The organism is Mesorhizobium sp. C089B, from assembly GCF_030323125.1.
Classification (GTDB): Bacteria; Pseudomonadota; Alphaproteobacteria; order Rhizobiales; family Rhizobiaceae; genus Mesorhizobium.
The window spans coordinates 3492893-3548970 of the sequence record NZ_CP100469.1 but is presented as its reverse complement, the minus strand read 5'-3'; the positions used below and the strand labels follow the sequence as shown (position 1 = coordinate 3548970).

Annotated in this window: 53 protein-coding genes and 2 pseudogenes (2 of these 55 running past the window's edge); 27 read left to right on the top strand and 28 right to left on the bottom strand. The window is 64.5% G+C overall.

Annotated features, from left to right (window positions below; translation table 11 throughout):
• The 4 genes in view from NLY44_RS17575 to NLY44_RS17560 are tightly spaced (at most 15 nt apart) and all read left to right on the top strand, a layout consistent with a single transcriptional unit that may run on beyond the window.
• Positions 1–122 carry the end of a tripartite tricarboxylate transporter TctB family protein gene (locus NLY44_RS17575; RefSeq protein WP_023683087.1) on the top strand. It extends 415 nt beyond the left edge of the window, so only the last 122 of its 537 coding nucleotides appear in the window; the start codon falls outside the window, past its left edge; it ends in the stop codon at positions 120–122.
• Positions 123–126: 4 nt separating this feature from the next.
• Positions 127–1650: a tripartite tricarboxylate transporter permease gene (locus tag NLY44_RS17570; RefSeq protein WP_023686551.1), complete on the top strand. Its 1524-nt coding sequence runs from the start codon at positions 127–129 to the stop codon at positions 1648–1650.
• 15 nt (positions 1651–1665) lie between these two features.
• Positions 1666–2844: a CaiB/BaiF CoA transferase family protein gene (locus NLY44_RS17565; RefSeq protein ID WP_031201319.1), complete on the top strand. Its 1179-nt coding sequence runs from the start codon at positions 1666–1668 to the stop codon at positions 2842–2844.
• Positions 2841–3701, top strand: coding sequence for a citryl-CoA lyase (locus NLY44_RS17560; protein ID WP_032905047.1), 861 nt, complete (start codon positions 2841–2843; stop codon positions 3699–3701). The genes NLY44_RS17565 and NLY44_RS17560 overlap by 4 nt, the downstream gene beginning before the upstream one ends.
• A 6-nt stretch (positions 3702–3707) precedes the next feature.
• Here the strand turns inward: NLY44_RS17560 and NLY44_RS17555 are convergent, their stop codons facing one another.
• Together NLY44_RS17555 and NLY44_RS17550 are read right to left on the bottom strand one after the other, a co-directional pair.
• On the bottom strand, positions 3708–4184 hold the full coding sequence (locus tag NLY44_RS17555; protein ID WP_023699129.1) for an NUDIX hydrolase: 477 nt from the start codon (positions 4182–4184) through the stop codon (positions 3708–3710).
• Between the two features lie 120 nt (positions 4185–4304).
• Positions 4305–4577, bottom strand: a complete 273-nt coding sequence (locus NLY44_RS17550; RefSeq protein WP_156940970.1) for a hypothetical protein — start codon at positions 4575–4577, stop codon at positions 4305–4307.
• A 248-nt stretch (positions 4578–4825) separates the two neighbouring features.
• On the opposite strand from NLY44_RS17550, the gene NLY44_RS17545 reads away from it, so the two are divergent.
• The gene (locus NLY44_RS17545; RefSeq protein ID WP_023669715.1) at positions 4826–5416 is read left to right on the top strand and encodes an invasion associated locus B family protein; all 591 of its coding nucleotides are present in this window, start codon (positions 4826–4828) and stop codon (positions 5414–5416) included.
• Between the two features lie 15 nt (positions 5417–5431).
• Here the strand turns inward: NLY44_RS17545 and NLY44_RS17540 are convergent, their stop codons facing one another.
• From NLY44_RS17540 to NLY44_RS17515, 6 genes and pseudogenes are all read right to left on the bottom strand, one after another.
• On the bottom strand, positions 5432–6124 hold the full coding sequence (locus NLY44_RS17540; protein ID WP_023669714.1) for a response regulator transcription factor: 693 nt from the start codon (positions 6122–6124) through the stop codon (positions 5432–5434).
• Positions 6121–8852 (bottom strand): annotated as a pseudogene (locus tag NLY44_RS17535) (DUF4118 domain-containing protein). The gene NLY44_RS17540 and the pseudogene NLY44_RS17535 overlap by 4 nt, the downstream one beginning before the upstream one ends.
• Positions 8853–8919: 67 nt before the next feature.
• Positions 8920–9486 carry a potassium-transporting ATPase subunit KdpC gene (kdpC, locus tag NLY44_RS17530; protein ID WP_023744101.1) on the bottom strand — a complete coding sequence of 189 codons (567 nt, stop codon included), beginning with the start codon at positions 9484–9486 and terminating at the stop codon, positions 8920–8922.
• Positions 9487–9498: 12 nt separating this feature from the next.
• Positions 9499–11592 (bottom strand): potassium-transporting ATPase subunit KdpB, encoded by a 2094-nt coding sequence (kdpB, locus tag NLY44_RS17525; RefSeq protein WP_286454787.1) that lies wholly within the window; start codon positions 11590–11592, stop codon positions 9499–9501.
• Positions 11593–11824: 232 nt separating this feature from the next.
• The gene (kdpA, locus tag NLY44_RS17520) at positions 11825–13528 is read right to left on the bottom strand and encodes a potassium-transporting ATPase subunit KdpA (protein ID WP_023699137.1); all 1704 of its coding nucleotides are present in this window, start codon (positions 13526–13528) and stop codon (positions 11825–11827) included.
• An 18-nt stretch (positions 13529–13546) separates the two neighbouring features.
• Positions 13547–13636 carry a K(+)-transporting ATPase subunit F gene (locus tag NLY44_RS17515; protein WP_023669708.1) on the bottom strand — a complete coding sequence of 30 codons (90 nt, stop codon included), beginning with the start codon at positions 13634–13636 and terminating at the stop codon, positions 13547–13549.
• Positions 13637–14038: 402 nt separating this feature from the next.
• On the opposite strand from NLY44_RS17515, the gene NLY44_RS17510 reads away from it, so the two are divergent.
• Entirely contained in the window at positions 14039–15829 is a 1791-nt protein-coding gene (locus NLY44_RS17510) for a flavin-containing monooxygenase (protein ID WP_023704186.1), read from the top strand.
• Between the two features lie 152 nt (positions 15830–15981).
• Here NLY44_RS17510 and NLY44_RS17505 read toward each other — a convergent pair whose 3' ends face one another.
• Both NLY44_RS17505 and NLY44_RS17500 read right to left on the bottom strand, forming a co-directional pair.
• The gene (locus NLY44_RS17505; protein ID WP_023804627.1) at positions 15982–17208 is read right to left on the bottom strand and encodes an amidohydrolase/deacetylase family metallohydrolase; all 1227 of its coding nucleotides are present in this window, start codon (positions 17206–17208) and stop codon (positions 15982–15984) included.
• A 102-nt stretch (positions 17209–17310) separates the two neighbouring features.
• On the bottom strand, positions 17311–17676 hold the full coding sequence (locus tag NLY44_RS17500) for a RidA family protein (RefSeq protein WP_023707576.1): 366 nt from the start codon (positions 17674–17676) through the stop codon (positions 17311–17313).
• A 175-nt stretch (positions 17677–17851) separates the two neighbouring features.
• Here NLY44_RS17500 and NLY44_RS17495 point away from each other — a divergent pair, with 175 nt between their 5' ends.
• On the top strand, positions 17852–18337 hold the full coding sequence (locus NLY44_RS17495) for a hypothetical protein (RefSeq protein WP_023669704.1): 486 nt from the start codon (positions 17852–17854) through the stop codon (positions 18335–18337).
• A 132-nt stretch (positions 18338–18469) separates the two neighbouring features.
• Here NLY44_RS17495 and NLY44_RS17490 read toward each other — a convergent pair whose 3' ends face one another.
• Entirely contained in the window at positions 18470–18700 is a 231-nt protein-coding gene (locus tag NLY44_RS17490; protein ID WP_023804628.1) for a hypothetical protein, read from the bottom strand.
• A 146-nt stretch (positions 18701–18846) separates the two neighbouring features.
• Between NLY44_RS17490 and NLY44_RS17485 the strand changes: the two genes are divergently transcribed.
• From NLY44_RS17485 to NLY44_RS17475, 3 genes are all read left to right on the top strand, one after another.
• Positions 18847–19488, top strand: coding sequence for a glutathione S-transferase family protein (locus tag NLY44_RS17485; protein ID WP_023700072.1), 642 nt, complete (start codon positions 18847–18849; stop codon positions 19486–19488).
• A 136-nt stretch (positions 19489–19624) separates the two neighbouring features.
• Positions 19625–21127, top strand: coding sequence for a helicase HerA domain-containing protein (locus NLY44_RS17480; RefSeq protein ID WP_023691930.1), 1503 nt, complete (start codon positions 19625–19627; stop codon positions 21125–21127).
• 128 nt (positions 21128–21255) lie between these two features.
• On the top strand, positions 21256–22221 hold the full coding sequence (locus NLY44_RS17475) for a hypothetical protein (RefSeq protein WP_023804629.1): 966 nt from the start codon (positions 21256–21258) through the stop codon (positions 22219–22221).
• Positions 22222–22291: 70 nt separating this feature from the next.
• Here the strand turns inward: NLY44_RS17475 and NLY44_RS17470 are convergent, their stop codons facing one another.
• Entirely contained in the window at positions 22292–22735 is a 444-nt protein-coding gene (locus NLY44_RS17470) for an SRPBCC family protein (RefSeq protein ID WP_023683102.1), read from the bottom strand.
• Positions 22736–23128: 393 nt separating this feature from the next.
• On the opposite strand from NLY44_RS17470, the pseudogene eglC reads away from it, so the two are divergent.
• The 3 genes and pseudogenes from eglC (at position 23129) to NLY44_RS17455 (ending at position 27636) form a co-directional block, all read left to right on the top strand.
• Positions 23129–24552: pseudogene (eglC, locus tag NLY44_RS17465) on the top strand (endo-1,3-1,4-beta-glycanase EglC).
• Positions 24553–26313 carry a type I secretion system permease/ATPase gene (locus tag NLY44_RS17460; RefSeq protein ID WP_023726478.1) on the top strand — a complete coding sequence of 587 codons (1761 nt, stop codon included), beginning with the start codon at positions 24553–24555 and terminating at the stop codon, positions 26311–26313.
• Positions 26314–26316: 3 nt separating this feature from the next.
• Positions 26317–27636: an HlyD family type I secretion periplasmic adaptor subunit gene (locus NLY44_RS17455; RefSeq protein ID WP_023804630.1), complete on the top strand. Its 1320-nt coding sequence runs from the start codon at positions 26317–26319 to the stop codon at positions 27634–27636.
• Here NLY44_RS17455 and NLY44_RS17450 read toward each other — a convergent pair.
• The 3 genes from NLY44_RS17450 to NLY44_RS17440 all read right to left on the bottom strand — a co-directional run bounded on the left by NLY44_RS17450 (position 27623) and on the right by NLY44_RS17440 (position 29278).
• Positions 27623–27937 (bottom strand): type II toxin-antitoxin system RelE/ParE family toxin, encoded by a 315-nt coding sequence (locus NLY44_RS17450; protein WP_023669695.1) that lies wholly within the window; start codon positions 27935–27937, stop codon positions 27623–27625. The two genes, NLY44_RS17455 and NLY44_RS17450, sit on opposite strands and share 14 nt — an antisense overlap.
• Positions 27934–28215: a type II toxin-antitoxin system ParD family antitoxin gene (locus NLY44_RS17445; RefSeq protein ID WP_023669694.1), complete on the bottom strand. Its 282-nt coding sequence runs from the start codon at positions 28213–28215 to the stop codon at positions 27934–27936. Before NLY44_RS17445 ends, NLY44_RS17450 begins: the two co-directional genes overlap by 4 nt.
• A gap of 67 nt (positions 28216–28282) precedes the next feature.
• On the bottom strand, positions 28283–29278 hold the full coding sequence (locus NLY44_RS17440; RefSeq protein ID WP_023804631.1) for a GlxA family transcriptional regulator: 996 nt from the start codon (positions 29276–29278) through the stop codon (positions 28283–28285).
• Between the two features lie 278 nt (positions 29279–29556).
• On the opposite strand from NLY44_RS17440, the gene NLY44_RS17435 reads away from it, so the two are divergent.
• From NLY44_RS17435 to NLY44_RS17420, 4 genes are all read left to right on the top strand, one after another.
• On the top strand, positions 29557–30705 hold the full coding sequence (locus tag NLY44_RS17435) for an amidohydrolase (protein ID WP_023804632.1): 1149 nt from the start codon (positions 29557–29559) through the stop codon (positions 30703–30705).
• A gap of 88 nt (positions 30706–30793) precedes the next feature.
• A complete protein-coding gene (locus NLY44_RS17430) occupies positions 30794–31153 on the top strand; it encodes a hypothetical protein (protein WP_023691921.1) in 360 nt (119 codons plus the stop codon).
• Positions 31154–31258: 105 nt separating this feature from the next.
• Positions 31259–32134 (top strand): alpha-1,2-fucosyltransferase, encoded by an 876-nt coding sequence (locus tag NLY44_RS17425; protein WP_023686531.1) that lies wholly within the window; start codon positions 31259–31261, stop codon positions 32132–32134.
• Complete coding sequence (locus NLY44_RS17420; RefSeq protein WP_023691919.1) at positions 32131–33045, top strand: glycosyltransferase family protein; 915 nt, start codon at positions 32131–32133, stop codon at positions 33043–33045. The genes NLY44_RS17425 and NLY44_RS17420 overlap by 4 nt, the downstream gene beginning before the upstream one ends.
• Here the strand turns inward: NLY44_RS17420 and NLY44_RS17415 are convergent.
• Together NLY44_RS17415 and NLY44_RS17410 are read right to left on the bottom strand one after the other, a co-directional pair.
• Positions 33029–34240, bottom strand: a complete 1212-nt coding sequence (locus tag NLY44_RS17415; protein ID WP_023686529.1) for a cytochrome P450 — start codon at positions 34238–34240, stop codon at positions 33029–33031. The genes NLY44_RS17420 and NLY44_RS17415 overlap by 17 nt on opposite strands.
• A gap of 13 nt (positions 34241–34253) precedes the next feature.
• Positions 34254–34922: a GNAT family N-acetyltransferase gene (locus NLY44_RS17410; protein WP_031202403.1), complete on the bottom strand. Its 669-nt coding sequence runs from the start codon at positions 34920–34922 to the stop codon at positions 34254–34256.
• Positions 34923–35120: 198 nt separating this feature from the next.
• Between NLY44_RS17410 and NLY44_RS17405 the strand changes: the two genes are divergently transcribed.
• Positions 35121–36113 carry a hypothetical protein gene (locus tag NLY44_RS17405; protein WP_023686527.1) on the top strand — a complete coding sequence of 331 codons (993 nt, stop codon included), beginning with the start codon at positions 35121–35123 and terminating at the stop codon, positions 36111–36113.
• A 160-nt stretch (positions 36114–36273) separates the two neighbouring features.
• On the top strand, positions 36274–36714 hold the full coding sequence (locus NLY44_RS17400; protein ID WP_023804633.1) for a lipid-binding SYLF domain-containing protein: 441 nt from the start codon (positions 36274–36276) through the stop codon (positions 36712–36714).
• A gap of 292 nt (positions 36715–37006) precedes the next feature.
• Here NLY44_RS17400 and NLY44_RS17395 read toward each other — a convergent pair whose 3' ends face one another.
• The 8 genes from NLY44_RS17395 to NLY44_RS17360 all read right to left on the bottom strand — a co-directional run bounded on the left by NLY44_RS17395 (position 37007) and on the right by NLY44_RS17360 (position 46366).
• Positions 37007–37987, bottom strand: a complete 981-nt coding sequence (locus NLY44_RS17395; protein ID WP_023733566.1) for an ABC transporter permease — start codon at positions 37985–37987, stop codon at positions 37007–37009.
• A 262-nt stretch (positions 37988–38249) separates the two neighbouring features.
• Complete coding sequence (locus NLY44_RS17390; protein ID WP_023804634.1) at positions 38250–39221, bottom strand: ABC transporter permease; 972 nt, start codon at positions 39219–39221, stop codon at positions 38250–38252.
• Positions 39218–40768: a sugar ABC transporter ATP-binding protein gene (locus tag NLY44_RS17385; protein WP_023714099.1), complete on the bottom strand. Its 1551-nt coding sequence runs from the start codon at positions 40766–40768 to the stop codon at positions 39218–39220. Before NLY44_RS17385 ends, NLY44_RS17390 begins: the two co-directional genes overlap by 4 nt.
• Positions 40769–41034: 266 nt before the next feature.
• Entirely contained in the window at positions 41035–42069 is a 1035-nt protein-coding gene (locus NLY44_RS17380; protein ID WP_023704174.1) for an ABC transporter substrate-binding protein, read from the bottom strand.
• A 78-nt stretch (positions 42070–42147) separates the two neighbouring features.
• A complete protein-coding gene (locus NLY44_RS17375; protein WP_023804635.1) occupies positions 42148–43062 on the bottom strand; it encodes a sugar phosphate isomerase/epimerase family protein in 915 nt (304 codons plus the stop codon).
• A gap of 22 nt (positions 43063–43084) precedes the next feature.
• Positions 43085–44620: a mannitol dehydrogenase family protein gene (locus tag NLY44_RS17370; RefSeq protein ID WP_023804636.1), complete on the bottom strand. Its 1536-nt coding sequence runs from the start codon at positions 44618–44620 to the stop codon at positions 43085–43087.
• Positions 44617–45399, bottom strand: coding sequence for an SDR family oxidoreductase (locus NLY44_RS17365; protein WP_023804637.1), 783 nt, complete (start codon positions 45397–45399; stop codon positions 44617–44619). Before NLY44_RS17365 ends, NLY44_RS17370 begins: the two co-directional genes overlap by 4 nt.
• 79 nt (positions 45400–45478) lie before the next feature.
• Positions 45479–46366: a MurR/RpiR family transcriptional regulator gene (locus NLY44_RS17360; protein ID WP_023737574.1), complete on the bottom strand. Its 888-nt coding sequence runs from the start codon at positions 46364–46366 to the stop codon at positions 45479–45481.
• 289 nt (positions 46367–46655) lie between these two features.
• Between NLY44_RS17360 and NLY44_RS17355 the strand changes: the two genes are divergently transcribed.
• On the top strand, positions 46656–47840 hold the full coding sequence (locus NLY44_RS17355) for a Gfo/Idh/MocA family protein (RefSeq protein WP_023804638.1): 1185 nt from the start codon (positions 46656–46658) through the stop codon (positions 47838–47840).
• Between the two features lie 408 nt (positions 47841–48248).
• A complete protein-coding gene (locus tag NLY44_RS17350; protein ID WP_023683121.1) occupies positions 48249–48500 on the top strand; it encodes a hypothetical protein in 252 nt (83 codons plus the stop codon).
• Positions 48501–48513: 13 nt separating this feature from the next.
• On the opposite strand, the gene NLY44_RS17345 is transcribed toward NLY44_RS17350, so the two are convergent.
• The 3 genes from NLY44_RS17345 to NLY44_RS17335 are packed head-to-tail and all read right to left on the bottom strand — an operon-like array spanning position 48514 to position 51556.
• Positions 48514–49377: a carbohydrate ABC transporter permease gene (locus NLY44_RS17345; RefSeq protein ID WP_023804639.1), complete on the bottom strand. Its 864-nt coding sequence runs from the start codon at positions 49375–49377 to the stop codon at positions 48514–48516.
• Complete coding sequence (locus NLY44_RS17340; RefSeq protein ID WP_023747067.1) at positions 49374–50264, bottom strand: carbohydrate ABC transporter permease; 891 nt, start codon at positions 50262–50264, stop codon at positions 49374–49376. Before NLY44_RS17340 ends, NLY44_RS17345 begins: the two co-directional genes overlap by 4 nt.
• Entirely contained in the window at positions 50264–51556 is a 1293-nt protein-coding gene (locus NLY44_RS17335; protein WP_023804640.1) for an ABC transporter substrate-binding protein, read from the bottom strand. Before NLY44_RS17335 ends, NLY44_RS17340 begins: the two co-directional genes overlap by 1 nt.
• A gap of 316 nt (positions 51557–51872) precedes the next feature.
• Between NLY44_RS17335 and NLY44_RS17330 the strand changes: the two genes are divergently transcribed.
• The 6 genes in view from NLY44_RS17330 to NLY44_RS17305 are tightly spaced (at most 49 nt apart) and all read left to right on the top strand, a layout consistent with a single transcriptional unit that may run on beyond the window.
• Positions 51873–53147 (top strand): extracellular solute-binding protein, encoded by a 1275-nt coding sequence (locus NLY44_RS17330; RefSeq protein ID WP_023754288.1) that lies wholly within the window; start codon positions 51873–51875, stop codon positions 53145–53147.
• Between the two features lie 49 nt (positions 53148–53196).
• On the top strand, positions 53197–54129 hold the full coding sequence (locus tag NLY44_RS17325; protein WP_031201325.1) for a carbohydrate ABC transporter permease: 933 nt from the start codon (positions 53197–53199) through the stop codon (positions 54127–54129).
• Positions 54126–54794, top strand: a complete 669-nt coding sequence (locus tag NLY44_RS17320; protein ID WP_286454777.1) for a carbohydrate ABC transporter permease — start codon at positions 54126–54128, stop codon at positions 54792–54794. The genes NLY44_RS17325 and NLY44_RS17320 overlap by 4 nt, the downstream gene beginning before the upstream one ends.
• Positions 54770–54982: an ABC transporter permease family protein gene (locus NLY44_RS17315; protein WP_286454774.1), complete on the top strand. Its 213-nt coding sequence runs from the start codon at positions 54770–54772 to the stop codon at positions 54980–54982. The genes NLY44_RS17320 and NLY44_RS17315 overlap by 25 nt, the downstream gene beginning before the upstream one ends.
• Positions 54979–55719, top strand: coding sequence for a PIG-L deacetylase family protein (locus NLY44_RS17310; protein ID WP_023698618.1), 741 nt, complete (start codon positions 54979–54981; stop codon positions 55717–55719). The genes NLY44_RS17315 and NLY44_RS17310 overlap by 4 nt, the downstream gene beginning before the upstream one ends.
• Positions 55716–56078, top strand: partial view of an ROK family protein gene (locus NLY44_RS17305; protein ID WP_023698617.1) — the start only. It continues 513 nt past the right edge of the window; 363 of the gene's 876 nt are visible here — the first part of the coding sequence; it begins with the start codon at positions 55716–55718; its stop codon lies beyond the right edge, outside the window. Before NLY44_RS17310 ends, NLY44_RS17305 begins: the two co-directional genes overlap by 4 nt.

The following is a 56078-nucleotide window of genomic DNA, read 5'->3' as shown; positions in this document are numbered from 1 at the left end:
TCCTGGCGCTTGCCGCCTATTTCGGCTTTGCCAGGGCGCTCGGCGTCAACATTGGCGCCGGCTTCATCGAAAACCAGCTGAACACGGTGATCGACGCGATCATCGCCACTGCGAGGGGCTGACGCCATGGAGACGCTCGGCCATCTCGCCCACGGATTCTCCGTCGCTTTCTCGCCGATGAACCTGCTGTGGTGCCTGGTCGGCACCACGCTCGGCACGGCCATCGGCGTGCTGCCCGGCCTCGGGCCGGCGCTGACCATCGCGCTGCTGCTGCCGATCACCTACCAGGTGGCGCCGGAGGCGTCCTTCATCCTGTTTGCTGGCATCTATTACGGCGCCATGTATGGCGGCTCGACGACCTCGATCCTGCTCAACACGCCGGGCGAAAGCGCCACCATCGTCACCGCGCTGGAAGGCAACAGGATGGCCCGCTCGGGTCGCGGCGGCGCGGCACTGGCGACCTCGGCGATCGGCTCCTTCGTCGCCGGCACCATCGGCACGATGGGCGTCGCCTTCCTGGCCCCGGTGGTGGTGAAGTTCGCGCTCGCCTTCGGGCCGGCCGAATATTTCTCGCTGATGGTGCTTGCCTTCATCACGGTGTCGGCGGTGCTCGGCTCGTCCTCCGTGCGCGGCCTCACCAGCCTGTTCATCGGTTTCGTCATCGGCATGATTGGCGTCGACCTGCAGACGGGACAGCCGCGCTTCACCTTCGGCATGAACGAACTGCTCGATGGCGTCGATGTCATCATTGCCGCGGTCGGCCTGTTTGCCGTCGGCGAGACGCTCTACATGGCCTCGCGCCGCTATGCCGGCAAGGACGAGATCGTGCCGCTCAAGGGCTCGCTCTACATGACCGCGGCCGAATGGGGGCGCTCGTGGAAGCCATGGCTGCGCGGCGCTTTCATCGGCTTCCCGATCGGCGCCATGCCTGCCGGAGGCGCCGAGATCCCGACCTTCCTGTCCTACGCCATCGAAAAGAAGCTGTCGAAGCACAAGGAGGAGTTCGGCACGGTCGGCGCCATCGAGGGCGTTGCCGGACCGGAAGCCGCCAACAATGCGTCTGCCGCCGGCGTGCTGGTGCCGATGCTCACCCTTGGCCTGCCGACCTCGGCGACCGCCGCAATCATGCTGTCGGCCTTCCAGAGCTACGGCATCAATCCGGGACCGCTGCTGTTGACGACGCAGGCCGATCTGGTCTGGGGCCTGATCGCCAGCCTGTTCATCGCCAACGTCATCCTGGTCGTCCTCAACCTGCCGCTGATCGGGCTGTGGGTACGGCTGTTGAAAATCCCGGCGCCGCAGCTCTATGCCGGCATCCTGGTGTTCGCCACCGTCGGCACCTACGGCATCTCGCAATCGCCGATCGACCTCGTCATCCTCTATCTCCTGGGGGCCGCCGGCTTCCTGATGCGGCGCTTCGATTTCCCGACCGCGCCGGTCATCATCGGCATGATCCTGGGGCCGCTTGCCGAAACGCAGTTCCGCCGGGCGATGACGATCTCGAACGGCGACTGGTCGGTGTTCTACACCCACAAGCTGTCGCTGGTGCTGCTGATCCTTGCCTTCATCGGGCTCGCCGGTCCGCATATCTGGGCCTTCATCGAGCATCGGCGCCGGCGCGGACCCGAGCATGTGCCGGGCGATGCCTGAGCGACCTGGAGCATCATGACCGATCTGCTTGCCGGCATCCGCATTCTCGACCTGACCAATGTGCTGGCGGGCCCTTATTGTGCCTACCAGCTGGCGCTGCTCGGCGCCGATGTCATCAAGGTCGAGACGCCGCAAGGCGGCGATCTGGCGCGCCAGCTCGGCGCCTCGCCGGCGCTCAACGAGGCGGGGATGGGCGCGTCGTTCCTGGCGCAGAATGCCGGCAAGCGATCGGTGGTGCTGGATCTCAAAAGCGAAGCCGACCGCGAACGCTTCCTCGATCTCGTCGCCTCCGCCGATGCGCTGGTCGAGAACTTTCGACCGGGCGTGATGGGGCGGCTGGGGCTTGGCTATGAGGCGCTGAAAGCGGTTCGTCCGGGTCTCGTCTATTGCGCCATATCGGGGTTCGGCCAGACCGGGCCGATGCGCGACAATCCGGCCTACGACCAGATCATCCAGGGGCTGTCCGGCATCATGAGCATCACCGGCACGCCGGAGACCGCACCCTTGCGGGTCGGCTATCCCGTCGCCGACACGCTGGGCGGGCTGGTCGGGGCCTTCGCCATCGCCGCGGCGCTGGTCAAGCAGAAGACCTCGGGCGAGGGCGCGTTTCTCGATGTCTCGATGCTCGAATGCACGCTGTCGGCGCTGGGCTGGCCGGTGTCCAACTATCTGACCGCCGGTGTCGAGCCGCAGCCGATGGGCAATGAGAACATGACGGCTGCGCCCTCCGGCGCGTTTCGCACCGGCGACGGCCTGCTCAACATCGCCGCCAACAAGCAGGAGCAGTTCGTCACGCTTTGCCGGCTGATCGGCCAGCCGGAACTGGCCGACGATCCGCGCTTTGCCGAGCGCGAGACGCGCAAGCAGAACCGTGCCTCCTTGAAAGGGCTGATCGAGACAGCGCTTGCGAGCGCCTCGGCGGCTGCCTGGGAAGAAAAGTTCAACCGCGCCGGCGTGCCGGCGGGCCGGGTGCTGACGATCCCCCAAGTGCTTGGCGAGCGCCAGGTGGTCGAGCGCGACATGACCACGCGTTTCCAGGGCCTGCCCGGCATGGAGCAGCCGCTGACTGTGGTGCGCGGCGGCTTCATGGTCGATGGCGCGGCACCCTTGCCGGTCCTGCCGCCGCCTGTGCTGGGCGAGCATATGGACGAGGTTTTTTCCACCCTGCCGCCGCGCGCCAGGAGAAGCGCGTGAGCGAGAGAAAAACCGGCCGCGAACGCGGCGAGGAATGGTGGCAGACCGGCATCATCGAGATGAGCCCCGGCATCATCCGGCTGCGCGGCTATGAAATCCAGGAACTGATCGGCCGCGTCAGCTTTCCGGCCACGATCTGGCTGATGCTGCGCGGCGAATTGCCGAGCGAGGAGCAGGCGGCGCTGCTCGGCATTGCGCTGGGGGCGGCCGTCGACCACGGGCCGCAGGCGCCGTCGATCGCCATTGCCCGCATGGCCATCACCTGCGGAGTCGGCATCAACAGCGCCATGGCGTCCGCCGTCAACGTGCTGGGCGACGTGCATGGCGGCGCCGGCGAACAGGCGCTGTCCTTCTATGGCGACATTGCCGTGGCACTTGACCAGGGTGTTGCGCTGGACCAAGCCGTAGCCGCACGGCTCGACCGTTTCTTCGCCGAGGAAAAAGGCTATGTGCCGGGCTTCGGCCATCGCTTCCACCCGGTCGATCCGCGCGCGCCGCGCCTGATCGCAGTGACGCGCGAATTTGCCGCGCGCGGCGTCGTCAGCGGACGCTTTGCCGACATCGCCGAGGCCGTCGAGGCGGAGGTCGCGCGCCGCAAGGGGAAGAAAATACCGCTCAACATCGACGGCGCCACCGCCGTCATCTATGGCGAGCTCGGCTTTCCGCCGCCGTTGACGCGCGGCCTGTTCGTGCTCTCGCGCTCGGTCGGCATCCTGGCGCATGCATGGGAACAGTCGCAGCAAAGCGAGCGCAACAAAGGGCCGCTGCCGCGCGAATGGCTGTGGGCCTATACGGGCACGCCGCTGCGGCCATTTCCAGGGGACCAGGGTCCCGCTGAAGGGGACGAGGGCAAGTGAGGTTGGTCAGGTCGGGTCTGGCACCGCAGGCTGAGGCGGCGCCAGGTTGGCCATCAGCGTCGAGAGATCCGGCTCATCGATGAGCAACGCCGCGTCCTGCGGCTTGAGCCAGGCCCGCTGGCGGCTCTTGGCCTCCTGCCAGTTGGCCAGTTCCTCGGAAACCTCCAACAGATACACGACGACGTCGACGCGCACAAAATTGTGCTCCAGCCGTTTCCAGTAGGAATAGCTGCCGGCAGGCGCCTTGCGGGTCTTGCCGAGCACGCCGGCTTCTTCGCGCGCCTCGATGGTGGCGGCCTTGCGCCCGCTCTTGCCTTTCATCGGCCAGCCCTTGGGCACGATGAACCGCTTCGTCGCTCGCGACGTCACCAGCATCACTTCGAAATTGCCTGAAACGTCCAGACGAAAGGGAATGGCGGCGACCTGGCGAATGCGTTCGCCTCGCCTTGCCTTGCGTACCGCCTTTTTCTTCGTCGTCGCCATGTGCTGAAAATCCGGTCGGCGGGCGCACCGCCGCACGCCGCCTGCAAACCCTGATATGCCCGCGAGGCAATGAGCATTTTTAGTAAATAAGTCGACTAAGTAAATCGCAAGCGACCGATATCAACGGCAAACACGCACAATCTGGTTGTTGACGATCTGAATCGGACAAGCTTGCCCGACGACGGGCACTTCGGGGCGCGGCTGCGGCACGATCCGACGGTCCTGCTCGCGATATTGCTGCTGCTGTTGCTGGAACTGCTGCCGCTGCAGGCTGTTGCGCAATTGCTGCAGCTGGTTCTGCTGGATCAGCCGGTTGGCGCTGGGATTGACGGACTGAGCCGCAGCAGATTGCATGATGCCGGCGAGCGTTGCCGCCGCCAGCATTGCCGACATGAGAACTGTCGATAGGCGAAGCGTCGACATCAGTTCATTCCCGTACAGATATAACCTCCTCTCTATATAGGGCGTTCGTCTCGATCTGCCATGGGCCGGTCTGCCATGGGCCGATCTGCCACGGGTTGGCGAAATCCCTGAGGAAGCGGCCCGGCCGCACTTGACAGAAAAGATCGATTGACCGCTCTATCGGGCGCGGATCTCGGCCTCAATCGCGGCTGACTCGAGGCACAATCGGGAGCATATTGATGAAAAGCAGGCAAGTATATTTCGCGGCGCTACTGGGCAGCATCTGTATTCTTGGCCCGGTGGCAGTCGCGGCGCAAACCAAGACCGACAAGGCGGCGCCTGCCGCCGCAGCGCCCGCCCCTGCTGCCGGCCCGACATTGCCTGGCGGCGCCTCGGCGCTGTCCGAGACACATGGCGACTGGACGGTCAATTGCCAGGTAACCGGCACGGCCAAGGTTTGCAGCCTGTCGCATCAGCAGTTCAACAAGCAGTCCAACCAGCGCCTGCTGGCCATCGAGCTGTCGAGCAAGAGCGGCGAGGATGCCGCCGGAACGCTGGCGCTGCCGTTCGGCCTGGCGCTCGCCAAAGGCGTCAGCCTGACCATCGACGACCAGAAGCTGGAAGGCAGCCTGCCGTTCAACACCTGCCAGGCCGTCGGCTGCCTGGTGCCGGTGGCGTTCGATGCCAGCGTCACGCCGCTGCTCAAGGCAGCCACCACGCTGAAGATCGACGCCTTCGCGGCCGACACCGGTCAAGCGGTGAGTTTCACCATCCCGCTCAACGGCTTCGGCGGCGCACTGGCACGGACCGCGGAACTCTCGGCGGACTGAGCAGCGAGCGCGCGGCTACTCAACCTCGCGCAGCCGGTACCCCACGCCGGTCTCGGTGGTGATGTAGCGCGGCTGGTCGGGCGACTTTTCGATCTTCTGCCGGAGCTGGCGGACATAGACCCTGAGATACTGCACGTCGGTCGAATCGCCCCACACCTGCTTCAGAAGGAAATGGTGGGTCAGCACCTTGCCGGCATGCTGCACCATAATACGCAATATGTCGTACTCCTTGGGGGAGAGCTTTATCTCCTTGCCTTCGACCTTGACGATGCGCTTGACCAGGTCGACGCTGAGATCGCCGGTGTGGAACACCGGCTTTTCGCCCTGCTGCTGGAATTTGTGGCGCAGCGCGACGCGGATGCGGGCGACCAGCTCGTTCATGCCGAACGGCTTGGTGATGTAGTCGTCAGCGCCGAGTTCGAGCGCCGCGACGATGCCGGCTTCGTCGGTGCGGCTGGACAGGATGACCACGGGCACGTCGAGGCCGTCGCCGCGCCATTTCCGCAGGAGATCGAGGCCACCCATGCCGGGCAGGCCGAGGTCGAGCAGGATCAGATCCGGCTTTTGTGCATCGACGAGTTCGATCGCAGCGTTGGCGTTGGGCGCTTCGCTGACCGCATAGCCCTGGCTGCCGAGGCCGACGCGCAGCAGTTTGCGGATCGGCGGCTCGTCGTCGACGACCAGTATGCTGACGTTGGAATTTGTCATGCCGGATCACCAGAGTTTTGCCCGTCCGCGTTCCGTTCGTCCAGGCCGGGCGATCGTGCCGGCTTCGGCATGCGGATGGTGAAGACCGCGCCTTGGCGATCGCTGCGGTTCGCCGCCATGATCGTGCCGCCCATCGCCTCGATGAAGCCCCGGCAGATCGACAGGCCGAGCCCGGTGCCGGCCTGGACCTGATCGCGCTTGCGCACCCGGTAAAAGCTGTCGAAGACGCGCTCCAGGTCGGCGGGCGGAATGCCCGGTCCCTCATCCATGATCTGCAGCGCGACGGAGCCATTGTCGGCCCAGCCCTGCAGCCGGATTGTCGATCCCTGTGGCGCGTATTTCGCGGCATTGTCGAGCAGATTGAACAGCATTTGTTCGAACAGCACGGGATCAAGCTTCAGCATCGGCAGGTCGGCCGGAATATCAACCTCGGTCTTGTGCCCGGCAGTGATCTTGCGTGCCCGCTGCAAGGCCGAGCCAACGACATCGCCGACATAGTGCAGGGCGAAATTCGGTTCCATGGCGCCCGATTCAATCTTGGTCATGTCGAGCAGATTGGCGATGAAGCGGTTCAGCCGTTCGGACTCGTCGAGCACGGTGGTCAGCAGCTCGGCCCGATCGTTCTCGGGCAGTGCCGGCGCAAATTCCCTGAGCGTGCCGGCCGCGCCCATGATGGCCGCCAGCGGCGTCTTCAGATCATGCGAGATCGACGTCAGCAGTGCCGAGCGCAAGCGGTCGGCCTCGGCCGCCAGCCTGGCGCGGTCGACATCGGCGACCAGCTGGATGCGCTCGATGGCAACCGCCGCCTGGTCGGCCAGCGCGTCGAGCAGGCGCTGTTGCTCGGGCGTCAGCAGCGGGCCTTGCTTGTCATTGTCGAGGCCGACGACGCCGACGGCCGTGCGTGCGGTGCGCAAGGGGAGGTAGAGGCGTTTTGCCCCGGGCAGGGTATCGGCGCCACGGCCGGCAGCCCGGTTGTGTTCCCAAGCCCAGCGTGCAGCCGCGATGTCGGCCTCGGCCAGCGTGTCATCGGGGGATAACCGGCCTTGACGGTGATCGTGCCTTCTTCCGGCAAAAGCAGCACCACGCGCAGCTTCAGCATCGAGGCGATCTGGAAGGCTGTGGCCCACAAAACGTCGTCGAGCGTGCCGGCGCCGGCGAGCTTCTTTGAAAAGAGGTAGATGTCCTCGGTGGCCCGGGCGCGTGAACGGGCGGCGGCTGCCTGACGCTGCACACGCGCCGTCAGATTGCTGGCGATGACGGCAACGACGAGGAAGACGGCGAAGGCAACGATGCTCTCCGGATCGCGGATCGTCATCGTGTAGCGCGGCTCGAGAAAGAAGAAGTTGAAGGCAATGGCGCTGAGGAAACAGGCGTACAGCGCCGGCCACAGGCCAAAGGTCACTGCCGATGTCAGCACCGCCAGCAGCAGCACGCTGGCAAGGTTGCGAACGTCGAGGAACTGATCGAGGACGGCGCTGACGGCAAGCGCGCCGGCGACATAGACGGTCGAGAAAAGATAAGGCCAGATTTGAAATGGCGTCTGCTCGGCCGCCGCCTTGACCCTCGACGTGGCCTCGTTGTCGCGCTCCGTTCCTGAAATGACATGGACGCTGATATCGCCGGCATTGCGGATCAGATCGTAGGTGAGCGAGCCCTCGATCAGTTCGCGCCAGCGCGAGCGGGTCGGCCTGCCGACGACGATATGGGTGAAATTGTTCACTGTGGCGTGGCGGACGATGTCCTGGGCGACGTTCTGGCCCGGAATGGTCGTCACCTCGGCGCCGAGCTGCTCGGCCAGGCGCAAGAGCGTGGCCAGCCGGTCCTTGTCTTCCTCCGACATGCCGGCCGAACGCGGCGTGTCGACATGCAGCGCCGTCCACGGTGCGCGCAGCCGGTCGGCCAGCCGGCGCGCATAGCGGACACGAGACGCTCCGCCCGGACGCGCATCGACGCAGACGAGCACCCTTTCGCCCGCCGCCCAGGGGCCGGGAATGGCGTGCGACTGCATGTGGTTGAGCAACTGCTCGTCGACGCGCTGGGCGGTGCGGCGCAGCGCCAATTCCCGAAGCGCGGTCAGATTGCCCGGCGAGAAATAGTTTTCGACTGCGCGCTGGGCAGTGTTGGGGAAATAGACCTTGCCCTCTTTCAGCCGCTTGATCAGGTCGTCGGGCGTGAGGTCGATGATCTCGATGTCGTCGGCCTGGTCGATGATGGAGTCCGGGACCGTTTCGCGCACCCTGACGCGGGTGATCTGTGCCACGACGTCATTCAGGCTCTCGACATGCTGGATATTGAGCGTGGTGTAGACGTCGATGCCGCGCGCAAGGATTTCCTGGACGTCGAGATAGCGCTTGGGGTGGCGGCTGCCGGGTGCGTTGGTGTGGGCGAGTTCGTCGACGAGCACCAGCGCCGGCCGGCGGGCGAGGATGGCGTCGATGTCCATCTCATTCAGCACGCGGTCCTTGTAGTCGACCTTCTGGCGCGGGATGACCTCGTAGCCGTCGACCAGCGCCAGTGTTTCCTTGCGGCCGTGGGTCTCGACGACGCCGATCACTACGTCGACGCCGTCGGCCAACCTGGCGCGGCCGGCCATCAGCATTTCATAGGTCTTGCCGACGCCGGGGGCCGCGCCGAGAAATATCCGCAGACGGCCGCGCTCTTCCCGTTCCGCATGCTCGAGCAGCGCGTCCGGAGAGGGTCTGGTATAGTTGCTTCTGGCGTCCGGCATCAGGCTCGATCATGAACGGCGCCGAGGATCGTGTCGATCCCCGGCCCCTGGCTTCAGAGATTGTCTCTCACTGCTTGGTATCGTCCAGTGCCAGGTTGAGCGCCAGCACATTGACGACCGGCTCGCCGAGGAAGCCGAGTTCGCGGCCTTCGACATGGCTGTCGACAAGCGCCTTGACCTTGGCTTCGTCGAAGCCCCTGGCCTTGGCCACCCGAGCGACCTGGAAATAGGCGGCGTCCGGGCTGATAGCGGGGTCGAGGCCGCTGCCGGACGTCGTCACCAGATCCATCGGCACCGGCTGGTTCGGGTTCTCCGCCTTCAGCTTTGCAACGTCGCCCTTGATGCGGTCGATCAGCTTGGGGTTGGTTGGACCGAGATTGGAGCCGCTGGACGCTGCGGCGTTGTATCCGTCGCCGGCAGCCGAGGGGCGGCCATGGAAATACTTGTCGTCGGCAAAGCCCTGGCCGATCAGTTCGGAGCCGATGACCGTGCCGTTTTTCTCGATCAAGCTGCCATTGGCCTGGTGCGGAAACAGCGCCTGGGCGATGCCGGTCATGCCCAGGGGATAGATCAGGCCGGTCAAAACGGTGAAAAAGACGATCATGATAACAGCGGGTCTTATCTGAGTGAGCATGGACGTATTTCCTTAAGCGAGGCCGAGGCCGGTGACGATCATGTCGATCGCCTTGATGCCGACGAAGGGAACGATGATGCCGCCGAGGCCGTAGACCAGCAGGTTGCGGCTGAGCAGCGCGCCGGCGCCGATGGCGCGGTATTTGACGCCTTTAAGCGACAGCGGGATCAGAGCGATGATGATCAGCGCGTTGAAGATGATGGCCGACAGGATGGCGCTCTGCGGCGTCGCCAGATGCATGATGTTGAGCGCTTGCAGGGGGCCGATTGTATGTCCCGGCGCAACGTAGAAGACGGCAAACATGGCCGGGATGATGGCGAAGTATTTGGCGACGTCGTTGGCGATCGAGAAGGTCGTCAGCGAGCCGCGCGTCATCAGCAGCGCCTTGCCGATCTCGACGATCTCGATCAGCTTGGTCGGGTCACTATCGAGGTCGATCATGTTGCCGGCCTCGCGGGCGGCAACCGTGCCGGTGTTCATGGCGACGCCGACATCGGCCTGCGCCAAGGCCGGCGCGTCGTTGGTGCCGTCACCGCACATGGCGACCAGCTTGCCCTTGGCCTGTTCGTCGCGGATCAGCTTCAGCTTGTCCTCGGGCGTGGCCTGGGCGAGGAAATCGTCGACGCCGGCTTCGGCTGCGATCGCCGCCGCAGTCATCGGATTGTCGCCGGTGATCATCACGGTGCGGATGCCCATTTTGCGCAGTTCGGCAAAGCGCTCGCGGATACCACCCTTGACGATGTCCTTGAGGTGGACGACGCCGAGCAGGCGGCCGTCACGCTCGACGGCCAGCGGCGTGCCGCCCGACTTGGCGATCTCGTCGGCGATCGCCTGGAGATCCTTGACGGTGTCGCTGCCGGGGCGCGTGCCGTGAGTGGCCGATGTCGACTGGCTGACATAGGCGAGAACCGAATCGACGGCGCCCTTGCGCACCGACGAGCCATCGATGTCGACGCCGCTCATCCGGGTCTGCGCGGTGAAGGGCACGAAGCTGGCATGCAAGGTTGCCATGTCACGGGCGCGGATGGCGTATTTCTCCTTGGCCAGCACGACGATCGAGCGTCCCTCAGGCGTCTCGTCGGCGAGCGAGGCGAGCTGCGCGGCATCGGCCAGTTCCTGTTCGGTGACGCCCTTGACCGGGCGGAATTCGGTGGCCTGGCGGTTGCCGAGCGTGATGGTGCCGGTCTTGTCGAGCAAAAGCGTATCGACGTCGCCTGCCGCTTCGACGGCACGGCCGGACATGGCCAGCACGTTGAAGCGCACCAGGCGGTCCATGCCGGCAATGCCGATGGCCGACAGCAGGGCGCCGATGGTGGTCGGGATCAAGGTGACGAACAGCGCGACCAGCACCGTCACCGGGATATAGCCGCCGGAATAGGAGGCAAAGCTCGGGATCGTGGCGGTGGCCAGCACGAAGATCAGCGTCATGCCGACGAGCAGGATGTTGAGCGCGATCTCGTTGGGCGTCTTCTGGCGCGAGGCACCCTCGACCAGCGAGATCATGCGGTCGAGGAAGGTGTGGCCGGAGGCGGCTGATATGCGCACGCGAATCCAGTCGGACAGAACCTGCGTGCCGCCGGTGACCGCGGAACGGTCGCCGCCGGATTCGCGAATGACGGGTGCGGACTCGCCGGTGATTGCCGCCTCGTTGACCGAGGCCACGCCTTCGATCACTTCACCGTCGGACGGGATGATGTCGCCGGCTTCGACCAGCACGATGTCGCCAACCTTCAGGCTGGTGCCGGGCACCAGCTTGAACCTGGAGCGGTCTTCGCCGGCAAGCAGCTTGGCCTGGGTTTCGGTGCGCGCCTTGCGCAGCGAATCGGCCTGCGCCTTGCCGCGGCCTTCGGCGACGGCCTCGGCGAAGTTGGCGAACAGCACGGTGAACCACAGCCAGATGATGATCTGCAGCGTAAAGCCGAAATCGCCGCCGCCGGTGGCGAGATCCTTGACGAACAGGACCGTGGTAAGAAGCGAGACGATGGCGACGACGAACATCACCGGGTTCCTGACCAGCGTGCGGGGGTCGAGTTTCCTGAAGGCGCCGCCGATGGCCGGCCACAGGATGCGGGCATCCATGATGCTCGCGGATTTGGACTGGCTCATTTGGTGGCTCCAGTATCTGAACTGTTGGCCGGCACCGACCGATCGGATGCCGAAAAGAGGGGCGGCGGACCATAGGCCAGCAGCCAGATCACGATCATGACTGCCGCGAGGCCGAGGAAGGTAGATACGCTGGGGAAGGGAGGGGGCGTTTCCTCCCCCTCATTGCCGGCTCGTGGGCCGGCTCGCGGCCGGGCCTTCATGCGTTTTGGGTAGAACCAGGACATGACAAGCCTCAGAATGTCTGGCCGTTGATGGCAGCCAGGTGCTCGACGATCGGTCCGATCGCCAGTGCCGGGAAGAAGGTCAGGCCGACGACGATCAGGATGACGCCGACGAGCAGGCCGACGAACAGCGGGCCGTCGGTCGGGAAGGTGCCGGCGGAAGCCGGAACCGTCTTCTTCGTCGCTAGCGAGCCGGCAATGGCAAGCGCTGGAATGATGACGAAGAAGCGACCCACCCACATGGAGATGCCGAGCGTGATGTTGTACCAGGGCGTGTTGCCGGAAAGGCCGCCAAAGGCCGAGCCGTTGTTGGCCGCCGCCGAAGTGTAGGCATAAAGAACCTCGGAGAAGCCATGCGGACCGCCATTGGCCATCGAGGCGACGGCGCTTGGCAGCACGACCGCTATTGCCGTGAAGACCAGCATGACCAACGGCAGAGCGAGGATGGCGAGCATTGCCATCTTGACCTCCTTGGCCTCGATCTTCTTGCCGAGATATTCGGGCGTGCGGCCAACCATCAGGCCGGCGACGAACACGGTGATGACGATGAACATGACGATGCCGTAGAAGCCGGCGCCGACGCCGCCGACGATGACTTCGCCGAGCTGCATGTTGAGCATCGGGACCAGGCCGCCAAGTGCTGTGAACGAGTCATGCATGGCGTTCACCGCACCGCAGCTCGCAGCCGTGGTGATGACGGCGAATAGTGCCGAAGCGGCAATGCCGAAGCGGCTCTCCTTGCCTTCCATGTTGGCGCCGTCGACGCCCAACGCATGGACCAGCGGATTGCCCGCGGCTTCCGCCCAGTAGCAGATAACGACGCCAGCGATGAACAGCACACCCATCGTGGCCAGGATCGCCCAGCCCTGGCGCTGGTTGCCGACCATGCGGCCGAAGACGTTGGTGAGTGCAGCACCCAGCGCGAAGATCGTCACCATCTGGATCATGTTGGAGATGGCGTCGGGGTTTTCGAAAGGATGCGCGGCATTGGCGTTGAAGAAGCCGCCGCCATTGGTGCCGAGCATCTTGATGGCGACCTGCGAGGCGACCGGCCCAAGGGCGAGCGTCTGCTTGGCGCCCTCCAGCGTGGTGGCGTCGACATAAGGCCCGAGCGTCTGCGGCATGCCGAGCCAGACATAGACAAGGGTGAGCACGATGCTGAGCGGCAGCAGGATGTAGAGCGTGCAGCGGGTCATATCGACCCAGAAATTGCCGATCGATTTGGCCGAGGCGCGGGCGAAGCCGCGGATCAGCGCCACCGCAATGGCAATGCCGACGGCGGCGGACATGAAGTTCTGAACAGTCAGGCCGGCCATCTGCACGAGGTAGGACAACGTGCTTTCGCCGCCGTAATTCTGCCAGTTGGTGTTGGTGACGAAGCTGACGGCAGTGTTGAAGGCGAGATTGGGTTCGACCGATGCCATCCCGGCCGGATTGTAAGGCAGGACGCCCTGCAGGCGTTGCAGAAAGTACAGCACCAGGAAGCTGGCAAGGCTGAAGAAGATGATTCCTGCCGCGTAGGTCGTCCAGTGCTGCTCCTCGCGCTCGCTGGTTCCCGAAATGCGGTAGAGGCCGCGCTCAACGGGCCCGAGTATGGGCGAGAGAAAGGTGCGATCGCCATTGAAGACGCGGTACATGTAGCCGCCGAGCGGCTTCACCAGCAAAACGACGATCCCGCAATAAACCAGGATCTGTATCCATCCGTTGAGTGTCATGGGTTTCCGTGCCTTGCTTCAGAAGCGTTCTGGGCGAACGAGGGCGTATGTCAGGTAGACGAGCAGGAACAAGGTCACGCCGCCACCGAGGATGTAATCGACAAGCATGGTGCGATCCTTCCGCTTAAAGAGCGTCGCAAGCTTTGATGTAGGCGAGGGAAAGACCGAAGAACAAAACCTCGATCCCGATGACGACGATGTCCATTTGTGTTGGTCCTTGCTTCTGCTTGTATTTGGCGCCAGCGACTGGCGAGCCAGAAATTCCATGAGAACGGCCCGCCGTAACTCTGGGGTCACGGCGTCCGCAGCGTTTTGCTCGAGATGGAATATGGACCCGATCGCCATAAAGGTTCGAGACGGGGCCGGGAGGAAAGATATAAAATTCCTATAAAGATTTCCGGGAGATGGCTCCGTTCCGGGCCGCTAGAAACCGACGCCATGATATCGCGACCCCTCTTGCGGCGGCTCCGTCTTTCGAAACAATGGCAACGCAAAACGAGGGAAAAACAGATGCTCGACATGGCACCATCGAAACAGGCGGCGACATGGCTTTGCGCGCTTGCACGGGCGCTGGAAGCTGATGACGCCGAGGCGGCCGCCAACCTGTTCGTCGAGGATTGCTACTGGCGCGATCTGCTGGCTTTCACCTGGAACATCACCACGATGGAAGGCCGCGATGAGATCCGCGACATGCTGCAAGCGACGCTGGCGGAAACGAAGCCCTCACACTGGACGCTGTCCGGCGAGGCGACCTCGGATGAGGGCACCGTCGAGGCCTGGTTCACGTTCGAAACGGCGGTCGCGCGGGGCGAAGGGATTGTGCGCCTTACGGACGGCCGCTGCCGGACCTTGTTCACGGCGGTGCGTGAGCTCAAGGGGTTCGAGGAACAAAAGGGACCGGCGCGGCCGCTTGGTATCCGTCACAAGGCCGATCCGAAGCGCGAAACCTGGGCGGAGGCGCGGGCGCGCGAGACGCGCGACCTCGGCGCCACCGAGCAGCCCTATTGCCTGGTGATCGGCGGCGGGCAGGGCGGCATCATGCTCGGCGCGCGGCTGAGGCAGCTCGGTGTGCCCACCATCATCATCGAGAAAAATGCGCGCCCCGGCGATTCCTGGCGCAACCGTTATCGCTCGCTCGTGCTCCACGATCCGGTCTGGTACGACCATCTGCCCTACATTCCGTTCCCGGAGAACTGGCCGGTGTTCACGCCCAAGGACAAGATGGGCGACTGGCTGGAGATGTACACCAGGGTGATGGAGCTCAACTACTGGGTCGCCACCAAATGCCTCAGCGCCAGCTATGACGAGGCCGAGAAGGTGTGGACTGTGGTGGTCGACCGCGTCGGCCGGCAGATCACGCTGAAGCCGAAGCACATTGTCTTTGCCACCGGCGCCTATGGCCCGCCACGCCAGATCGCGCTGCCCGGCGCCGAGACCTTCAAGGGCGAACTCCTGCATTCCAGCCAGTATGCAAGCGGCGAGAAATTCCGCGGCAGACGTGTCGCTGTCATCGGCGCGGCAAGCTCGGGGCACGATGTCAGCGTCGACCTCTGGGAGAGCGGCGCAGACGTCACCATGATCCAGCGGTCGCCGACGACAGTGGTGAAATCCGACACTCTGATGGAAGTCGGCTTCGAGATCTTCTCGGAAAAGGCTTTGGCGCGCGGCATCAGCACCGACAAGGCCGACCTGATCGTCGCGTCCACGCCGTTCGCGCTTGTACCCAAGGGCCAGCGGGATCTTTACGAGGTGATCAAGGCACGCGACGCAGACTTCTACGACCAGCTACGCGCCGCCGGCTTCGCCATCGATTTCGGGGAGGACGAGACCGGGCTGTTGATGAAGGCCTACCGCACCGGCTCCGGCTACTACATCGATGTCGGCGCCTGCGAACTGATCATCAATGGCGAGATCAAAGTGAAGAGCGGCGTCGGCATCAGTTCATTGACGCCGACCGGCATCCTGTTCGACGACCGCAGCGAGCTGGCCGTCGATGCGATCGTCGCCTGTACCGGCTACCAGTCGATGAACGAGACCGTGGCGGCCATCGTCTCGCGCGAGGTCGCCGACAAGGTCGGGCCATGCTGGGGCCTCGGCTCCGGCGTCAAGGGCGATCCCGGTCCTTGGCAAGGCGAGCTGCGCAACATGTGGAAGCCGACGGCGCAGGACGCGCTGTGGTTCCACGGCGGCAATCTGGCGCTGTCGCGGTTTTACTCGAAATATGTGGCGCTGCAGATCAAGGCGCGGATGGAAGGGATTGCGACGCCGGTGTTTGGGGCGGTGAGTAACGCAGGGCGCTAGCGATCTCCTCCCCCCTCGAGGGGGAGATGTCGCCGAAGGCGACAGAGGGGGTCGCCGCGCGTGGAGCGCTGACCTCCAGCTGCCGCGAGGAGCTTGCGTCCGGTCGAACCGACCCCTCTGGCCTGCCGGCCATCTCCCCTCAAGGAGGGAGATTATCCACGCCCGAAATGCCGTGCCGCGACCTCGACATGCGTATGTGCCGCATGCGGCTCGAAGCGCTCGGTCTCGTTGTGGTCGGGCGCCTCGTTCGGCCACCAGACACCGCCGATAACAATGCCTTCTGAGACCAGCCGCTGATCCGCGATCAGCGCCGCACCGACCGCATCGACGAAGGTAAAGCGCCCGGGGCGCAGTCTCAGCACCGCGACATCGCCGACACCGCCAACTTTCAGCGTCCCAAGCTCCGGCCTGGCGATCGCCTCGGCTGGCCTTTGCGTGGCGGCGCGCAGCACCTCGACCAGCGGCATGCCCAGCGCCATCAGCTTCGACATGCAGACCAGTATGTCGAAGGCCGGACCCTCGACGCAGTAGAGATGCACGTCGCTGGAGATGACGTCGGGCGCGAGGCCCTCGGCCAGCATCGCTTTCGCCACGGCGAAGTCGAACGATCCCATGCCGTGGCCGATGTCGAAGATGACACCGCGTTCGCGGGCCAGCCGCATGTCCGGCCGCACCGCGCCGGAAGCGAACACCGGCGCGTTGGGGAATGGCCGAAAACAATGGGTGAGGATGTCGCCGCGGCGCAGCCGTGGCAGCACCTCGGAACGGCCGGGCGGCGGCTCGTCTATATGCGCCATCAGCGGCAGACCGACCTGGTCGGCGGCTTCCAGCGCAAGATCGACCGGGGCGATGCCGCTGGCGCCGCCGGCATGCTTGCCGGAGCGCACTTTTACCCCAACGACGACATCGGCGTGCTCGCGCACCGCGGCCACCGTCTCGCGTGGCTCGCAGAGCCTGAGATCGCTGCATTCGCCGACAGAGACGCTTTGCGAGAAGCCGAATATGCCGGCAAAGGAGATGTTGACATAGGCCAGGATGCGCACCTTCGAGCGCTCGATGACATGGCGGCGAAAGCCCAGAAAATTGCCGGCGCCGGCGCTGCCGGCATCGATGAAGGTGGTGGTTCCGCTCTTGGCCGCCAGCCGGTCGGCGTCGACGCCCAGCGAGGTGCCGCCCCAATAGACATGGCTGTGCAGGTCGATGAGGCCGGGCGTGACGATGCAATCCCTGGCATCCACGACCTGCGTAGCATGCTCGGCGTCGATGGCAGTCTCGATGGCCGCGACGCGACCGCCCGCAACGGCGACATCGCGCGGCGCGTCCAGGCCCGAGGCCGGATCGATCAGGCGGCCGCCCTTGATCAGGAGATCGAACTGCATCGGCGCCTGCCTCTCTTCGTTTTGGGGCATGATCTCTGGACAAAACGGTTTCCGTTTGTCCGAGAAAACCGGTTTCCACTTTCGGGATCATGCCCCGACTGGTCAAACCGGCCGGTAGGCGACGGCTTCGACCTCGATCTTGATGTCGATCATCAGCCGCGATTCGACCGTGGTGCGGGCCGGCGGATTTTTCGGGAAGTGCTTGGCGTAGACGGCATTGAAGGCGCCGAAGTCGCGCGCGTCCTCGAGCCAGACCGTGGTCTTGACGACATCGTCCATGGTGCAACCGGCCAGCGCGAGTGCCGCCTTCACATTCTGCAGCACCTGCTCGGTCTGCTCGGTGATGCCGCCCTTGACCACGATGCGGTCGCTGTCGACCGGCACCTGGCCTGAGATGTAGACGAAATCCCCGGCGCGCACGGCCGGCGACAGCGGCACGTGGGATGTTCCAAAACACTCTTTAGGCAAAGGAAACTCCTGTTCAGAATGGCGGGCCGCGCCCCGTTTTCGACGACCGCTCTACGCCTGTCCCGGTGATCCTCATAGGGGGCTTTTTGGAAAGCAGCATTTTTCCAAACGCGTGTTGCTTTATCGCAGGCTCGCCAGCATCTTGCGCGTCGCATTTTCCCGACAGGAGATTTCAATGACCTTCGACAAGAACCCGTTTCCAGAGGGCGATGCCGATCGCCACGCGCTCTGGGAAATGTTGGTGCGGCGCGACATCGACGCCTTTATCGGTCAGGACTGGTCGATGGTCGAGGATGATTTCCTCGCCGACAGCTTCTTCGGCATGCATGCGCATTTCCTCAGCGATGCCGACGCCTGGCGTCTGCAATTCCCGAGCCTTGCCGTCTATCGCGACGAATGGCTGCGCCAGGCCAAGGAGACGGCGGCGGCCAGATTCGCCGAGCCGCTGCGCGAGGCGCTGTTTCGCGTCACCAACATGCGCGACATCGATGTCGATGGCGACCGCGCCGTGCTGCACAAGAAGTTCAACGGCTCGGTGGCCAAGGCCGATGGCAGCGTCGACAAGCTGAAATGGCAGACGCTGTATTTTTGCAGGAAGGTGGCGGGCCACTGGAAGATCGGCGGCTTCGTCGGCTACATGCCACATCCCTTGGGGATCTGAGGTTTACCCGCTTATGCTATTGCCGGCCTTCGCGCACGAAGACGTCCGCTTCCGGGCTGCAGCTGTAAAAGCTCGCCAACCGAACCCACTCGAGCTCAAGCGAGTTGAACGGGACAGGTTCGTCCAACAGGGCTAGCGGGAGCGGTGGTCGAACACAACCGCCATGGTCTTACCAATTGCCGCCTTGACGACGAGTTCGACGAGATCGTCGTCGCTGTCGACACAGGTTGGATCCATGCGGCGGATAGCGTCGAGCGCCGCCCTGGTCGAGACGGTATCGCCGGCGCGGAATCTGGAAAGCGCAGAGGAAACAAGGTTCTGGGTTGTCACGTCGATGACAGGTACGCTCGGCACTACGTTCATGGCTTCCTCCTGCCAAGAACCCTCTCCCGAAGGAAATAATACGCCGAACGACGGCGTGTGCCAGCGGAATCGTGGTCCGACCAGATTGCCTGGAGGGCACGTTTGCGTGTTTGATAGGATCGAGCCCACAGCGTCCAGGACGGGACATGAAACTGTACTTCAGCCGCAATCCCAATCCGCGCCTCGCGGTTGCAACTGCACGTCATCTGCAGGCTAAGGTCGAGTGTGAGTTTGCGGCACCCATGGCGCCCGGGCAGGCTGAGCGGTTTCGTCAGCTCAATCCCAATCTTACCCTGCCGATATTGGCATGGCCGGGCGGCAGCCTGTGGGAAGCAGACGCCATAGCCTGCCTTCTGTCGCGCGAAGCGGGTTCGGATTTCTGGCGCGGCGGCGATGATCAACCCGACATGATCCGCTGGCTGAGCTGGGGCAAGGAGAATTTCGTCCGGGCCTGCGACATCGTGCATTTCGAGCGCGGAACCAAGCAGCGCTACGGGATTGGGCCCGTCGACCAGGGCAAGGTCGAGGAGGGGCTGGCGGAGTTCCGCATCGCGGCAGCGATTCTCGAGGCGGAGCTCGCCAAGCGGCCATGGCTTGTGGGCAAGTCGCTCTCCTATGCCGATTTCCGTATGGCGACGTTTTTGCCGTTCAACGATGCAGCCGGCCTGCCGCTGGCGGACTATCCCTCTGTTCTGGGTTGGTATCGCCGGCTCGAAGCCATCGATGCCTGGCGCGATCCCTTCGACGGGCTGGACGCGCCGCTTCTGCCGCCGGTCAACTCCGCTTGATGTGCTTCCCTTTGGGCAGATGGGCTGATGTGTGGCGCTTTGGCAGCATAGGTGTGGAACAGCGGGCGAGTTGCCATGGCGCGCTCGACGGCTCGCGGCCGGGTTGATAAGCCCTGTCCGCAAGGAGAGTCGTGACATGACCGTAGCCATCGAGATGGGACAGACGACGGCGGGTGCGCCGGCGGCGCTCGACCTTGAGGAGCTGCTGGCGACCCGGCTTCTGGTGCAAGGCAATTCCGGCTCCGGCAAATCGCACCTTTTGCGCCGGCTCCTGGAGCAGAGCGCGCCCTGGGTGCAGCAGACCATCATCGACCCGGAAGGCGATTTCGTCTCGCTGGGCGACCATTACGGCCATCTGGTCATCGATGCCGAGGAGCATACGGAGCGTGGCCTGCAAGCAGCCGGCGAGCGGGCGCGCATCCACCGCGTCTCCACGGTGCTCAATCTCGAAGGGCTCGATGCCGAGAACCAGATGCGGCGCGCCGCTGCCTTTCTCGGCGGGTTGTTCGAGGTTGCCCGCGAGCATTGGTATCCGATGCTGGTGGTGGTAGACGAAGCGCAGCTGTTCGCGCCCGCCGTGGCCGGCGAAGTGTCCGACGAGGCGCGAAAGCTCTCGCTCGGCGCCATGACCAATTTGATGTGCCGCGGCCGCAAGCGCGGCCTTGCCGGCATCATCGCCACGCAGCGGCTGGCAAAGCTCGCCAAGAATGTCGCGGCGGAGGCGTCCAATTTCCTCATGGGCCGTACCTTCCTCGATATCGACATGGCGCGCGCCGCCGACCTTCTGGGCATGGAACGGCGTCAGGCCGAGGCGTTTCGAGACCTGGAGCGCGGGCACTTCATGGCGTTGGGCCCAGCGCTGTCGCGCCGTCCGCTGGGCGTGCGCATCGGCCAGACCGAGACCAGCCCGCGCAACGGTACGCCGCGGCTGATGGCAATGCCGGAAACAGCGCTTGAAGACGCGCGCGCCATCATCCTGGCGGCGCCGCCGCCCGAGACGATGCGCGCGCCGCGCCGGATGGCGTCGCCGGAGCTGCTCGACCAGCTGATGGCGGCCAAATCGGCGGCGATGGAGATCCGCCCGGAACCTGCGGAACCGGCGGTAAGCGCCGAGGATATGGCCGAGCGGCGAGAGCGGGTGGACCGTGTCCTGCGCGCCATCCTGGCGCAGCCCGATGCGGGTTTCCGCGTCATCGGCGTGCTTTATCAGGAGTTCGTCGTCCGCTGCCGCATCGAAGGCCTCGCTTCGGTGGTGCCGGACCTCTCAGAATTCCGTCGCATGCTGACGCGTGCCCGCGCCGGGCTCGGCGCAGACATGGCAGGCGATGACGCCTGGCAGGACGTTTCCGTGCGCGCCTCGCTGCTGCCCGAGGACATGCAGGGCGTGTTCATGATGATCGCCCGCGCCGCCAAGGAGGGCTGGCCGTGCCCGAGCGACGCGGCGATCGCGCGCGCCTACGGCTCGCATTCGCTGCGGCGCGCCCGGCGGCTGCTCACCTATATCGAGGAGCAGGGCCTCATCGTCTGCCAGCTCGACGGCACCGGCCGCCGCACGGTGACGCTGGTCGAGCTCGCCTGGGCGACGGCGCCGGGCGACCCCAATGCCGCGGAGGCGGAACAGGGCAGCCTGGCGCTCTGAAAGGCGAACAGGCAGCTACCTGACTTGCTTGCGCGGTTCTGAACAAGATGTGTTTCGCCGATCGGCGCGCGACGATTTATGATGGGTTTCCGAGAATCGCAGAACGGTTCGGGCGGGAGGGTTGTCCGGTGCGGTTGAAATCTCTGGCTGTCTTTGTCTTTGGCCTCCTCGCCATCGCCGGCATCGCCTTGACGGTGTCTGCCCGGTCTTTTGCCGCGTCCTCCGATATACCGGCCTGGCTGCAGGCCCATGTCGGCAATGACGACGGCGAGATTTCGCAAGTGGTGCTGGAGCGGGCGCGCGCGCTTTACCTGAAGAAGGTCGCGCAAGGCGCGGTCCACAATGGCTGCTATTTCGCCATGGATGCGACTCGCCCCGGCGATCTCGGCAATGGCGTGCTAGGGCGGCGCTACTACGTCATTTGCGAGGCCAAGCAGTCGTTCAGGGCGATCTCGTCGGGCCATGGCGGCGGCCGCAATTTGAAAGGCGTGGTCGATTTCTCCAACGGCAAACGCTGCGCGAAAAACTTCGGCAATGCCCTGGACTCGTCCTTGACGACCGGTGGCGCCTATATGACCGGCGAGGCAAAGATCTCATTCAAGGGTTTTTACCGCATCGGCGCAAAAAAGGACCAGGCGCTGCTGCGCACCTTCATCCAGTTCGACGGTGAGGGGGAGACGGCGAATGCCAGGCAGCGGGTGATCGGTGGCCACGCGGCGCGGCTGTTGCGCGGCATGTGCCTGCGCAAGAACCCGAACAGCTCCTATGCCGACCATGACGGCTTCGTGCCATACGGCAAGCTGGTGGATTATGCCGGCGGCCGCAGCAATGGCTGCACCAGCTGGTCGCCGTCCGACGCCGACCAGATCATTTCGATGGTGAAGGGCAATCCGACGACGCTCTATATCTACCCGGAATCGCGCGACATCACCGCCGTTGGTAAATCGGGCGCCTATTGGAATGCGTCCTGCCTGAAGGAGATCGGCAAGCCGAAATTCTGGCCGCGAAAGAGCCTTGAGCCGATCATCGCGCAATACGCCAAGGACAACCCGCCACCGCCGCCACAACCGTTGCCGATCTGCACCGGGCCGTGAGGGATGAGTCCTCGGCTCGGCATTGTCGGCGGCGCGGACTGGCTGGGCGGCGCCGCCGATCCGATGGGCTCTACTGATTGATCTCGGGTTCGACGAGCTTTGCCAGATTGCGCAGCGACTCCTGCCAGCCGAGATAGCAGGCTTCGGCCGGAATAACGTCCGGAATGCCGGCCTGCGTGATGTCGAGTTCCGTGCCGACCGACACTTTCTTCAGGAGCACGGTCACTTCGATCTGGCCGGGCAAATTGGGGTCGTCGAACCTGTCGGTGTAGCGCAGGCGCTCGCCGGGAACGAGTTCGAGATATTCGCCGCCGAAGGAATGGCTGCCGCCCGTCGTGAAGTTTCGGAACGACATCTTGAAGGCGCCACCGACTTTCGCGTCGAAGCTGTGCACGGTGCAAGTGAAGCCGTTCGGCGGAAGCCATTTCGCCAGCGCGTCGGCTTCTGTGAATGCGCGGTAGACCTTCTCCGGGCTGGTCGTCAGAACGCGGTGCAAACGTACGGTGCTTGGCATCTCTTCGGTATCCTTTGTGGTTTCGTTGTTCGATGCCCCAAGGACGGGTGAACCTCACCCGGTCCGACATAGCCTGTCAAATTTTCTTGAGCCCTTTGCCGGCAGCCATCCGCCCGCGACTTCGAGTCGCCGCCTCAGGCAGGCGGTCGTGTCGCGTCATTGCCTAACCTTTCGGCGCGGATCTCACAATTTATTAAAATTGTAAGTCTCTCCTACAAAGTTGTATTAGGATCAGCTTAACGCCTTCGGCATTATCTATTAAATGATGGGCGACGATCTCCTTGGTGTACTATAGAATGATTCCCTGGAACGACGGATCAATTTAAGAGTTGATCCGAATGGTCGCTCGAAGGTTGTCGAACGACCAAGGCAGCACGCGCAAGGAGTGTCGGAATGACCACAGTCCTCAACGCCAAAGGCATTCCACTTCCCTATACCGGCGCTTCCACCCATTGGTTCTCGGCGACTGGAGGCGCGCCTTACCGCTACGGCACCTCGGGCAACGATTCCTTCTGGGCGACACCAACGTCAAGGTCACCATGTATGGCGGCGCGGGCGACGACTATTACCATCTCTATTCGACGATCAACAAAGCGGTCGAGAACTACGGCGCGGGCGTCGACACGATCGATACCTGGATGAGCTACAAGCTGCCCGCCAATTTCGAGAACCTCGTCGTCACCGGCGACGGCCACTATGCCTTCGGCAATGCTCAGGACAACATCATAACGGGCGGCGCTGGCAGCCAGACGCTGGACGGCGGCAAGGGCAATGATGTGCTGATCGGCGGCGCCGGCGCCGACACCTTCATCATCACCAAGGGCAATGGCAGCGACCTTATCTCCGATTTCGGCGCGACCGACACGGTGCGCCTCAACGGCTATGCCTTCACCTCGTTCGAGGCCGTCCACGCCAATATGGTCCAGGTGGGATCGAACGTGCAGCTGAACCTCGGCTCGAGCGAGGTGCTGGTGTTCCACAACACCACGATCGACAAGTTTCAGCCCGGCCAGTTCGAGCTGCCGATCGACAAGACCGGCATGACGCTGTCCTTCAACGACGATTTCAACACGCTGAGCCTGTGGAACGGCCAGAGCGGCATCTGGGATTCCAATTTCTGGTGGGGGGCGCAGAACGGCAGCTCGCAGCCCCAGAACGGCGAGCTGCAATGGTATATCGACGCCAATTATGCGCCGACCAGCTCGGTCCATCCGTTCAGCGTCGCAAGCGGCGTGCTCACCATAACCGCGGCGCATGCGCCCGACGACATCAAGCCGCTGATCAACAATTACGAATACACTTCCGGCATACTGACGACGCACGACACCTTCTCGCAGACCTATGGCTATTTCGAAATGCGGGCCGATCTCCCGGAAAATGCCGGCGCGTGGCCGGCCTTCTGGCTTCTGCCCGAAGACGGTTCATGGCCCCCGGAACTCGACGTGATCGAAATGTATGGGCAGAACCCGAATGCGCTTCTCATGACCGCGCACACAAATGAGACGGGAACCCACACCACGGTCGGGTCGACGGTGAATGTCTCCAACACCGACGGCTATCACACCTATGGCCTGTTGTGGACGCCGGACAAGCTGGTCTGGACCTATGATGGCGTCCAGGTCGCGGAAGCGGCGACGCCGTCCGATATGAACAAGCCCATGTATATGCTGGTCGACCTTGCGGTCGGCGGTCAAGCCGGCGCGCCGCCCGACCATCTGGCGACGCCCGCGCAAATGAAGATCGACTATATCCACGCCTATACGCTGAACGATTTGCAGCAGAGCCATCTGAGCACGACAGCCGAGCACGCCGTCTAGATGTCACGGGACCGCGCGCCACTCAGCGATGCGGCCATCGGCCTGCGCCCGGTTTTCCTGCGCGGCATCGCCGATATCGGCATCTTTTCGTTGCTGATCAACATCCTGCTCCTGGTGATCCCGCTCTATCTGCTGCAGGTCTATGACCGGGTGTTGCCGTCCTCCAGCGTCGAGACGCTGCTTTATCTCTCGGCCATGGCGGTCCTCGCGCTCGCCTTCCTCGGCCTGCTGGACGCGGTCCGCGCCGTCTACGCGCAACGTGTTGCGGCCACCGTCGACCAGAAACTGGGCGCGCGGACATTCGCCGCCTCGCTTGGCGCCAGACATGCCGGCAGCGGGCTGTCGCCGCTGAACGACCTTGCCACGACTTGCGCCTTCATCAGGTCGCGCGGCGTGGCGGTGTTGTTCGACCTGCCGTTTGCGCCCGTCTTCCTGGCCTTGCTCTATTTCATCCATCCCGTCCTGTTCTGGCTGACGCTCGCCGGCGCCGTGCTGCTGTTTCTCTTGGTCGTGGCCAACCAGCTTGCCATCGGCAGGAACGATGCCATGTCGGCGGAACGCTCGGCGGTGGCCAGCCAGGCGGAGCAGGCCTTCGCCCGCAACACCGACACGCTGCGCGCCATGGGCATGGTGCAAAATGCCGCCGCGGTCTGGGGACGGCACGTTGCTGAGGCGCTGACCCTGCATGACCGTTCCGGAAGCGCCAATGCGATCTTCAGCGCGACGTCGCGGGCGCTGCGCATGATGCTGCAACTGGCGATCCTCGGCGCCGGCGCGTGGCTGGTGCTACAAGGGCAGATGACCGCCGGCATGATCTTCGCTTCGTCGCTGGTGTCGTCGCGCGCGCTGCAGCCGCTCGACCAGCTGATCGGATCCTGGCGGCAGATCGTCGACGCCAAGCGATGCTGGAAGCGGCTGGACACCGCCCTTGCGGCGCAACCAGCGCAGGGGCGCAAGCTCGCACTGCCCGATCCATTGGGCGCGATTTCGGTGCAGGATCTGTTCTTCATCGCGCCGACTGCGGCTTTCGGCACGGAGCCCATCCTCAAGCGGTTGAATTTTGCCATCGGCGCCGGCGAAGCGGTGGCGATCGTCGGCCCGAGCGGGGCCGGCAAATCGACGCTGGCGAAATTGCTTGTGGGCGCGCTGCAGCCGACCGGCGGCGCGGTCAGGGTCGACGGCGCCGACCTGAGGAGCTGGGGCGAAACCCAGCTTGGCAGGCATATCGGCTATCTCGCGCAGGAGGTGGAGCTTTTCCCGGGATCGATCGCGCAAAATGTCGCCCGCTTCGAACCCGACGCCGATGACGCCGCGATCGTCGAAGCGGCCAGGCGCGCCGAGGCGCATGAGCTGATTCTCACGCTGCGCGACGGCTATCAGACCATGATAGGCCCGTCGCATACCGTGCTGTCGGGCGGCGAGCGCCAGCGGATAGGGCTGGCGCGCGCCTTCTACGGCAAGCCACGCATGCTGGTGCTGGACGAGCCCAACGCCCATCTCGACGGCAGTGGGGAGGCGGCGCTCGAAGGGATGCTTTCGGCCGCGCGAAGTGTAAGCGTCACGACAGTCGTCATCACGCATCGCCCTTCGATCGCCGCGGCCTGCGACCGCGTCATGGTCCTGCGCAACGGCATGGTCGAAGCTTTCGGCCCTGCGAGCGAGGTGCTGAGGCAACCGGCGGCCGGCAAGGCCGGGAGCGCGGTGGTGACAGGCTCGTTCGTGCCGACCGTGCGCCCGCACAGCGTCCGCTTCGGGTCATAGACGATGATGCAGCAGAGCCTCGCCTTCGAAGGTCGACCGCGCACCGACTTCCGCCGCATGGCCGTCGTCGGCTACGTGGCCATAGCGCTCTTCGTCGGCTGCTTCGGCTATTGGGCGGCGAACGCGCCGCTCTCCGGCGCGGTGATCACCTCCGGCACGATCTCGGCAACGGGCGGCAACATCCTCATCCAGCACCCCGAGGGCGGCATCATCGAGCAGTTGCTGGTGCATGAAGGCGACCGCGTGCAACAAGGCGAACCGCTGGTCCTCCTCGACCGCACGGCGGCCGAGGCCGACCTCAACCGGCTGACCAGACAGTCGATCGCGCTCAGGGCAAGTGCCGCGCGGCTGGAGGCCGAGCGCGACGGATCGGACAGGCTGGCGCCGATCGCCGAAGCAGCACCCGCGCCGTTCCAGAGGGATTTCGACAATCTGGTGCACGAACAGCAGAAGGAGTTCGAGGCCAGGCTCGCCCGGTTCCGCTCCGAGCAGTCGATCCTGGCGCAGCGCGTCGCCATGCATCGTGAGTCGGCGCTGGGACTGGACGCGCAGAAACTGGCCATCCAGCAACAGGCCGAGATCGTGAAGAAGGAACTCGGCATCAAGACCGGCCTGCTCGACAAGGGTCTCACCAACCGCAGCGAATATTCGCAGCTTCTGCGCAGCGAGGCCGATCTGGTCGGCCAGGCCGGCGCGCTGGAGGCGGATATCGCAGCGACCAAGACGCAGATCGTCGAAGCCCAGGCGCAGGTCGAGCGCGCGACCACGCAGCGCGTCGAGGACGCGCTGACCAAGCTCGACGAGGTTCGCACCAGCCTGGCCGACATCGGCGAACAGATCACCGCAGCCGAGGCGGTGCTGGGGCGCACGACGATCAAGGCCCCGGCAGCCGGCATCGTGGTATCCTCGATCTACAACTCCAAAGGCAGCGTGATTGCGCCGGGGCAGAAGATCATGGAGATCCTGCCCACCGCGTCGGGCCTCATCGTCGACGCGAAGCTGCGGCCGAAGGACGTGGACCTGGTTCGCGTCGGCCAGCCGGCGAAGCTCAGGCTGTCCGCCCTGAACGCGCGCCTCACCCCTGAGGTCCCGGCTACGGTGACGCAAATTTCCGCCGACCGGCTGATCGATGAAACCACGCATGAGGCGTATTTCCGCGCCAGGCTGAAGATCACCGACACGCTGCCGCAGGGCGTGAAAGCCGAGCAGCTTTACCCGGGAACGCCGGTCGAGGCGTTTATCAGCACCGGCGACCGAACCTTCCTCGAATATCTGGCGCGGCCGATGCTGGACTCGTTCGCGCGGGCGTTCACGGAGCGATAGGCGCCAACTCGTCCTCCCAGTTGACGCCGCCGTAGAACACCCTGAGAATCACCACTTGGTCGCCTTCTACGGTGAAGGCCACAGTCAGGCGGCGCTCGAAGCCAACGATGCGAAGCCCCGGCCGCACATCATCCCTTAGGGTTCCGCGTTCCGAGGCATAGTCGAGACCCAGGCAAAATCGCTCGATCCGCTCGATGTAGCGAAGGGCGGTGAGGTTGCCGGATGCGTGAGCGACCGTATCGTATATCCATAACAGGTCCGTCTGGGCTTCCGGCAAAAGGACAACATGCCGGCGCTTCACACGTTCCCCTTGAGGCGAGCTGCGTGATGTGCGCGAATGCTGTCAAAAGACTTGTCGGCCGGGATGGCCTGGGAGGGGTCTGCCTTCCACCTATCATAGGTCGGCGCGACCTCCTCACGCAGCCAGCGCTCCACGGCGGCGTCGCGTTCCTGCAATGCGCGAAGACCGGCGCGGATCACTTCACTGCTGGTCGCGTATGTGCCGGACCGAACGAGCTGGTCGATGAAAGCAGCCTGCTCGGCCGGCAGGCTGAAGGTGCGTTTTTCGGTGGCGGACATGGATCCCTCCTATCAGGTGGTATGATATTATCATACCAACGGCGAGATCGCACGCCCCAATATAGGCTTAGGGACCGCTCCCCTTGCCGTCGGCAAAGACACCGGACATTCGGTTCGGATGCCTGAGATGGGTCGGCGTGATACCGGTCTGATGGCGGAAGACACGGCTGAAATGGCCGGCATTGGGAAAACCGCAGCGGTAGGCGATGTCGCCGATTGCCAAGTCGCTCCCCTCCAGCAGCGACTTGGCCTGATGTACGCGCAGCGCAAGATAGGCGGCCATCGGGCCGATGCCGAGCTCGGCGCCGAACAGCCGCTCAAGCTGGCGCCGGGATAAATGCAACCGGCCCGCGATCTCGGCGACCGACAGCGTCTCCTGGAGATTGCTTTCCATCAGAAGCAGCGCCCGTTTCACCGCTCGGCTCGACGCGGCCGGAAAGAGATCGCCGACGGGCTGCACATCCAGGCTCGAGCGGATGCGGTCGAGCACGAGGATCTTGGCGGCTTTTTCCGCAGCCTTGCGGCCGATGAACTGCGACACGAAATGGCCGGCAAGGTCGGCCGCACCCGTGCCTCCGGCGCAGGTCGAGCGGCCCCTATCGACGGAAAACAGGCTGTCGGCATGGGCGTTCACATCAGGGAATTGGCTGCGGAAATCCTTGATGTGAAACCAGCTGACGGCGGCACTGTAGCCATCGAGCAGACCGTAGCGCGCGAGCACGAAGCTGCCGGTGCAGAGTGCCGTCAGCGGCACGCCCTTTTCGGCCGCCCGCAACAGGAAGGCCTCCTTTTCGGAGCTGAGGCTGCGGTTGGTGTCGAGCAGGCCACCGACCACGACGACATTGTCGAACTCTTGCGGATTGCCGATCGCCTTGGTCGGCAGCAACTCGACACCGCAACTCGCCTGGATCGGCAGGCCACGCTCGCCGACGATCTCCCAGTCGAACTCGATCCGGCGGCTGCGGTCGCCTTCATCGCCGGCCAGCCGCAGCGTGTCGATGAACAGCGACAGCGGCGACAGCGTGAAGTCGCGAACCAAGAGAAACGCAAACCGCCTGGCCATTGTTGCTCCGAAACGTTCCTTCGGGTGGATGGAAGCAAAGATGTCGCACAGGCGAGCACGCGGCGCTTTTCAGGAGAAGCCACCGGATGTCGGAGATGAGATCGACGGCCTCAGTGCGGAGCTGGAAATTCTCTGGGTTGTGTGGTGGTCATGGGATGTCGTCATCTACGCTCACACAAGACAGGCAGATGGACCAGTGGAATTGATCAGCATGGCACGGCGTGAGAAAAACCCTATCGTGTTTGTGTAACCTGCAGCACCAAAGCGGAGCCCAAGCCATGACCCTCACCAATCGCGATATCATCGAGCTGACGGCATGGCGCCGCAAGCTGCACCAAAACCCGGAAATCTCCAACGAGGAAGAACAGACCGCCAAGGAAGTCGTCAGCTTCCTCGCCGATACAGGGCCGGACAAGGTACTGACCGGCCTCGGCGGTCATGGCGTGGCGGCGGTCTATGACAGCGGCCAGGCGGGACCGACGGTGCTGTTCCGCTCGGAGATCGATGCGCTGCCGATCGAGGAGCTTTCGGGCGTCGAGCATGCCTCGCAGGTGCCGGGAAAATCGCATATGTGCGGCCATGACGGCCACACCGCGATCCTGGCCGCACTTGGCCGTCAGCTCGGACGAGAACGGCCGGCGCGCGGCCGCGTCGTCTTGATGTTCCAGCCGGCGGAGGAGACCGGCAATGGTGCCGCCGGCGTCGTCGCCGATCCACGCTTTGGCGAGATCGCGCCGGACTTCGCCTTCTCGCTGCACAATCTGCCGGGCGTGCCGTTCGGCGAGGTGCGGCTCAAGCCCGGCGTGGTCAACTGCGCCTCGCGCGGCATCCGCATCGTGCTGGAGGGCAAGACCGCGCATTCCTCCATGCCCGAAACCGGCGTGTCGCCGATGCCGGCGATCAGCCAGCTGATGCCGACGCTTCCGGCACTGGGGCGCGGCACCTTTGCCGACGATGATTTCAGCATGGTCACCGTCACCCATGCGACGATGGGCGAGGCCGTGTTCGGCATCGCGCCCGGCTACGCCGAGGTGTGGGCGACGCTGCGTACAAGGCGCGACGAGCGCATGGCGGAACTGGTCGCGGCGGCGGAAGCGTTGGCCACCAGGATCGCGGCCGAGCACCACCTTTCCGTGCGCTGCGACTATCACGAGATCTTCGTCGCCAGCGTCAACGCTCCAGACGCGGTGGAACATCTCAACCGCGCGCTGGACGAAGAGGGCGTCGCGCGCAGCGAGGAAGCCTTGCCGATGCGCGCTTCGGAAGATTTTGGCATCTTCGGCCACAAGGCGAGGTCGGCGATGTTCTTCCTCGGCGCGGGCGAGCGCACCCCGTCATTGCACAATCCCGATTATGATTTTCCCGACGATCTGATCCCGATCGGTTCGAAGATCTTCATGCGCACGGCGCGCAACCTGCTGGGGTGAGCGGCCCTGCAAAATCCGCATCCTGGAGCTGCCTTTTTCCCGCTGGAATCGTCTTGTAGTCGCCTCCTACATTAGGAGGGGCTTGCGGATGAGAATTGCAATGGTCGTCGCGTTGACTGCGACAGTGGCAGGGTGCGTATCGTCTCCGGTCCAGTATGGAGCCTCGCTCTCGACCCAAGACCCGAAATGGGCGACGCCGGAATGCCAGCAGGCCCGCACCGATGCCATGAATTACGACGCGCGCGAGAAGGAGCATCCGGGATGGGCCGCCGGCGTCGTGCTGGGGCCCTACAGCATGGGCCTCGTGGCGGCCATCAAGGAGAACGAGCAGAAGCAGCGAAGGCTGCTCGCACGCGAGGTGCATTTGCAGTGCTCAAGCCTGCCCTTGCCGAGGGATCTGGACTTCGATCCAAAGATCTACGCGCCAAAGCCGACGCATTACCCCTGAGGGTGGCTTGCCGGCGGCGATCATGATGCGCCCTTGGCGTCAGAGGCCAGTCGACCGGCCCGCGCAGCTCGGGTAACAATGACCGTCTTTGGCGAAAGGGGTCCAATGCGGCAAGTGCCCATCGTGATGCAGCCGTTTGGCGGCATGGCGAACAAGATGTTCCAGTACATGTTTTGCCATGTGCTGGCGAAGCGTATCCCCGGTGGCTATGTCTGCGACGCCGACCTGCCGGAATGGTCCATTGCCAGGGTGCGGCCGCCTTTGTTGTGGAAATACCGGCTGCTTCGGGTCGACGGCTATCACCGCTACGACCTCGACGGGATCATAGCCGCGTTCCGCGACAGGCGGGCGCGGAGCATCCGCTTCAAGGGCTTCGCGCAGCGGCTGGGTTATTATGACCGGGACGAGGTCTCCGGGCTGTTCGACGGGCGTGCCGTCGCCGCGCCGACCCATGGCGACGATTTTCTCGTCATCCATGTGCGGGCCGGCGACATCCTCGACGGCTTCCACCGCAACTATTGCCCGATGCCATTCGGCTTCTTCGAGACGCTCATCAAGGATAGCGGCCGCAAGCCGGTCTTCGTCGGCCAGACCCATGACGACAACGATTATTGCCGGCGCCTGCGTCAGCGTTTTCCCGATGCTGTCTTCGCGCCGAAGGCGTCGCCATTGACCGATTTCGAGACGCTGCGCCGGGCGAGCCATCTCGTCACGGGGGTGAGCAGCTTCTCCTGGCTGGCCGGTTGGTTGTCTTCGGCGCGGACGATCCATCTGCCGGTGGCCGGCATATTCGACCGGTGCATCAGGCCGGATATCGACCTGCTGCCCCTTGACGACCCACGCTATCGGTTCCACCAGTTCGACATGGGCGACTGGACGGGCTCTTCGGAGCAGCTTGCGGCATTTTATGGCGATGCGATCCCGTTCCGGCAGGTCGAGCCTCAAGCAGCAGCGGGTGGCGCGGGGAAAGCGTTGCGATGAGAATTCCGTTTTCCGTCAACAGGCCGGTGATCTGCGCGATCATGAAGCTGGAGCAGCCCTATGTGATCGAGTGGGTCGCCTGGCACAAGCTGCATGGCTTCGACCTGATGATCGCCGACAACTGCAGCGCCGGACCGCAGACGGCGGTGCTCCAGGCGTTGCGCGATGCCGGCTGGATTCGGCTGGTCGACTGGCGACACGACACGGTGCTGCCGCAGCGGCGGGCCTATTCCTATCTTTACTGGCAGGCATTGCTCCACGGCTATCGCTATCTGGGCTTCATGGACGCCGACGAGTTCCTCGAGCCGCTCGACGCGCCGCCCTGGAGCGGAGCCGAACTGGTCCGCTCGCTTTTGAGCCGCCCGGGCGTGCGCAGCGTCGCCTTTCGCTGGGTGAATTTCGGCAGCGACGGCAAAGAGGCCTATGACGACGAACTGGTGACGGTGCGGTTTCAAAGGCGCGGCACGCATGACGCCCCGACCGCGCGCTGGAAGAAGTCGTTTGCCCGCGTGTCCTCGGTGCTGCGCAAGGCGCTGCGGGATCCCGGGCAGTTCATGCCGCACCCGCACGGTTTCCGCATCTCGCTGCGCAGGACGCTGGTCGACGGCATGACGCTCGACAAGCACCCGGCGGCCATGCCGATGGAATGGAAGATCGGCTGGATCCGCCACTATGCCGTGAAATCGAGGCAGGAACTGGCCGACAAGCATGCCCGCGGCGGCGGCTTCACGCCGTCGAGCGAGGCGCCGTCGCTGGACGAGTACCGGGTATCGAGAGATCAGAACGATATTCTCGATCCGCTCGACGATGCGACGGTGGGCGCCTTGCGGGCAAAGGTTTCGGAAATCGTCAGGTCGCTCGACCCGGCGGTCATCCCCCAGACGCGGCCGCTTTTCACGCAGCGGGGTTGAGGATCAGCGGCGCGGTAGCCATGCCATGAAACGACATCGAGGCGCGGCGCTCGGCATTTGCGGCATCGAGCCGCCATCCGGGCGCACGGGTGAACAGGGCTTCTATCATCGCCGCGATCTCGATACGGGCGACATGCTGCCCGAGGCAGACATGCAGGCCGGTGCCGAAGGTCATCGACATGGTTGGCGGGCGCGTGAGGTCCAGCCGGTCGCCATCGGCGAAGACGGCATCGTCGCGATTGCCGCTGCCGAGCACCGGCACGACCGCTTCGCCAGCCGCAATCCTGACGTCGCCGAGGTCGATGTCCTGCGCCGCGATGCGGGCGACGGCGTATTGCACCGAGGCGCCATAGCGCAGCAGTTCGGCCGCCGCGCTGCTCCAGTCGACAGCGCCGCGCTCGAGCAGCGCGCGCTGTTCGGGAAAGCGATCCAGCGCAACAATTGCGTTGCCGAGAGCGTCGACGACAGTCTCCTGTCCGGCAAACAGCATGAAGACGATGTTGGCCACCATGTCCCCGCGCGACCAGCGGCCTTGCGCAACCTCCCGCACCATGCCGGCAACCATTCCGTCCGGCCGGTAGGCCTGTCGAGCCAGCCGCTCCTCGACAAAAGCCTGGCATTCGCGATAAGCCTCGGCGCTTGCTGCCGGCGGCTGCGCTCTTCGCAGGTCGAATGCGCTGGCCATGCGGCGGGTCACCGATTTCAACGCCCAAGGGTCCTCGATCTCGATGCCGAGGATTTCCTGCAGCAGCCAGAAGGACACCGGCACGGCGAGCCCGGCGACGGCGTCGACGCGGCCATCCGCCAGCGCACGCTCGACCAGCTCGTGGCTCAGCGCGCGAAGACCTTGCGTCAGAGCTTCGATGGCCGGCCGTGAGAAAAAGCCAGCGACCGGCCGGCGCAAGGCGCCATGCTGAGGCGGATCGGCGAGCAGCACCGAGCGGCTGAGCAGAGCCATGGGCGCATGGTCGACGAGCTTGCGGCGGACCTCTTCATATGTACCCGGCGGCGCCTGAAGAAGAGCGGGATGCTTCAGCGCGCCCGACACCAGCTCATGGCTGAACACATAATGCGCGTCGGCCAGCTCGGGATAGGGCGCGACGCCGCGCGCAATGCCGCCGGCGGCGCGCATGCGGGCGAAATGCGGAAACGGGTCGTCGCCGAGCGCGAACGGATCGAAATGCGGAGCTGTCATGACGGCTCGAATCTCATGCCTTGAGATTCTTGGCTGAAATGACCCTGAAGCCGCCTGACGTGGCGTCCTGCGGGAAGAAGTCCGGCATGACGTAGAGGAACTCGCATCCGTAGACGCGGTAGTGCATGCGCAGCAGCGGATCGCGGATGATCTCTTCCAGCGGCGGTCTTGTGCCGGTCTGGTTCCAGCGGTCGATGGTGGCGCGGAACCGCGCATCGGCCTTGACATGATCATACTCTTCGCCCGAGGAGCCGGCATAGGACGAGCAGCGGCCATCGCCGATCAGCCAGCTGGCGCCCAGGCGGCGGCCGTGGCTCTCCATCTCCTTCAAGAGCCGCACCGCCGTGTTGGAGCCGCGATGGCTCGGCCGGACGCAGAGATTGTAGGCGTAAAGTGCGTAAACCGGCTCGCTGCGCGGCAGCGATGCATAGGCATCGAAATTCCTGGGGAAATCGGCGCGCACCAGCGGATCCTGGCTGGTCTCGGTAAAGCAGATGGTGCCAGCAAGCAGATCGCCATCGATCGCGCCGAACATGGTGTGTCCAAGTGCCAGCCGGTGGCGGATGGTCGTTTCGCTCGCCTGCAGCGGTGCGGCCCAGGCGGCAGCCTCAAGCTCCATCAGCAAAGGGATGTCTTCCAGGTCTAACCGGCGGATGGGTATCGCAACATCGTCTAAATTCATGTGTCGGCTGCCTCGACTTCTAACGCGTTGATGGCGCATGGCAGTTTCTTGCCAATGCGGTTTGCAGCTTCACGGAAACGTCAACCTGTTCTATCTCCTGTTTGACGCATGCCGGATCGAGAACCATTTCACGGCTTTCACAAGCCTGTCTAATTATCATGGTTCCCCTTTGCAATTACATACGGACAACGGAAACGCATGATATTTTACGTCGCGCACCGGGAGCACGCCTACACGCAGGCGGTGGTGCTTCTGTATCACCGGACTGACCTGGAGGCGTGGTTCCGGCTGGTGCGCTACGAGGATGCCGGGCTGCTGCGCGGCGTTCGCGCCGGGGTGGTCATCTGGTCCGACATGGACCGGCTGACATCGGACGAATTGAGCCGCGCGGCCGGCATCAGCGCCGAACTGGCTGACAACACCGGCCTGACGCAGCTCAATCACCCGACCGCCAGCCTGCAGCGCTTCGACCTGCTGCGCCTGCTTCATGCCGACGGCAGCAACGCTTTTCGTGTGTTCAGGCCGGACGAGCTGGAAGAGGCGATACGCTATCCCGTTTTCATCCGCGACGAGACGGGCGCACTCTACAGGGAGCCGCCGCTGCTGCACGACCGGCCGGCGCTGGACGCCGCGATCGCCCGGCTGGACGGTAGCGATCTGGTGCGGCCGATGGTGGTGGAGATGATCGGCACCCCCGGAATGGACGGTTATTTCAGGAAGTACGCGGCGTTTCGGGTCGGCGATACGATCTACGGCCAGCATTGCGCCATGTCGAAATCGTGGTTCGTCAAGAATTCGCCCGAGCAATTGCTGCCGGCGCATATCGAAGAAATCAGGACCTATGTCGATACGAATCCTGACGCCAATGCGGTCATGCAGGTCTTCGAAAAAGCCCGCATGCAGTATGGCCGCATCGACTACACTTTCGTGGACGGCAGGCTTGTAGTGTTCGAGATCAACAGCAACCCCACCGTGCTCAGCGACCCGCCGACGCCGTTCGCCATCTATGACCCCAAGCCCTTTGCCGATCTTCAGGCCGACGCGCTGCTCGCGCTGCCGCAGGCTACCGAGGCGGACTCGCTGGCTGCAATCGACACCGCCCACCAGTCGGCGCTGGCCAAGTTGCGGCGCCATTACCAGATGAGGCGGTTGAAGTTAACGCTGCGAAAAGTGCTCAGGAAGAGGAAATAGCCGCCGCCTCCTCCGCAACCCGAAAGTACACCACGTCACGTTTCGTCGGATCTTGTCACAGCCTGCCTGGAACCAAATCACGGGCTAGATTGTTCAAGTTGGTTACGACGCCGACGAGCCCTGCCGGTTGGGTGAGCGGCGCACTTGAGGAGCTCCCACCATGACCATCTCATCCAGCTTTCGTTCGCTTGCGGTTGCGGCCATCGCCACTGTTGCCGTCGGGGCGGCCAGTGCCGCGCATGCCGATAGCGGCACGATCCGCTTTGCTGTCTACAAGGCGGCCTTCTTCGTCGGCGGCTCCGGCGGCGAGGGCACGCTGACCTTCCATGGCCGCTCCTATCCCATCACGGTCGGCGGTGTCTCGGGCGGCTTCGCCTTTGGGGTTTCCAAGACCTATTTCCGGGGCACCGTGCGCCATATCCGCAGGGTGCGGGATGCGACCGGGGTTTATGGCGCGGCGGGTGGTGGCGGGGCGCTCGGCAAGGGCGCGCAGGTGATCGTCATGACCAACGACAAGGGCGCCCAGCTCGAGCTTACGGGCCGGCAGGTGGGGCTGCAGGTGAATGCGGATCTGAGCGGGATGGCGATTTCTTTGAAGTAGGGGGCGCTCCCTCGCGTTCTCGGTGGGGTAAGCTCGTCTGGGGCGATGATAATCGCCTATGGCTGCGCCAGCCCCCTCATCCGGCCGCTTCGCGGCCACCTTCTCCCCGCTGGGGAGAAGAGGCTGGCGTTGACGCTGGCGCCCTCCTCTCCCCTCGGGGAGAGGTCGGATTGCCCCGAATTGCCCTTCGCAATTCGGTTGGCAATCCGGGTGAGGGGGAACTTGCTCCCGTGCGCTTGGCCTGAACCTTGGATGGGGAAGCTTCGCCCAATGCAGCGTCGGGCGCCAGCCCCTACCTCTCCTCCACAATCCGCAAATACGCCGCCGTCACGAACAGCACGATCAGCCCGAACAAGATCCGCCGTGCCCCCTCCGGCATCTGCAGGATGGTCAGCAGTGTCGTCAGCACGGTCAGGATCAGGGCGCCGATGATGGTGCCGGTGTAGCCGCCGCGGCCGCCGAAGATGGAGGTGCCGCCGATGACGGCGGCGGCGACCGAGGGCAGCACCAGCGGTTCGGCGAGCGACAGCGACGGCGCCTTGATCAGGCCGATATAGAGCAGGCCGGTGATGCCGGCGAGCACGCTGGAGGTGACGTAGAGCGCGGTGATGACCTGCCAGTATTGCACGCCCGACAGGCGGGTCGCGCGCTCATTGTCGCCGACGGCGTAGAGCAGGCGGCCGAAGCCGGTGCGGGCGAGCGTGAAGACGATGAGGGCGGCGAGCGGCACGAACAAAAGCAGCGCGTTGGGGAAGCCCCATGTCACGCCGGTGCCGAGCCAAGCCAGGAAGTCGGGGATTTTTGCGCCCGAGGCGATCACCGTGCGCTGGTAGACCTGCAGGCAGCCGGTGCCGATCAGGCTGGTGCCCAGCGTCATGATCAGCGGGTGGACGCGGAAGACACCGACGCCGATGCCGTTGACGAGGCCGATCAGCACCGCCGGCATCATCGCCAGCAGGAACGCCACCGCCGGGTCCTGGTTGACCACTTGCGTCGCCATGATGAAGGCGCTCATCGTTGCCACCGTGCCGACCGACAGGTCGATGCCGCCGGTCAGCATGGTCATGGTCTGGCATCCCGCGAGGATCGCCAGCGGGATGGCGAATTTGATGGTGTTGGCGATCCAGCGCTCGTTGACGATGCCGGGGCGCAGGACCTGCAGGATTATAACCAGGATGGCGAGCAGGACGATCAGCGGGATGAGCGGGCGATCGGCCATGAAGCGCTTTATGCGGCGGCCGAAGGGGACCGGGGTGATGGCGGTGGTGCTCATGGGGCGGCTCTTGCTCGCGATGAGGTTTGCAAGGTGCGGCAAGTTGGCGAGGACAGTGCTCTACGGCGCCCCCCTCTGGCCTGCCGGCCATCTCCCCCACTTGTGGGGAGATTGGCAGCTTCAGCGCCTCGCTCATTCTTGCAAGGTTGGAGATTGGCGAAGGTCGTCGCGACATCCAATCTCCCCCCTTGTGGGGGAGATGTCCGGCAGGACAGAGGGGGGCGCGAAGGAACGCCGACGTCTCTCTGCGACAGCACACCCATCATTGCCGCCCCCGCATCGTGATAAACGCCCCGAACATCACCACCGCCACCATGATCAGCCCCTCGATGATGGCGGTGACATTCGGGTCGATGGCAAGCAGCGTCAAATCCGTGCGCACCAGGCGCAACACGAAGACGGCGACGATCGGGCCGAGCAGGCCGCCCTTGCCGCCGCCGAGCGCGACGCCGCCCAGCACCACGGCGGCGACGCTGGCGAGCAGATAGGGGCCGGGGATGGGGGCGCCGATGCCGGTGCTCATGGTCAGCGCCAGGCCGCCAAAGGCGGCGAACAGGCCGGACAGCGCATAGGCGATGATGCGAGTGCGCTTGACCGGCACGCCGGAGCGGAACGCCGCCAGTTCGCTGGGGCCGATGGCGTAGATGGAGAGGCCGAGGCGCGAGCGCCGCAGCGGTATCCAGATGACGCAGAGGCTCACGATCAGCACCAGCAGCGCCTTGGGCAGCCACGCGTCTATGGCGTCGGGCAGGCCGGGGATCGGTACCGTGCCGGAGATCAGCGCCTTCAGCCATTCGGCGATGCCGCCGCCCGGCGCGTCGAGTACCAGCAGGGCTGCACCCTGCAGCACGAACAGCATGGCCAGCGTCACGACAATGTCGGGCACGCGGGTGACGACGATGAGCAGGCCGTTGAGTGCGCCGAGCGCAAAACCCATGGCGAGCACGAAGGGCACCACGAATAGCGCGTATTCCTCGCTCGCGCCATTCATCATCGACGCCGCGGTGACGCTGGTCAGCGCCATCATGGCGGCGACCGACAGGTCAATGCCGCCGGCGATGACGACGACGGTCTGCGCGGCGACTGCGAAGGCATAGGGCAGAACGGCTCGGGCGAGCGAGCCGAAATCATTGCTGCCATAGGCCGGCTGGATGATCCTGGTGGCGATGAACAGGACGATGAGCAGGGCGAACAGGCCGACGACCCAGCCTTGGCGGCGCAGGAAATGGCTCATGGCGCGGCCTCCGGCGAAGCCGAAGTGTTCGCGGTCGGATCAGCCAATATGCCGATATCGGCCTTGGCGCCGCGCGGCAGGCCGTAGGCGGCGCGCATCAGCGCCGGCTCGTCGGCCTCCTCGACCGGAAAAATGTCGACGAGGCGGCCGCCGAAGATGACGATGACACGGTCGCAGACGCGCTGCACCTCTTCCAGTTCGGAGGTGTAGAACAGCACCGACTTGCCGTTGCCGGCGAGTTCGCGCAGCAGCTTGTAGATCTCCTGCTTGGTGCCGACATCGATGCCGCGCGTCGGGTCGAAGCACAGGATGGTGCGGGCATCCGCCGCGATCCAGCGGGCGATGGTCACCTTCTGCTGATTGCCCCCGGACAGGCGCTGCACTTCGCCCTGGGCGCGGGTGTCGATCTGCAGCCGCTCGATGGCGCTGAGCACGGTCGCGCGCTCGCGGCGCATGTTGATCGGCCCCCAGTTGCGCAGCGCGGCACTGAAGGGCAGGGCGATGTTTTCACGGACCGAGCGCTGCATGGCGAGCGCCTCGGAGCGGTCGCCCGGCACATAGGCAATGCCGGCGCGGATGGCGTCGATCGGGTGGGAAAATTTCACGGGCTGGCCATCGACTTCGATGGTGCCGCCGGAGGGCCGGATCGAGCCGGCAAGCGCTGCGAACAACTCGTCCTGGCCCTGGCCTTCGAGCGCGACGACGCCGGCGACTTCGCCGTCGGCGAGATCGAAGGAGACATCGCTGAGCTTGGCGCCGACGCGCAGGTTTCGCACCGAAATGCGCGGCCGGGTGGTCGCGGGCGCGGCCTTCTCGGCAGCGCTGCGGGCAGCGACATGGGTTTTGACGATGCGGGTGCCGAGCATCAGCTCGACGATCTTTTCTTCCACGCCCGGCACGATGTCGACGACGCCGACGGTCTCGCCGTCGCGCAGCACGGTGGCGCGGTCGCACAGCGCCGAGATCTCGACGAAGCGGTGCGAGATGAAGATCACGGCGCGGCCCGAATCGCCCTGGCGGCGCACCACTTCCAGCACCTTTTCGGCAAGGTTGGCGGGCAGGGCCGCCGTCATCTCGTCAAGCAGCAGCACGTCGGGCTCGACGGCGAGCGCCCGCGCCAGGTCGAGCACGCGCAGCACGGCGAGCGGGATGTCGCGCGCGGTGTCGCGCAGATCGAGGTCAAGAATGCCGAGCTCGCGCACCCAGGCGCGGAATAGCTCGACCGGCGTGCCGGTGAGCCTGAGGTTGGAGAGAACGTCGAGATCGGGGATCAGCGACGGTTCCTGGTAGACGGGCAGCAGCCCGGCGCGGCGCGCGGCGGCCGGCGAGCGAATGTCGCGCGCCTCGCCGCGGATCAGGATGCGGCCGGCGTTCGCCGGAATGGCGCCTGTCAGGATCTTCACCAGCGTCGACTTGCCGGCGCCGTTGGCGCCCATCAGCGCGTGGACCTCGCCCGGCAGCACGGAGAGCGACGCGTTGCGAAGCGCTGCAACCGCGCCGTAGTTCTTGGCGACGCCGGTGGCGTCGAGGAGGGGGCTGGTGGTCAAATCGATGTCCGCTCAGAAATTCTCTTGCTGGCACTCTACGGCGCCCCCCTCTGTCCTGCCGGACATCTCCCCCACAAGGGGGGAGATTGGCAGTTCCGGCGCCGCCCCTCGTCTTGCGACGTAGAAAATTAGCGAAAGCCGAGATGACAGCCAATCTCCCCACCTGTGGGGGAGATGTCCGGCAGGACAGAGGGGGCGCCGTAGAGCGCTAGTCTGTGTGACGAGGACGGCCGTTCGCCGTCCTCGCCAGTTCATTCAAACCAGGCTTACTCCCCCGGCCCCTTGCAGGCCACGATCTGCTCCTTCGTGTAGGTCGTCCACTCCGGGATCGAGATCGAGACCGGCCATTCCGGGCTGAGCGACGGGTCGGCGGCTGCCTTCAGCTTGGCCTTGCCTTCGTCGGTGGCGTTGTCCCACAGCTGCGGGTCGACCAGCACGGTCTGCTGCGCCGGCTTCTTGCCGTCGAGGATCTGCAGCGCGAGCGTCACGCCCGCGCCGCCGATCGAGCCGGGGTTGGTGACGGCTGCACCGACGAGACCTTTCACCGAGCTCAGCTGGCCGACGAAGCCGGCATTGTCGGCGCCGACCACCGGCACCAGCGGCGCCTGCGATTCGACCAGCGCGTCGACGATGACGTTGTCGATGCCGGAGGTCCACACACCGTTGAACGGCGTGCCGGTGGCCAGGAACGACAGCATCTGCTGCTTGGCCTGATCCTGCTGCCAGCCGGTGAAGACTTCCTGAGCCACCTTCACGCCGGGGTTTTCAGCCAGCGCCTTCTTGAAGCCTTTGTCGCGATCGCTATCGGCCGAGGCGCCGGCGGCGCCGCGCATGTAGAACACTTCGCCCTTGCCGCCCATCTGCTGGAACAGCCATTTGGCGCCGAGATAGGCATACTGTTCCTGGTTGTTGGAGATGATGTAGGCCGACGGTTCGGTCACCGCCTGGTCGACGGCAACGACGACGATGCCGGCCTTGGTGGCTTCTTCCAGGCCCGCCTTGATGCCGGCGGGATCAGCGGGGTTGACGACGATGGCGTCGACCTTGGCGCTGATCAGATTGCGGATGTCTTCGAGCTGGCCGGCGGCATCGGTGTTGCGGTGGGCGATGTTGAGCTTCGTCACTTCGCCCGAAGCCAGCGCCTGCGCCTTCATGGCGCAGACCATTTCCTCGCGCCAGCCATTGCCCTGCACGGTGTTGGAAATGCCGATCGTATATTTGGCTTCGGCCGACGACACGCCCATCGATGCCAGCAAGGCAGCGCCCGCAAGCAACGGGACCATGGTCAGTATTTTCTTCATGTCAGTACTCCTCCACATTGTTGTTTTTCGTCTCAGGGTCAGACCCTTCGGCAGGTTCAGACCAAGTCATTCACCTCGTCATTTGACGAAGGGGCGCAGCACGTCGCGGGCGAGCAGGAAGCCCCGCTTCACCGCATCGTCGTTGCCTTCGAACCGCCTGTCCTCATGTTCGATGATGACCGAGCCGTCATAGCCGGCGCGGTAGAGGCCGGAGAAGAAGCCGCTCCAGTCGACATCGCCCAATCCCGGCATGCGCGGCACCTGCCAGCCTATCCCGGCGGAAAGAATCCCGCGCTCATACAAACCATCATGATCGATCATCAAATCCTTGGCGTGGACATGCAGCATGTAGGGGCCGAACTCCCGGATGAAGCGGCCCTGGTCGATCATCTGCCAGACCAGATGCGAGGGGTCGAAATTCATGCCGACCTCGCCGCCCCAGGCCTCGAGGATGCGCCGCCAGATGTAGGGCGAATAGGCGATGTTGTGCCCGCCCGGCCATTCGTCATAACTGAAGATCATCGGGCAGTTCTCGAAGGTGAGTTTTACCCCGTGATCGCGCGCATAGGCGACGGTCTCGGGCCAGACTTTCAGCGCGTCCTGCCAGTTGACGTCGACGGTCTTCGAGGCATCGCCACCGCAGAAGGTGTTGACCACCGGCACGCCCATATTGGCGGCCAGCACGATGACCTTCTTCAGATGGCCGATGACGGCCTCGCGATGGGCGGGGTCCGGATGCAGTGGGTTGGGATAGTAGCCGAGGCCGGAGACCGTCAGCTTCTTCTCCGTCAGCGAAGCGACGATGTCCTTGGCCTGCGCGGGCGAGGTGGAGGCGGCGTCGATATGGCTGGTGCCGGCATAGCGCCGCGTCGCGCCGGAGGTCTTCGGCCAGCAGGCGATTTCCAGCGCCTCGAAGCCGGCCGAGTGCGCCCAGCCGGCGACCTCGCCAAGCGGCGTCTCCGCAAACGGTGCTGTAAGCACTCCTAGTTTCATTCTGCCTCCCTAGACCCGACGACTATAATGCCGATTGTTTGGATCGCTTCAACCTCGCGACCTCATCTTGTTCGAGACTGTGCCGGACAGCCGCCATCGGATCGTCCGACAGCAGGTCGCCCAGCGCCGATGTGACGGCCGCGCGGAACGTCCCGTCAGCGGCAAGGCCGGGGTCGAATATCCCGTCGATGGCAAGGATGGCGGACACCAGCGCGCTGGCATCGGGACCCGTCGCGTCGGCGATTGCGGCGACCTTGCCGGCATAGGGATCCGACACCAGCCAGCGTCTGCCGAAACGTTCCGAGGCCTGGATCAGATAGGCCATCCAGCCGGCGACCGGCACCGACAGCAGGCCGATGCTCTGGCCCATCGCAAGCCGGTCGCGGATCGGGTTGAGCAGGCGCTGGACGATCTTCTGCGAACCGTCGGTTGCGACCTGGTGGTTGCGGTGGCGGATCGCGGTGTTCTTCAGCCGGGCAAGGCTCTGCTCGACATAGGCGAGCGGCAGGATGCCCGGCACCGGCATCAGCGTCGGCACAGTCTCTTCGACCAGCATGCGCCGGATGAAGTCCGACAGCAGCGGGTCGGCCATGGCATCCGATGTGTGCTCGAGCCCGGCCAGCACGCCGAGCGTGGCGAGCGTCGTCTGGGCGCCGTTCAGCACCCGCATCTTGAGATGCTCGAACGGCGTGACATCGTCGACGAAGGTGGCGCCGACCAGATCCCAGCGCGGCATGCGGCCGGCGAATTTTTCCTCGATCACCCATTGCCGGAACGGCTCACCGACAGCGACGGCGGCATCATGGTAGCCGAACCATTGCTCGACACTATCGAGGTCATCCTGCGTCACCGCCGGCGCGATGCGGTCGACCATGGCCGCGGGGAAGGCGACATTGGCCTCTATCCAGCGGGCCAGCCCTTTGCTCCGCCGTTCGGCAAACGTCCGCACGACATTGTTCAGGATAGTACCGTTGGTCGGGATGTTGTCACAGGAGAGAAACGTTATGGGTCGCTCATGCGTGGCCCGGCGCTGCTCCAGCGCCCGCACCAGCAGGCCGGGCACGCTGCGTGGCGTCTCGGGGTTGGCGAGGTCGTGGACGATATCAGGGTGGCCAAGGTCGAGTTCGCCGCTGGACGGGATGTGGCAATAGCCTTTTTCGGTCACCGTCATCGTCACCAGCTCGATATCGGGTGAGATCAGCACGCCGAGCGCCGGTGCCGCACTGTCCTGACTGTCGACCACCCGGACGATGCTGCCGATGACGCGCGCCTCGATGTGGCTGTTCTCGCGGATCAGCCTTGTGTACAGCCCGCCCTGCCGTCCCAGCGTGTCGGCAAGGCTGGGCGGACGGATGTTGATGCCGACGATGCCCCAGCGGTCGAAGCGCAGCGAGATGAGATCGTCGGTGTATTCGGCCTGGTGGCAGCGGTGGAAGGCGCCGACGCCGAGATGCGCCATGCCGGGCGCCAGGAGCGTACGGTCATAGGACGGTGTCTGCACCGATGCCGGCAAGCGATCGAGCAGCGCCGGCCCAAGCGTTTCGATGGAAGCGCTCACCGGTTCGCTCCGATCACCGCCTGCTCCTGGTCGACAACCGCGCCGGTCATCGGGCCGGCGGCGTCGGACAGCAGGAAGACGGCGAGGCTGGCGATGTCGTCCGGCGTCAGCAGCCGGCCGAAAGGCTGCGCGGCATTGGCCTTGTCGAGCCAGCCAGGGCCGTTGCCCAAAGTCTCCGCCTGCATGATGCGTTCGGCCGGCGTGTCGGTCCAGCCGACATTGATGCCGTTGACGCGGATGCGATCGAAACGGTGGGCGTTGGCGGCGTTCCTGGTCAGCGTCGCCAGCGCGCCCTTGCTGGCGGAATAGACGGCGAGTTCCGGCGAACCGCAATGGGCGTTGATCGACAGGATGTTGAGAATGGCGCCGCCCTGTCCGCGCTGCTTCATGTCGGCAATCGCCGCCTGCATCAGGAAGAACGGCGCGCGCGTGTTGACGGCAAACAGCGCCGCCCAGTCGTCGAGGCTGGCGTCGAGGAAGGAGGCGCGATCGGTCAGGCCGGCGGCGTTGACCAGCGCATCGATGCGGCCGAAGCGCTCGATGCAGGCTTGCGCCAGAAGGGTGGGGGCGTCAGGATCGGCAAGGTCGGCGGCGACGAAGATGGTCGGCGTGCCCATTTGCGAAAGCTCGGCCGCCACAGCCTCGCCACGCGTCTTCTCTCGGCCGGTGACCAGCAGCCCGGCGGCACCGGAACGCGCCAGCGTCTCGGCAATGGCGCGGCCAATGCCTTGCGTCGACCCGGTGACCAGAGCCACCTTGCCGTCAAGCCGGATCTCCATTCCTCCTCCCGGGAATAAAGTTTCTATTTTGAGAAATATGGAACGGCAATTCCCGATAGTCAATTGGACCAGTGACGCCTCATTCGCCGCGCCGCGCCGCCACGCCATGGACCAGCGCCATCCCAACGGCGAGCGAGGCCGCCAGTGAGCGGAAGCCGGCAAAGTCGGATTCCACCACTTCCAGCCAGCTGTCCGAGAGCGGGATCAGCGGGCTGAAGGTGCTGTCGGTGACGGTGACGATACGCGCCTTGCGTTCATGCGCCACCGCGACGAGATCGGGCGTGATCGAATTGTAGGGGCTGAAGGAGACAGCGAGCACGGCATCCCGGCCGCCGATGCAGCCGATCTGGTCGAGTGCGGAGGAGCCGACATTGTCGACCAGCACGTTGCGCACGCCTTGCTGCGAGAGCGTCAGCGAGAGATAGGCGGTGACGGGAAAGGCGCGCTTGGAGCCGATGACATAGATCAGCTCGGCCGCCGCCAGCAGCGCCACCATCTTGTCGAAACTCTCGACGTCGAAGCCGGCCTCGATGCGGCCCAGCGAGGCCTGCGATGCGCCGACCATGCCGTGCAGGAAATGCAGATTTGGCTCGGTCTCGGTGCGCGGTTCGCCGCGCCCTTCCGGCCATGAGCCCTTGATGTGCTCCTTGAACAGGCCCTGGAAATCGGAAAAGCCGGAATAGCCGAAGATCTGGGCAAAGCGCACCAGAGTCGAGGGCTGCACGCCGGCCTGTGCCGCAACCTGCGCGATGGTGCCGAGCGCGACGTCGCTCGGATGCTGCCACAGGAAGATTGCCACCTGGCGCAGCCGCTTGGGGAAATGCACCGTGCCCGACGACAGCACCGCGCGTAGCTCCTCATAGGTCTGCGGCTGGATGTAGCCAAGCGCGGCCAGCGAGCGTCCGCGCTTGCGCGTCGCCGCCTCGTCGGTGCTGGACCGTCCGGATGCCTTGCTTGCCCCACTCATGATTTCAGGCTAGCGCGATACGATCGTTTTACAATATGAAAATTGGAAATCGCGTTCGAAAGGGGTGCGGTTTCCCAACGTCGTCATCCTAGGGCGAAGCAGGAGCGAAGCTCCGTCGCGGAGACCCTAGGATCCATGCCGTGACGATGGTCGAGGAATGCAGCGGACGAGAAGGTTCTGCACCGTAGCATCGCTCTGATGTCACGGCATGGATCCTGGGGTCTGCGCTGCGTCGCTGCGCTCCTTGCTACGCCCCAGGATGACGAAGCCACAGGTGGAGGAGTTTGAAATGGTCTACGCAACATCGGACGGATCGGCGGGCAAGCGGCTCAGGGTCGGCATGGTCGGCGGCGGGCGCAATGCCTTTATCGGCGCCGTGCATCGGCTCGCCATGCGCCTGGACGACCAGATCGTACTGGTCGCCGGCGCGCTGTCGTCGGACCCGGAGAACGCCGCCGCCTCGGCCGCCGAGATCGGCATCGCGCCCGAGCGCAGCTACGCCGACTATCGCGAGATGGCGCAGGCCGAAGCCGCGCGGCCGGACGGCATCGAGGCGGTGGTCATCGTCACGCCCAACCATCTGCACGCGCCGATCGCCACGGCCTTTCTCGAGGCCGGCATCGACGTCATCTGCGACAAGCCGCTGTCGACGACGCTGGATGAGGCCGAGGCGCTGGTGGCGCTGGCGAGGGAGAAAAAGCGTCGCTTCGTCGTCACGCTCAACAACACCGGCTACGCCATGGTCCGCCAGGCGCGCGAGATGGTGGCGGCGGGCGCGCTTGGCCGCATCGTGTCCGTGCATGGCGCCTACATCCAGGACTGGCTGACCAAGCCGATCGACGCCGAGGGCCAGAAGCAGGCGGAGTGGCGCACCGATCCGGCGCGCGCCGGGCAGTCGGCGGTGCTGGCCGATATCGGCGTGCATGCCTTCAACCTGGCAAGCTATATCTCCGGCTATGAGGCCGAGGCGGTGTCGGCGGATCTGTTCACTGCCGTGCCGGGACGCCGGCTCGACGACAATGCGCATGTGCTGGTGCGCTGGACCGGCGGGGCGCGCGGCACGATCCTCGCCAGCCAGACCTCGCCCGGCCACTACAATGATCTCTCGGTGCGCATCTATGGCGACAAAGCCGGGCTCGAATGGTCGGGCGGCCGGCCGGAAGAACTGCGCTTCTCCATCTACGGCGAGGAGACCCGCACGCTGGTGCGCGGCGGCCATGGCTCGACCACTGAGAGCCAGCGCGTGTCGCGCATGCCGGCGGCGCATCCGGAGGGATATATCGAGGCCTTCGCCAATTTCTACCGCGACGCCGCCGACATCATTCACGCGCACCGTTCGGGCGGGTCGGTTGATCCGGCGCGCGCGGCACAGGTGCCCGATGTCGTCGATGGCGCGCGGGGGGTGAAGTTTGTTGCTGCGGCGGTGGAGTCGAATGCGGCGGGTGGGGCATGGACTTCGGCGCGGTTTGGGTGAGGGGCTGATGCGGATGTAGAGGCCAGCCGCCTAGGGCGGTCCCCCACTCCGTCTCGGCTTCGCCGATCCACCTCTCCCCCACATTCGTGGGGGAGAGGAAATCCCAAGCTTTTTGATGGGAAATGAAACCCAAGTCTTTCGATGCAGTGACTCCGGCGGTTGGCGTTTCCTCTCCCCCATGAACATGGGGGTAGAGGTGGCTCGGCGAAGCCGAGACGGAGTGGGGGACTGACGCTGCCCTAAGGGATTGACCTGCCGAAGGCGCTACCGCCGCCGCAGCAGACCTGGCAGCGGCGGGGCGCCAAGTACTCTTCGGTCGCTTTACTGGGCAAAACGCTGCTATGCATGTGTTAATCATGATATCGGTTGTTCATTGTCAGAGCATCGGCCCAGCCGTATTCGGTAACAATGCGCAACTTGTCTCTCTTCCTTGCTGCCAGCCTCGGCTGCCTCGTTCTCTCGGCGGTTTCCTTCGGCGCTCCGCAAGGCCTGCTCGTCACCCTGTTCCCGGACAGCAATGCAGCGAAGGTGGCGCAGTGCAGAAGCCTTCTTAAAATCCGTTTCGACACGGGCGAATGGCCGGACAAGGGCGCGGCTGACTACATGCGCTATGACGAGTGCTACTATCTGATCTGTGGCGGAACCAGGCCGAGCGCTTGATGGCTTGGTGCAGCTATCCCTTGATCGCCGAGCCGACGATGGAATCAACGAAGAAGCGCTGCAGGAAGACGAACAGGATGAGCGGCGGCAGCACGGCGAGCGTGGCGCCGGCCATCACCAGGCCGGTGTTGACGGCACCCCTGTTGTAGCTGAGCAAGCGGCTCAAGCTGATGACGATCGGATAGGCGTCGGCATTGCCCTGCAGCACGGTCAGCGGCCACAGATAGCTGTTCCAGTGATAGACGAAGGCGAAGAGGGCCAGAGCCGCGATTGCGGGTGCGACGCTCGGCGCGACGATCTTGTAGAGGATCAAGAACTCCGAGGCGCCGTCCATGCGCGCGGCGTCGATGAGCTCGTCGGGCACGCCGGAGATGAACTGGCGCATCAGGAAGATGCCGAAAGCATTGGCGAGATTGGGCACGATGATGCCGGCGAGGCTGGCGTTGAGGCCGATCGAGCCGACCAGGCGATAGAGCGGGATCAACGTCACGATCGGCGGCAGGAACATGGTGGCGATCAGCACAGAAAACAGCAGCGACTTGGCGGGGAAGTGGTATTTGGCGAATGCGTAGCCGGCCATCATGCTGGTCAGCAGGATGCCGGCGGTGGTGATCGAGGCGATGACCAGAGAATTCCACATCGAGCGGCCGACATTGACCACGCCCGACACCTTCTCATAGGCGTCGAGGCTCGGCGTAAGGGGGATCCACACCGGCGGCACCTGCATGCTCTCGGCCGGCGTCTTGAGGCTCGACAGCACCATCCAGACCAGCGGGAAGGCCGAGGCGACGGCGACCAGCAGCATCAGCGTCGCCAGCAGCGCCTTGTGGCCGGACGGGCGCCGGCGCGACAGCCGGCTCGACGATCCCGCGCTCATTCGTCGTTCTTCCGGTTGGCGAAGGCAAACAGCGCGCAGACGACGACAATCAGCGAAAGCATCAGCATGACCGCCATGGCCGAACCCAGTCCACCCTGCGCACGCTCGATGCCGACGCGGCGGATGTGGTAGGTGAGCACATTGGTCGAGCCGACCGGCCCGCCCTGCGTGATCAGGGCAACCGGCTCGAACACCTGCACGGCGTTGATGATGGCGATGACGGCGCTGAACAACAGCGTGCGCCGCATCAGCGGCAGCGTGATGAAGCGGAACTGCTCGAAGCGGTTGGCGCCATCGAGCTTCGCCGCCTCGTAGAGGCTGCCTTGGATCTGCGTCAGCCCGGCGATCGCCAAGACGGTGAAGTAACCGACCTGTTGCCAGACATTGAGAAAGATGATCGAGATCAGCGCCGAGCGCGGCGACGACAGGAAAGGCTGCGGGCCGATGCCGATCAGACCGAGCATCTGGTTGAGCGGGCCTTCGCTCGGCGAATAGAGTTTCGACCACACCAGCGCGACAGCGATCATCGGCACCATGTAGGTGGCAAACAGCACCGTGCGCAGCGCCGTGCCGCCGGGCACATCCTGCTGGTAGACCATCAGGCCGAAGGCCACCGACAGAGGCAGGATGAGGACGACGGAGAGCGCGGTGTAGACGGCTGTGTTGGCGAACGCGACCTTGAAATCGCGGCCAACCGAGGAGACGCCAAAAATGTCGCGGAAATTGTCGAGGCCGATGAAGCTGGCGCTGGAAAACGGCGTCTGCGTCGACCAGTCCTGGAACGACAGCCAGACGGTGAGCAGCATCGGCAACAGGACGAAGATGCCGATCAGCGTCACGGCGGGCGCCAGCATGATGCCCGCCGAGGCACGGTACCTCTGGATCATTATTTGGCGGCGCGCTCCAGGATCGAAATGGCGTCGGCCTGCGCCGTCGCCTGCGCATCCTTGGCCGAGACCTGGCCATACTGCAACGCCTCGAGCGTCTGCTGCAGCGATTCCGAGAATTCCTGGCCGCCGGGCACGACAGGGAACGGCTTGGCGTCGGTGAGCACGCTGACATAGCCGGAGAGGAATTCCGAGCCGAGCTTGTCCTTGTGCGCCTCGATGTCGGAGAGGCGTGAGGGCAGGATGCCCATCGACATCAGGATATCCGACATCGCGGAAGCGCCGTTCTTGCCGGACTTTGGATTGTTCAGCCAGGCGAGGAAGTCCCACGCCGCCTTCTGCTCGGCGGCACCTGCATTGGCGTTGACCACGGTCAGCCAGGAGTAGGAGATCGAATGCGGCTTGTCGCCGCTCGGGCCGACGGGAATCGGCGCCGTTGCAATGTCGGCGAATCTGTCGCCCATGCCGGCCTTCAGTGCGCTCTCCCACCAATTGGCCATGATGATCATGCCGGTCTTGCCGGAGACGAAATTGTCGAGGAAGGGGCCGGTGGTGTTGGCGTCGGCGGTCGCCATCGAAGGCACGCTGGCGCCCGACTTGATCAGGTCTTCATAGAGCTGGAAAGTCTCCGCGGCCTGCGGGTTGTCGAGCACCGGCTTGCCGTTCTTGACCAGGTCGCCGCCATTGGAGACCAGCAGCGAGGCGAAGGGGTGGACGACGCCGGCGGCCCATGAATTGATCATGCCGAAGCCTTGCTGTCCCGCATCCTTGTTGGTCAGCTTCTTGGCCGCATCCTTGAATTCGGCCCAGGTCTTGGGTGGCGCCGCGATGCCGGCCTGCTTGAACAGCGCCTTGTTGTAGTTCAGCGCATAGACGTCGATTTCGTTGGGGATGCCATAAAGCGTGCCGCCGACAGAGGCGGCGCTGGTGATGCCCGCCGGCCAGGCGGCCATGACCTCGCTGGCCACCGCATCGGGAGCGGGCGCGACCAGCTTGTCGCGCGCCAGTTCCGGCAACCAGAGATCGTAGATGCCGCCGATGGTTGGGCCGTCCGCGCCGCCGCCTTGCGAGCGCAGCGTGGTCAGGAGGTCGCCGAAGGGGACGGCGCGCACGGTGACGCTGACATCCGGATTGGTCTTGGCATAATCCTTGGCCGCCGCTTCCAGCAGCGCCACCGTCTCCGGCGACCAGTGGGTGAGATAGGAGATGTTGACCGATTGCGCCCAGGCCGTGGCGGGCAGGATGGCGAGGCCTGCGGCCAGTGCCAGTTTCGACGTCCAGGCAAACGACATTCCTCATCCTCCCTATCGGTTCACATGAGGTTATGACAAGTCAGCGCGGCGACGCAAGGGCTTGCTGGCGAAAAAGTCTCACATGGTACGGTCACAGATTTCTTTGCGGCGCTGGAATGTGGATATTTATCGTTAGCAAACAAACGGATGCAGGTACTGCAATGTCGTGAGGGGGCCAACGCCGCCATTCCTGAGGCGCAGCAGACCTCTTGCGAATACCGCTATGTCGTTATAATGACTTTTGCCGAACCAATGACTTCTCACGGCACGGGAACGCCGCGGGACGCCAAGGACAGAGAACAATGGGAGACTGGCAATGAGCATGCTTTCACTTGACCGGCGCGCAGCACTTGGCCTGATCGGCGGCCTTGCCGCCGCCTGCGCCGGCGTCTTCGCCTCATTGCCGGCGCGAGCCGCCGACAGCACGGTGACGCTGTGGAGCTGGCGCACCGAGGACGAGGCAGCGATGCGCCGCATCTTCGATGCCTTCGAGGCGAAGAACCCAGGCATCAAGGTCGCCATCCAGTTCACGCCCGATGCCGATTACCAGAACCGGCTGAGCACGGCGCTGCGGGGCGGCCGCGGGCCCGACATCGCGCAGCTCAAGGCCTATGGCGAATTGCAGCCCTTCGTCGAGGCCGGCTATCTCGACGCGCTGGACGACAGCGTGCCGGAGCTGAAGAACATGGAGGACGCGGCGCTTGGCGGCGCGCGCGGCCGCAGCGACGGCAAGCTCTATGGCGTGCCCTACTCGGTGCCGATGATGGGCGTCTTCTACAACCAGGATATTTTCACCGCCCAGGGCATCGAGATCCCCAAGACCTACAAGGATTTCACCGCTGTCTGCGAGAAGCTGAAGGCGGCCGGCATCACGCCGATCGCCACCGGCGGCGCCAACGGCTCGGCCTGGGAGCTGGAGATCGCCGTCGGCGTGGTCGGCCCGACCGTCTATGGTCCTGATTTCTACGACGAGATGATGAGCGGCAAGGCGACCTTCGAGGATCCGCGCTATGTGGCGGCGCTGAAGCGCTTCGCCGAGCTGAAGCCGTATTTCCCCGACGGCTTCGCCGGCATCGACTACACCACCGCCACGCAGCAGTTCATCGGCGGCAAGGCGGCGATGTTCCTCGGCGGTTCGTTCGAGAACGGCAGCTTCAAGGCGCAGAACCCGAAGCTGAAATTCTCGATCTTCCCGTTCCCCGCCGACGATGCCGGTGCAAAACTCTACACCTCGGCCTTCTCCGACGGCTCCTATGGCCTGGTCTCTGAGAGCCAAAACAAGGAGGCCGCGACCAAGGTGCTGGGCTTCATGGCTTCGGCAGAGTTCGCGCAGATGTTCGCCGACGAGCTCGGCTGGCCGCCGGCCCGCACGGATGTGACGGTGAAGGATCCAGTGCTGGCCGCGATGATGGAGATGGCGAAGAATTCGACGCCCTATCTGACGCTGGTCGGCTTCCGCTGGCAGTCGCCGACGGCGTCTTCGGTGCTGCAGTCGGAGATCATCGACATGGTCGAAGGCAACATCGCGCCGGAGAAGCTGGCGGCCGACATGCAGGCCGCAGTCGCCACCTGGTTCAAGCCGAAGCAGTAGGCGCGGCCGGTCGCAAAAGCGGCCGGCCTCTCACGGACCAGAAAAGCGCATGAGCACCCTTCGCCGCACCAGCAGCCTTCGCCGCACGCAGCAGCGCATGGCCGTGCTGTTCATCCTGCCGGCGCTGGCGGTCTATGCGCTGTTCGTCCTCTATCCCCTGGGGATGTCGCTGTGGGGCAGCTTCTTCGTCTGGAAGGGGCTGCGCATGGTCGAGTTCGCCGGCCTGTCGAATTTCTCAAGGCTGTTCGCTTTCCCGAGCGGCGCGCGGATCTACGGCGCGCTGTGGCACAACACCGCCTGGTTCTTCGGCATCATGGTCTTCCAAAATGGCCTCGGCCTGTTGTTTGCCTGGCTGCTGTTCCTGCGCGACAAGGGTGCGGCCTTCTTCCAGTCGGTGTTCTTCTTTCCGGCGGTGCTGAGCCCGGTCATCGTCGGCGCGCTGTGGCGGTTGCTTTTGGCACCGGGCGGCGTCGTCGAATGGGCGCTGAACGGGCTTGGCCTGCACCAGGGCAGCCTGACCGTGCTCGGCAACAGCCACACCGCGCTCGCCATGCTGATCGCCGTCGATGCCTGGAACTGGATGGGCCTGCCGGTGCTGATCTACACGGCAGGTCTGCGGCAGATTTCCGGCCAGATTTTCGAGGCGGCAAAACTTGACGGCGCCGGCAATGCGCGCATGCTGTTCTCGATCGCGCTGCCGCTGCTGATGCCGGCGCTGGGCACGCTGACGACGCTGTCGTTCATCAACACCTTCAACCAGTTCGACATCGTCTATGTCATGCAGGGCGTGCAGGGCAATCCGAGCTATTCGACCGACACGCTGGTGACGTACTTCTACCGGCTGGGCTTCGGCGCGGAAGGTGCTGTCGGCATCACCGATATCGGTCTGGCTTTGGCGCTCGGCACCGTGCTGTTCTTGATCCTCAGCATCGGCACGCTCATGATGCTGCGCTTCTTCGACCGCCGCACGGTGCAGCCATGAGCGCGCTGGCGATTTCGCAAAGGCCGGCCATCTCTCGGCAACTGGCGCGGCTGCCCGGCTGGACGGTGCTGGTCGTTTGGACGGCGGCCGTGCTGTTGCCGCTCTACATCCTCATTGTCTCCTGTTTCAAGACCACGGCCGAGATCTACGACAACAGGCTCGGCCTGCCGCAAAGCTTTGCCTTCGACAATTTCATCAACGCCTGGACGCGCGCCGATCTCGGCCAGAATTTCATCAACAGCCTGATCGTCACGGGCGGCGCCGTCATCCTCACCATCGTCGTCTCGGCGATGGCCGCCTATCCGCTCAGCCGCTACAAGCTTGGCTGGAATGCCATCATGCTCGGCCTGTTCCTGTCCGGCATCATGCTGCCCATCCGGTTGGCCTCGGTCGAACTGTTCACGCTGATGCGCAATCTCGGCCTGCTGGATTCGCTGACCGGACTGATCCTGGTCTATTCGGCGATCCGCATTCCCTTCGCCGTCTTCATCTTCGCCAATTTCATGCGCGTCTTGCCCTCCGAGTTGGACGAGGCGGCGCGCATGGACGGCGCCGGCGAGGTCCGCATCCTGTTCCAGATCATCCTGCCGATGGTCAAGCCGGCGGTGTCGATCGTGGCAATCTTCACCGCGATCGCGGTGTGGAACGATTCTTCTTCCCGCTGATCTTCATCTTCGACGACCGCTACAAGACGGTGCCGCTGGCGATCAGCGTCTTCGTCGGCCAGTTCCGCACCGACTGGGGCCTGGTGTTCGCCTCGCTGGCGATATCCATGGCGCCCATCCTGATCATGTATTGTCTGCTGGCGCGGCAGATTCGCGAAGGCGTCGGCACCGGAGGGGGCATGAAATGATCGAAGACAGGATTTATGCGGCGAAATCCATCCTGGTGGTCGGCGCACACGCCTTCGATGCCGAGGTGATGGCCGGGCCGCTGGCGGCCGCTGCCGTCAAGCGCGGCGCCACGGTGACCTTCCTGCATCTGACCATGGGTGAGCAGGGCCATCCGTACCTGGTTCCCGCGCATTATTGCGTGCAGAAGGAAGAGGAAGCGGGCAGCGCGGCGGAGCGGCTCGGCGTCGCCATGCGTAGCTTTGGCCTGCGCGACGGCTTCCTGCCCACAGACGATCAGACGGCGCTCGAAGTGGGCGACATCATTCGCGAGCTGAAACCCGAGATCGTCATCACCCATTGGCATGGCAGCTGGCACAAGGACCATCGCGCCGCCGCGCATTTGACGAAGACCGGTATCTTCTTCGCCGGACTGCCGACCGTTGCCAGCGACCATCCGGCGCACACGCCGCAACTGCTGCTGTTCGGCGAGAACTGGGAGGACGATGACGGCTTCCGGCCCGAGCATCTCGTCGATGTCAGCGACGGGTTCGAGGCCTGGCGCGACGCGGTCATGGAGTATGAGCTGGCGCGCGGCCTGAGCAGCTTCCCCTATGTCGACTATTACAGTTCGCTCTACCGGCTGCGCGGCTGCCTGCGTGGCACGCGCCATGCGCAGGCCTTCGCGGCGGCGTCGCATTCGTGGAATGCCGGCAGCGGCCTGTTCTCGCTCCCCTTCGGCAAAGGGTCCGGTCGATGAGGCGGGTACTCGCCATCGATCTCGGCGGCACCAATCTGCGCGCCGCCGTATCTACGGGCGATGTCGGTGCGTTGGAGGCGCTGGGCAGCGAGCCGGCGCCGGCAACCCTTGGTGCCTTCATTGCGCGCATCGACGCGCTGTGCGCTGAGGCCGGGTCGGTCTCAGCGCTTGGCATCGCGGTGCCGGGTCTGGTCGAGGGCTCAATCTGCCGCTGGATCCCCAACTTGCCGTTCCTCGACGGCGTCGATATCCAGCCGCTGTTTCCCGAACTGCGCGTAGCGCTCGGCAATGACGCGCAGATTGCGCTGCTGGCGGAGGCTGTCGAAGGCAGTGCGAAAAACATGTCGGAAGCGATCCTG

Excerpts from the sequence above, each read along its gene's own strand:
- NLY44_RS17425 (WP_023686531.1), top strand. The coding sequence starts at position 31,259 with ATGCGGCAAGTGCCCATCGTGATGCAGCCGTTTGGCGGCATGGCGAAC.
- NLY44_RS17545 (WP_023669715.1), top strand. The coding sequence starts at position 4,826 with ATGAAAAGCAGGCAAGTATATTTCGCGGCGCTACTGGGCAGCATCTGT.
- NLY44_RS17405 (WP_023686527.1), top strand. The coding sequence starts at position 35,121 with ATGATATTTTACGTCGCGCACCGGGAGCACGCCTACACGCAGGCGGTG.
- NLY44_RS17345 (WP_023804639.1), bottom strand. The coding sequence starts at position 49,377 with ATGAGCGCGGGATCGTCGAGCCGGCTGTCGCGCCGGCGCCCGTCCGGC.
- NLY44_RS17495 (WP_023669704.1), top strand. The coding sequence starts at position 17,852 with ATGACCTTCGACAAGAACCCGTTTCCAGAGGGCGATGCCGATCGCCAC.
- NLY44_RS17335 (WP_023804640.1), bottom strand. The coding sequence starts at position 51,556 with ATGTCGTTTGCCTGGACGTCGAAACTGGCACTGGCCGCAGGCCTCGCC.
- NLY44_RS17375 (WP_023804635.1), bottom strand. The coding sequence starts at position 43,062 with ATGAAACTAGGAGTGCTTACAGCACCGTTTGCGGAGACGCCGCTTGGC.
- kdpB (WP_286454787.1), bottom strand. The coding sequence starts at position 11,592 with ATGAGCCAGTCCAAATCCGCGAGCATCATGGATGCCCGCATCCTGTGG.
- NLY44_RS17510 (WP_023704186.1), top strand. The coding sequence starts at position 14,039 with ATGCTCGACATGGCACCATCGAAACAGGCGGCGACATGGCTTTGCGCG.
- NLY44_RS17350 (WP_023683121.1), top strand. The coding sequence starts at position 48,249 with ATGCGCAACTTGTCTCTCTTCCTTGCTGCCAGCCTCGGCTGCCTCGTT.
- NLY44_RS17410 (WP_031202403.1), bottom strand. The coding sequence starts at position 34,922 with ATGAATTTAGACGATGTTGCGATACCCATCCGCCGGTTAGACCTGGAA.
- NLY44_RS17380 (WP_023704174.1), bottom strand. The coding sequence starts at position 42,069 with ATGAAGAAAATACTGACCATGGTCCCGTTGCTTGCGGGCGCTGCCTTG.
- NLY44_RS17355 (WP_023804638.1), top strand. The coding sequence starts at position 46,656 with ATGGTCTACGCAACATCGGACGGATCGGCGGGCAAGCGGCTCAGGGTC.
- NLY44_RS17480 (WP_023691930.1), top strand. The coding sequence starts at position 19,625 with ATGACCGTAGCCATCGAGATGGGACAGACGACGGCGGGTGCGCCGGCG.
- NLY44_RS17515 (WP_023669708.1), bottom strand. The coding sequence starts at position 13,636 with ATGCTTGTCGATTACATCCTCGGTGGCGGCGTGACCTTGTTCCTGCTC.
- NLY44_RS17400 (WP_023804633.1), top strand. The coding sequence starts at position 36,274 with ATGACCATCTCATCCAGCTTTCGTTCGCTTGCGGTTGCGGCCATCGCC.
- NLY44_RS17470 (WP_023683102.1), bottom strand. The coding sequence starts at position 22,735 with ATGCCAAGCACCGTACGTTTGCACCGCGTTCTGACGACCAGCCCGGAG.
- NLY44_RS17430 (WP_023691921.1), top strand. The coding sequence starts at position 30,794 with ATGAGAATTGCAATGGTCGTCGCGTTGACTGCGACAGTGGCAGGGTGC.
- NLY44_RS17460 (WP_023726478.1), top strand. The coding sequence starts at position 24,553 with ATGTCACGGGACCGCGCGCCACTCAGCGATGCGGCCATCGGCCTGCGC.
- NLY44_RS17445 (WP_023669694.1), bottom strand. The coding sequence starts at position 28,215 with ATGTCCGCCACCGAAAAACGCACCTTCAGCCTGCCGGCCGAGCAGGCT.
- NLY44_RS17505 (WP_023804627.1), bottom strand. The coding sequence starts at position 17,208 with ATGCAGTTCGATCTCCTGATCAAGGGCGGCCGCCTGATCGATCCGGCC.
- kdpC (WP_023744101.1), bottom strand. The coding sequence starts at position 9,486 with ATGCTCACTCAGATAAGACCCGCTGTTATCATGATCGTCTTTTTCACC.
- NLY44_RS17435 (WP_023804632.1), top strand. The coding sequence starts at position 29,557 with ATGACCCTCACCAATCGCGATATCATCGAGCTGACGGCATGGCGCCGC.
- kdpA (WP_023699137.1), bottom strand. The coding sequence starts at position 13,528 with ATGACACTCAACGGATGGATACAGATCCTGGTTTATTGCGGGATCGTC.
- NLY44_RS17390 (WP_023804634.1), bottom strand. The coding sequence starts at position 39,221 with ATGAGCCATTTCCTGCGCCGCCAAGGCTGGGTCGTCGGCCTGTTCGCC.
- NLY44_RS17320 (WP_286454777.1), top strand. The coding sequence starts at position 54,126 with ATGAGCGCGCTGGCGATTTCGCAAAGGCCGGCCATCTCTCGGCAACTG.
- NLY44_RS17420 (WP_023691919.1), top strand. The coding sequence starts at position 32,131 with ATGAGAATTCCGTTTTCCGTCAACAGGCCGGTGATCTGCGCGATCATG.
- NLY44_RS17455 (WP_023804630.1), top strand. The coding sequence starts at position 26,317 with ATGATGCAGCAGAGCCTCGCCTTCGAAGGTCGACCGCGCACCGACTTC.
- NLY44_RS17365 (WP_023804637.1), bottom strand. The coding sequence starts at position 45,399 with ATGGAGATCCGGCTTGACGGCAAGGTGGCTCTGGTCACCGGGTCGACG.
- NLY44_RS17540 (WP_023669714.1), bottom strand. The coding sequence starts at position 6,124 with ATGACAAATTCCAACGTCAGCATACTGGTCGTCGACGACGAGCCGCCG.
- NLY44_RS17490 (WP_023804628.1), bottom strand. The coding sequence starts at position 18,700 with ATGAACGTAGTGCCGAGCGTACCTGTCATCGACGTGACAACCCAGAAC.
- NLY44_RS17340 (WP_023747067.1), bottom strand. The coding sequence starts at position 50,264 with ATGATCCAGAGGTACCGTGCCTCGGCGGGCATCATGCTGGCGCCCGCC.
- NLY44_RS17565 (WP_031201319.1), top strand. The coding sequence starts at position 1,666 with ATGACCGATCTGCTTGCCGGCATCCGCATTCTCGACCTGACCAATGTG.
- NLY44_RS17555 (WP_023699129.1), bottom strand. The coding sequence starts at position 4,184 with ATGGCGACGACGAAGAAAAAGGCGGTACGCAAGGCAAGGCGAGGCGAA.
- NLY44_RS17485 (WP_023700072.1), top strand. The coding sequence starts at position 18,847 with ATGAAACTGTACTTCAGCCGCAATCCCAATCCGCGCCTCGCGGTTGCA.
- NLY44_RS17310 (WP_023698618.1), top strand. The coding sequence starts at position 54,979 with ATGATCGAAGACAGGATTTATGCGGCGAAATCCATCCTGGTGGTCGGC.
- NLY44_RS17440 (WP_023804631.1), bottom strand. The coding sequence starts at position 29,278 with ATGGCCAGGCGGTTTGCGTTTCTCTTGGTTCGCGACTTCACGCTGTCG.
- NLY44_RS17550 (WP_156940970.1), bottom strand. The coding sequence starts at position 4,577 with ATGTCGGCAATGCTGGCGGCGGCAACGCTCGCCGGCATCATGCAATCT.
- NLY44_RS17415 (WP_023686529.1), bottom strand. The coding sequence starts at position 34,240 with ATGACAGCTCCGCATTTCGATCCGTTCGCGCTCGGCGACGACCCGTTT.
- NLY44_RS17330 (WP_023754288.1), top strand. The coding sequence starts at position 51,873 with ATGAGCATGCTTTCACTTGACCGGCGCGCAGCACTTGGCCTGATCGGC.
- NLY44_RS17360 (WP_023737574.1), bottom strand. The coding sequence starts at position 46,366 with ATGAGTGGGGCAAGCAAGGCATCCGGACGGTCCAGCACCGACGAGGCG.
- NLY44_RS17570 (WP_023686551.1), top strand. The coding sequence starts at position 127 with ATGGAGACGCTCGGCCATCTCGCCCACGGATTCTCCGTCGCTTTCTCG.
- NLY44_RS17325 (WP_031201325.1), top strand. The coding sequence starts at position 53,197 with ATGAGCACCCTTCGCCGCACCAGCAGCCTTCGCCGCACGCAGCAGCGC.
- NLY44_RS17395 (WP_023733566.1), bottom strand. The coding sequence starts at position 37,987 with ATGAGCACCACCGCCATCACCCCGGTCCCCTTCGGCCGCCGCATAAAG.